Raw genomic sequence first — 57,447 nt, 5'->3', positions numbered from 1 at the left:
CGCCCGCCGGGGGCAGGACGAGGAAACCGACCAGGGTGCTGCCCCGGTCCGCTCGGGGTGGCGTGCGTACCGTTCGGGTCTGCTGCTCAACCTCGCCAACCCCAAGGCCGCGGTCTTCGCGATGTCCTTCCTCCCGCAGTTCGTGCCCGCGGGGGCGCCGCACCTGGCCACCATGATCGGGCTGGCGGCCATCTGGGCGGTCTTCGAGATCGGCTACTACGGGCTGTACGTGTGGTTCGTCGGCCGGCTGAAGGGGTTCATCTCGCGGGCCAAGGTGCGTGCGCGGCTGGAGCAGGTCTCCGGCGGCGTGCTGCTCGTGCTCGGCGTCCGGATGGCCGTGGAGGGCTGACGGTTCCCGGCCCACGGCACGGTCCGTGGCACCGCGAAGCAGCCACGCCGCGCGACCGGGCGCAGGAGCGCCGAGCACGAGGGCTGCGGCTACGGTGCACGCATCGGCGCGGTGATCCACCTCGGCGCCGGCGAACGAAAGGCACGGAGGAGAACGCATGCGGTCGGTCATTCCCGACTATCTGGCCGAGGCCCTCGGAAAGGTCGAGTCGGACACTTCTGGTCAGCTGGCGGACTACATCCCCGAGCTCGCGGCAGCGGACCCCGAGCGCCTCGGCGCGGTCTTCGCCACCGTGGACGGCGAGGTCTACGGTGCCGGTGACGTCGACACCGAGTTCACGATCCAGTCGATCTCCAAGCCGTTCGCGTACGCGCTGGCGCTGGCGGACCGCGGCTTCGACCCCGTGCTCGCCAAAGTCGGTGTCGAGCCGTCGGGAGAGGCGTTCAACCACATCTCCCTCGAAAGCGATACCGGCCGCCCCTTCAACCCCATGATCAACGCCGGCGCGATCACCACCCACTCGCTGGCCGGTGCGGAGGGCCTGACTCCGACGGAGCGCGTGGAGCGGGTGGTCCGCGGTCTTTCGGCGTTCGCCGGTCGCGAGCTGAGGCTCGACGAGGCGGTGTGCGTGTCGGAGATGGAGCACGCGAACCGCAACCTCGCCATCGCGTACATGCTCCGCGGCTACGGCATCCTCGCCGAGGACCCCAGGGCCGTCGTCGAGGGCTACACCCGCCAGTGCTCCGTGCTCGTCACCGCGCGGGATCTGGCCATGATGGCCGCGACGTTGGCCAACCGCGGCGTGAACCCCCTGTCGGGTGAACGAGTGGTGGGCGAACCGGTGGTGCGTCAGGTGCTGAGCGTCATGTCCACCTGCGGAATGTACGACGCGGCCGGTGACTGGGCGACCCAGGTCGGCATTCCGGCGAAGAGCGGGGTGGCCGGGGGCCTGATCGGTGCGCTCCCCGGCCAGATCGGCATCGCCACGTTCTCACCACGGCTGGACGCCCACGGGAACAGCGTGCGCGGCGTGTCGCTGTTCGAACGGTTCTCCTCCGACATGGGTCTGCACGTGATGGACGTTCCCCCCGCCGCGCGTGCCATCGTGCGGTCCAACCACGTCGTCGGCGACGGACCGAACGCGGTCCGGGTCTTCGAACTGCAAGGGGGGATCGGCTTCGCCGGGGCCGAGAGGGTCGTCCGGGAAACCGTGAACACCGCTCCCGAAGAAGTGCGGGTGGTCCTGGACCTCAGCAGGGTCTATGCGATCGATGACGTGGCGCGGCGCATGGTGCTGGAGGTCGTGCGCCGACTCACGCTGGACGGTCACGAGATGTACCTCGTCGACCCGGAGTCGATCCTGCCCGACCCCGATCCCGGCGACGGCGGCCGGGTCACCGTGGTCAGGGACGTGGAGCACGCCGTGATGGCGTAACGCATCGCCCACCGGCCCCCCGCGAACGCTGAAGAGCCCTTCGGCACAGGGCTGTCGGGCGGCAGTCGTGACGGGGACAATCGGCCGCATGACGAACCCCGCGAGCGCGCCGTCCCCGCACAGCAAGCCCGCCGGGCTCGCCTTCGGGTTCCTGACGGGCGGGGTGATCGGCGCGTCGCTGACCGCGTTCATCGGTGGCTGCGTGGTCGAACGGGCGCCGCTGGTCGTCACGGGGCTGGCCCTGCCCGCGGTCTACGGACTGGCCTTCTTCCTCGGCACCCTGCCGCGCCGCGCCCGGCGAGCGGCCGTCGTACCGCGCACGGCGCTCGCCAGGATCGAGGCCCGGGAGGCCACCAAGGCGGAGACCAGCGACGTGCCGGTGCGGTTCGAACTGTCCGTCGTCCCGGACGACGCACCCGCGTTCCGGGTGGAGATGTGGCAGGACGTCAACCAGGTCGAGCTGCCCGACTACCGGCCGCGCGGCGTCGTGGTGGTGGAGTACCCGCCGGACCGACCGTGGAAGACGCGGATCGTGGAACGGCCGACGCCGCAGTGGGAGGAGCGGGCGGCCGGGGCCGAGGTGGATGCGGTGCCCGGTCCGGTGGTGAAGGGCGAGACCCCGAGCGGCTGTGCCGGTGGTCTGCTCACGCTCCTCGGGCTGCTGCTCGGCGTGGCCGCCGTGCTGTTGCTGTTCCGGGCGGACCTGTTCGACTCCGACCGGGGCACGAACGACGGCCGCGCGCCGTCCGCCCCCGCGCCCGCCCCCTCCGTCTCCTCCTCGTGGTCCACGAGCACCGTGACCTCGGCGACGGGCACGGTCACCCTCGGTTCCGGGCAGTCGATGCTCAACGGGCACCAACTGCGCGAGGCCGTCGAGTCGTTGACGCGGGGCGCGGACCGGCGTAAGGCGCTCACCGTCGTCGTGCAGGAACGGATGCTGACGGTGGTCTTCTCCCCCACCGGTGTGCGGGCCGCCGGCTTCGACCCGAGGTCCCTGCCGTACGACCGGGTGCCCGACCTGGTCGAGGAGGCCGGGACCGCGCCGGGCGTGGGGACTGCGCGGAGTTGGCAGCTCATCGCCGACGGGGTCACCGGCTCGCTGAGGCTCAGGGTCGTGGTGACCGGCAGCGGGGGCAGCGGAACGCTGGAGGCGGACGGTCGGGGCACCGTGCTCCGGCGCAGCGGCGGCAGTTGAGCGGATCGTCGTAGGAGGAGGGGCCATGGGGTGGGACGCGATCGCGGTGCTGTGGTGCGCGGTGTGGGGCGGGGCGGCGCTCGTCGGGTTCGGCATGTCGTTGGCCGGAGTGACCCGGGAGCAGCGGACGGTCCGGCTCACGGGACGGATCGATCAGGTGCGGCAGCCCCGGCACGGCGGGCCCCGGCGGGGCGGGATCTGGGTGGTGGTCTCGTACCGTGATCCGGCTTCGGGTCGGGAGGTGGTCGTGACGAACGACGGCGAGCGGGGCGAGATGATCACCGCGGCCTGGGAGGGCCGGGAGGTCGGGGTGAGCCATCCTCGGGGCAGACCGCACGCGTACCGGTTCTCCGCCACCCCGCAGGAGTCCGGTCGTGGACTGTGCTGGCCGAGTTTCGCGCTGTTCCTGGTGTACGTGGGGCTGGTGGTGCTCGCCGCGGTCAGCTGGGGGTGGCCGTGGGCGTTGATCGGTGGCGGTGCGCCGTGGGCGGTCGCCGGTGCGGTGCAACTCCCCGGGGCGGTACGGGCCAAGAAGCGCCGCGGCGAGGGGCTGGCCGTGATGGAGAGCGTGCCGGGTCGGGTCGTCGCGGTGCTGAAGGACGTCACCGTCGACGACAGCAGTTGCACCATGACCACCCTCACCCCGGTCGTGTCGTTCACCACCCGGGCGGGCACCGCCGTCACGGCCCACTGCACGTCGCACCTCGCGGACCCGGCCCGTGCGTTCGGTCGCGAGGTCACGGTCCACTACCCGCCCGCCGACCCGGCCGGGTTCACGCTGGACCGCGCGGCCGAACAGCGCTCGGCGGGGTGGGACGTGAGGTGGCACGTCGCGGCGGTGGTCGTGCTCACGGCGACGGCCGCGGCGGGAGCGGTGCTGCTGCTCTGAGGACCGGTACGCGAACGGCGCGGCGGCGGACCGGAGTCCGTCACCGCGCCGTTCGCGTTCACGCGTTCATGGCGTTCGTGGGGGGGGTCACTCCCACTCGATGGTGCCCGGGGGCTTGCTGGTGACGTCGAGGACGACCCGGTTGACGTCCGCGACCTCGTTGGTGATGCGGGTGGAGATCCGGGCGAGCACCTCGTACGGCATCCGGGTCCAGTCCGCGGTCATCGCGTCCTCGGAGGAGACCGGGCGCAGCACGATCGGGTGACCGTAGGTGCGGCCGTCGCCCTGGACGCCGACGCTGCGGACGTCCGCGAGGAGGACCACCGGGCACTGCCAGATCTCGCGGTCGAGTCCGGCGGCCGTCAGTTCCTCACGGGCGATGGCATCGGCCTCGCGCAGCAGGTCCAGGCGGTCGCGAGTGACCTCGCCGACGATGCGGATGCCGAGGCCGGGCCCGGGGAAGGGCTGGCGCTGGACGATCTCGTCGGGCAGCCCCAGCTCGGCGCCGACCATCCGGACCTCGTCCTTGAACAGCTGGCGCAGCGGCTCGATCAGCTGGAATTCGAGGTCTTCGGGCAGTCCGCCGACGTTGTGGTGGGACTTGATGTTGGCGGTGCCGGTGCCGCCGCCGGACTCCACGACGTCCGGGTACAGGGTGCCCTGAACCAGGAACTCCACGGGCTGGTCGCCCGGTGCCTCGGCGACGATCTCCGCCTGGGCCTGCTCGAAGACCCGGATGAACTCCCGGCCGATGATCTTCCGCTTCTGCTCCGGGTCGGAGACGCCCTTGAGCGCGTCGAGGAAGCGGTCGGCCGCGTCCACGACCTTGAGCTGCACGCCGGTCGCGGCGACGAAGTCCTTCTCGACCTGCTCGGTCTCGTCCTTGCGCATCAGGCCGTGGTCGACGTACACGCAGGTCAGCTGGGAGCCGATGGCCTTCTGCACCAGGGCGGCGGCCACCGCGGAGTCGACCCCGCCGGACAGCCCGCAGATCGCGCGGCGGTCGCCGACCTGCTCGCGGATCGCGGCGACCTGCTCCTCGATGACGTTGCCCGTGGTCCAGTTGGGCTCGATGCCCGCGCCCCGGTACAGGAAGTGCTCCAGCACCTGCTGGCCGTGCGTGGAGTGCATGACCTCGGGGTGGTACTGGACCCCGTACAGCTTCTTCTCGTCGTTCTCGAAGGCGGCGACGGGGACCACGTCGGTGGACGCGGTGACCGTGAAGCCCTCGGGCGCGGCGGAGCAGGCGTCGCCGTGGGACATCCACACGGGCTGCTCGGCGGGGGTGCCCTCGAAGAGGGTGGAGCCGGTGCGGCTGACGTGCAGCGGGGTGCGGCCGTACTCGCGGGCGCCCGTGTTGTCCACGGTGCCGCCGAGGGTGGTCGCCATGAGCTGGAAGCCGTAGCACATGCCGAAGATCGGCACGCCGGCCTCGAACAGGGCGCGGTCGAGCCTGGGCGCGGCCTCGGCGTAGACCGAGGAGGGGCCGCCGGAGAGGATGATGGCCGCCGGGTTCTTGGCGAGCATCTCCGCGACCGGCATGGTGCTCGGCACGATCTCGCTGTAGACCCGCGCCTCGCGGACACGGCGGGCGATGAGCTGGGCGTACTGCGCACCGAAGTCGACGACCAGGACGGTGTCGGGGGCGGCGGCAGCGGGAGTCGCTGGGGGCACGGGGAGCCTTCCGGCTGTCTAGCGGGTCTACGGGCGCGGGGGCCGGCGCGGCCACCGGGGGCCCGGTCTGGCGGGGGCGGAGGGCGCGCCGGGCACCGGCGACACGACTCCTGCCTCCGATTCTAACGGGGCTCCCGCGAACCTCCCGCGTCTCACGATCCGGGCGGTCCGGGAACCGGATTGACCGACCCCGGCCGCGGCCGGGCATACTGGCCGGGTGACCACGCACATGACCTCCGTCTTTACCTATGGCATCCGGCCCGCCGGTTGCCACGGTCGTGCTGCTTGATCCTCTGACGAGCACTTCCACAGGCGCCCCGGGCCGACAAGGCCCGGGGCGCCTGTCGCTGTTCCGGACCGTGTCGGTCCCGGTGGCGCCGTCCCCGCCGAGACCGACACCCCAGGAGCCACCGATGCAGCACACCGTCACCACCACCGACCGCGTCCACGCGCCGGGCGTCACCGAGCGCACCGGCGCCCGCACCGAGGAGGCGGCCGGGACGATCGCCGACGCGCGGATGCGCATCGACGCGCTGGACGACCGGATCATCGGCCTGGTCCAGGAGCGCGTCGCGGTGTCCACCGTGATCCAGCAGACCCGGATCGCCTCCGGTGGCCGGCGGGTGAACCTGTCCCGCGAGATGGAGGTCCTGGAGCACTTCCGGGAGGCGCTCGGCAAGCCGGGCACCGCACTGGCGATGACCCTGCTGGAGCTGTGCCGGGGCCGCATCTGACGTACCCGTCCGAGGGCTCGCACCCGCGTTCGGGCGCTCTCACCCGTACGGAGCGTGACCGGCGCGCGACGGGGGTCGTTGTCCCGGTGTCCGTGTCAGCCAGGGGCGGGCGAGTACCACGCGTGGCTTGGCCTGAGCGATGAGACGTACGGATCGTGCCGTGCGTCGTGGGACCTCGCTCCGGTTTCCGTGACCGGTCGGCAGGGGACAGCAGCCCGGTCACCCCAGTGAACGGTCGGCTCCGGGGACGCCCGGAGCCGACCGTCTCCGGCCCCCTTGCCCCCGGTCCCTCGGGCCTCCCCGGCCCCCCGTTCCTCAGACGGCGCCGCCCTCCCCCCTGTGGCGCCGCTCCGAGCGGCGCTGACGCTGCCCTGACGTCGCTGCCGCCCGAAGGCCCCGCGGCCCCGCACCGCGGGGCCTTCGTCGTGCCCGGACGCAGCCGACTCCCCACCCGAGTGATCTACGCCACATAAGAATTTCGTGAGAGTCGGGACAACCATTGCCGGACACCACGGGTCACATCACCTGACACAAGGGCCACATCCGTGCGCACTGCGCACGGGCGGGCCCACCAGCTGTGCCGCGGTGCGGTACGACCAGATACCCGAGGTCTCCATGAAGCTTCGCCGTGCTGTGGCCGTCGCGGCGGTCACCGCCGTCATCGGCCCGGTCGCGCTGTTGTCCGCGCCGGCCGCCCTCGCCACGACGGAGCCCAGCAACGCGACGAGCGCCACCCCGACCGAGTCGGTGTCGCCCAGCGAGGTCCCCGGACAGTCCCCGAGCGAGACCCCGTCCGAGTCCGCCCCGCCCTCCTCGCCCTCCTCCACTTCCCCGTCCTCACCGAGCGCCACCGACTCGTCCACGCCGAGCACCACGCCCTCGGACGACGACTCCACCTCGCCCGCGCCGAGCGACTCGGTCAGTTCCTCGGCCAGCGGCTCGGCCGAGCCGGAGGAGCCCGCCTCGTCCTCCTCCGCCCCCGGCGAATCCGAGTCCCCCGCCCCGAGCGAGCACCCCGACGACCTCATGCCGTGCGACTACGTCGACGAGGAGTACGTGGCGGACACGCTGGAGTCGGAGATCTCCGGTCTGCCCGGTCGGATCGTCGCCGGCTCGGGCTGGCACGAGTTCTCGCTGACCACGACGAACACCTCCGACGTGACCCTCAACGGGGTCGCGATCTACGCCGAGGTCGAGAACTTCGAGATCGACGAGGACAAGGCGCTCTCGCCGTTCCTGTCGCTCCAGTACTTCAACGAGACGACCAAGCGTTGGGCCGAGATCCGGGACTCCTACGAGATCGACCCCGGCACCACGGTCGACTGGGCCGGCGGCTACTTCACCGGCGTCGAGACGATGAAGCCCGACGACTACGTCACCAACAAGCTGCGGCTCGCCATCAAGGAGGACGCCCCCGTCGGTGACGGGTACGCCTTCGGCTCCGGCGGCTACCTCGACACGGTGAACGGCGAGCGCTGCATCGCCGAGAACTACGGCACCGACGCCTACTTCTCCGTGCTGAAGCCCGGCAGCTCCAACGAGGACCCGGGCGAGGCGAAGCCCGGCACCGACCCCGGCACGGACAAGCCGAAGCCCGGCCCGGGCCCCGGTTCCGGCAACGGCGGCGGCACCACCCCCCAGGGCGGCGTGAGCCAGCAGCCGGTCACCGGCAACCTCGCCGAGACCGGTTCCTCCTCGGCCATGCCGGTGATCGGCCTGGTCGGCGGACTCGCGGTCCTGGCCGGCGCGGGCGCGGTCTTCTACGTCCGCAAGCGCAAGGCGTCCGACACCCCGGCGTAAGCAGCTCGCCCCCACACGTGGAGGACCCGCACTCGGAGGGGGGTGCGGGTCCTTCACCTTTTCGCTCACGGCCCCGTCGCACGAAGGTCAGCGCAGCCGCAGCGCCTTCATCACCCGCAGGCCACGGCTCATCAGCGTGGCGTACTGCGCATCGCTCATCCCGAACGAGGGCGCCATCGGCATGATCCGCTGCTCCGCGACGGTCTGCGCCTCGGTGTACTTGAGGATGCCCTCGGAGCCGTGCCGCCGGCCGAGCCCGGAGTCCTTCATGCCGCCCATCGGGGACTGCGCACTGCCGTACGCGGGCGCGTACCCCTCGTTGATGTTCACCGTGCCGGAACGCAGCCGGGCGGCGAGCGCGCGCCCCCGTCGGGCGTCCCGCGTCCAGACCGAGGAGTTGAGCCCGTAGGCCGTGGCGTTGGCGCGGGCCACGGCGTCCCGCTCGTCCGAGAACCGGTACACCGACACCACCGGGCCAAACGTTTCCTCCGCGCACACGGCCATCGTGGGCCCGACCCCGTCGAGGATGGTCGGCTCGTAGAAGTACGGGCCGATGTCGGGGCGCGCGACCCCGCCCGCCACCACCCGCGCCCCCCGGGCCACCGCCTCCTCCACGTGCCGGCTGACCGTGGCGAGCTGCCGCTCACCGGCCAGGGAACCCATGTCGGCCCCGTACGCGAGGCCCGTGCCGAGCCGCATCGCCCGGGTGCGGGTGGCGAACCGGTCGAGGAAGACGTCCGCGACGGACTCGTGAACGTACAGCCGCTCGACGGAGATGCACAGCTGTCCCGCGGACGAGAAGCAGGCGCGGACCGCCCCGGCCGCCGCCGCCTCCACGTCCGCGTCGGCCAGGACGAGCATCGCGTTCTTGCCGCCGAGTTCGAGGGACGCGCCGATCAGCCGGTCCGCGGCGCCCCGGGCGACCTCACGGCCGGTGCGGGTGGACCCGGTGAAGGAGACGTAGTCGGCGTGCCGGACGATCTCGGGGCCGATGACCGGGCCCTCGCCGATGACCACCTGGAAGACGTCGGCCGGTAGCCCCGCCTCGACCAGCAGGTCCCGGGCCCACAGTGCCGTCAACGCGGTCTCGGTGTCCGGCTTCATCACCACGGCGTTCCCGGCGACGAACGCGGGCAGGGCGTCGCCGACGGACAGTTCCAGCGGGTAGTTCCAGGGGGCGATCTGGCCGACGACCCCGCGCGGCTGCCGCAGTTCGGTGACCTTGGTGAGCACGGGGAGCGCCCCGGTGTGCCGGCGGGGCCGCAGGTACGCGGACGCCTTGTGGCCGTAGTGGCGGGCGGACACCGCCACCGCCTGGACCTCCTCGTGCGCGTGCAGTCGGGCCTTGCCGGTCTCCAACTGGATCAGGTCCAGCACCTCGGCCTGGCGGGCGATCAACAGGTCGTGGAAGCGCAGGACGGTCGCCGCGCGGTCCCGGAGCGGGGTGGCCGCCCAGACGGACCCGGCCGCGCGGGCCCGGGCGAAGGCGGTCTCGACGTCGTCGGGCGTGGACCCGGGCAGGTCAGCGAGCTTCTGCCCGGTGAACGGGGTGTGGTTCGCGGTGCGACCCGTGCCCACGATCCCCTTGGTGAGCTGGGCCACCAGCTCGGGCGTCACCACGTCCTGCGGCGTGCGGGAGCCGGGCGGCACGGGGGCGAGGGGGTTCGTGTACGTGCTCTGGTGAGGTGCGGTGGCCTGCGAGTCCGTCATGGACGTGAGCGTAGGCCCCCGCCCCGGAATTTGGGTACCCGACGGTAACCGGAGGGTCCGCCACGGCCCGACCGGCGCTCCCGTCCGGTCCGCGTCACCGGTCGGTCAGCGCTGGCTCACCGGTGGGTCAGGGTGTCCACGGCCGTCGCCAGGTGGGTCCTGGCCTGCCCCGACCAGCTGTCCGGGGCGGACACCCGGACGGTGGTGAGGCGGGTGGCGTCCTGCCAGGCGAAATCGGCGGTGAACCGGTCGCCGCCCTTCTTCGGCTTGGCCCGGGTGACCAGCTCCCAGCGCGCCGCGGGCTGGCCCCGGTGCACGGCGGCGGTCACCTCGGCCCTGCGCTCCTTGCCCCGGCCGTGGTCCTCGCCCAGCGCGGCGACCGGACCGCCCGGGTGGCGGTCCCCGATCCGCACCTGGATGCGGACCTCGCCGCCGGGCGAGGCGTAGTCGATCCACTCGCCCTGCCGTGACCGGGTGAACCCGTCGGGGACGACGACGGAGAACCCCGCCGGGTCGTCGACCAGTTGGTACCCCGCGGGCACCGGCGGGCGGGAGGTGCTCGCGGGGGCGACGGCCGCCGGGGCGCTGGCGGCGCCGGAGGCGGCACCGCTCGGTGCACCGGCCGCGCCGGGCCCGCGGGTGACCGTGGCGGTCGGGTCCGGGGACGGGTGGGCACCGGTCGGGGCGGCGCCCGTCCCGGCGGTCCCGGTGCCGCCGCGGGGCACGGGGTCCGCACGGGGCCGGTCCGCCCCGTCGGCGGGAACCCGTCCGGTCGAGGCGGCGGCCGTCTCGGTGACGGTCGGCCCGGCGATCACCGGGCTGTCGTCCCTGGGCCGCCCCAGGTCGAGCAGCATCACCGAGCCGGCCACGACGGCCCCGGCCACGGCGGCGACGAGCACCGCCACCAGGACCGTTCCGCGGGGCATCCGGGCCGGGGCGGAGGGCACCGTGGACGAGGCCGTGGACGAGGCGGCGGAGGCCGTCGGCAGCGGTTCGCCGTCGATCGGCGACGGTGCGGGCCGTGCACCGGAGGGGACACCGGTCCCGGGCCCGCCGGAGGGCACGGCGTGCGGAAGGCCCCGCGGCACGGGAACGGGAACGGGGTCGGAAAGGGATTCGGGTACGGGCACCGGGGCGTCCGGCGAGGGGAGGCCCGGTGCGGGGGCCGGGGGTGGCGGGGCGGACGGCCGTGAGCCGCCCGACGGCTGGGAGGGGACGACCGGGAGGCCGCGGGGCCCGGCCGTCGGGAGGGCGTGCCCGGCAGGGCCCGCGTCGACCAGCCCCGCCCGCAGCAGCCGCCCGGCCTCCCCCGCCCGGAGCCGGCGCGCGGGGTCCCGCTCCAACAAGCCGCGGACCGCGGGCAACAGGGGACCCGCCTGCGCGGGCGGCCGTATCTCCTCGGCCACCACCGCGTGCAGCGTGCCGCTGATCGAATCGCGTCGGAAGGGCGACCGCCCGGTCAGCACCGCGCACAGGAGCACCCCGAGGGACCACAGGTCGGCTTCCGGGCCGCTCGGTCCGCCGGACATCCGCTCGGGCGCGCTGTACTCGGGCGAGCCGACGAACATGCCCTCCTCGGTGAGGGTCCGGGAGCCGGGGACCCGCGCCACCCCGAAGTCGGTGAGGACCACCCGCCCGGAACCGGCCTCCACCAGGACGTTGTCGGGCTTGAGGTCCCGGTGCAGCACCCCCGTCGCATGGGCGGCGGACAGCGCGCCGAGCAGATCGATGCCGATCCGGGCGGCCTCCGCGACGGGTAACGGACCGTGCGCGGCGACCCGGTCGGCGAGGGAACCGCCGCTGACGAGTTCCATCACGATGTACGCGTCGTCCTCGTGTTCCACGACGTCGTGGACGACGACCACGTTCGGGTGCCGCAGGCCCGCCACCGCCCGCGCCTCCCGTAGGGTGCGGGCCCGCACCCTACGGGCCTCGGCGTCGGACAGGCTGGGATCGGAGTCGAGTTGTTTGACCGCCACCGGCCGCCCGAGCAGTTGGTCCTCGGCGCCCCACACGACTCCCATGCCGCCCCGGCCGAGCCGGGTCCGCACCAGGTAACGCCCGCCGATGAGACGGGACTTGGCACCCGTTCCGACCTCCGCACGGTCCCCCTTGGTCCCCATGTAGCCCATCATGCACCACAGTTCGGGGGATGCGGTCAGGTTCCGTCCGGGTTCTCCCGCCAGCTGCCCAGCACCGTCTCGAACTGTGCGCGCGTGGTCGCCCAATCCGCCTCGGGACCGGACATGTAGATCGCGTACTCGACGCCGTCACGACTGAAGTAGGCCTGTTCCACGGCCCGGCGCGGCCCGGGCGCGGTGTCCGATCCGCCGGAGACCCAGCTGAACTCCCAGCGGGCTCCCGGCCGGTCCCGGAAGGTCTGGGGGACCAACTGCTGCCGGCGGTAGTCGGTCAGCCGGGTGAGCTGCTTCTCCAGGTCGAGCAGATGGGCGTGGGGACTGTCGAAGTCGGGGCTCGGGTCGACGCCGATGCGCAGGAAGTGCTCCCCGCCGTCGGGCGTGTAGTCGATCTGCCCCCGCGTCGTCTTCCGCTGCCAGCCCTGCGGCAGGGCCAGACTGAACCCCGCGGGGTCGTTGACGCGCACCCAACCGGCGGGCACCCCTGCGGCGGGCGGGGCGCTCGTACCGGCGTCGGGCGTGCTGCCCGTGGGGCCGGTCGCGGGGGTTTCGGGGGCCTTGCTGAGGGTTCCGGCCGGGGCTCCGGAGGACGCGCCCGACGGGGACGCGCTGGCGCCGGGGGCCGTGGAGCCGGTGGCGGCCGGAGCCACGCTGCTGTCCGCCGCTGCGGGCCGCTCGTCCTGGCCGCCCCCGTCGACGTACCGCAGGACCACCGCACCGCCCACGCTGAGGACGACGACGGCCACCGCCCCGGCGAGGTACGCGTACCAGCGCGGCCGACCGTCCGGCGGGGCGGGCGCCACCGTCGTGGTCGGCAGCACGGTGGAGTGCGCCGGGGTGGACGGGAACGGGGCGGGCGGCGGCGGGCCCGGCGGGAGAGCGCCCGGCGGGAGGGGAGTGGACGGGGCGGGCGTGGACGTCGTCGGCGCGGCGGCCAGGGCGCCGGGCGCCGCCGGGTCGCCCGGCACCGGGGTCGACGTCGGCGGGGTGGGGGCCGGCGGTTCCCCGGGCGGCGGCGGGGCCGCGGCGAGCCCGGCGAGCACCTCCGGCGGGACCGGGCGGGTCGGGGTGTAGCCGGCGGCGGGCCCGGTCTCGACCGGCCAACGGCCCTCGGCGGCCTCCTCCAGCATCCGCTCGACCTCTTCGGCCGCGGGGCGGGCCTCGGGGTCCTTGCGCAGCAGGGCGGTGATCACGGGGGTGAGCGGTCCGGCGTGGGCGGGCGGCGCGGGTTCCTCGTCCACCACGGCCTGGAAGGTGCCGAGCGCCGAGGGGCGGCGGAACGGCGAGACGCCCTCGACGGCCGTGTACAGGGTGGCGCCGAGCGCCCACAGGTCGGAGGCGGGGCCCGGTTCGCCGCCGCGCACCCGCTCCGGGGCGAGGTAGTCGACGGAACCGACGATCTCGCCGGTCTTGGTCATCCCGCTGTCCCCGTCGACCTGCGCTATCCCGAAGTCGGTCAGCAGGACCCGCCCGTCGGAGGCGAGCAGGACGTTCGCCGGCTTGACGTCCCGGTGCACCACCCCGGCGTCGTGCGCGGCCCGCAGCGCGCGCACGACCCACAGTCCGGTGCGGGCCGCCTCCTCGGCGTCGATCCGGCCGCGGTCCTGCACGGCGTCGGCGAAGGAGCCGCCGTCGATCAGTTCCATGACGATCCACGGGCGTTCGTCGTGTTCCAGCACGTCGTGCACGGTGACCACGGCGGGGTGCGAGATCCGGGCCGCGGCCCGGGCCTCGGCCCGGGTGCGCTGGAGCAGGACGGGCCGGTCGCGTTCGGCCGCGTACAGGGCCGCGGTCAACTCCTTGACGGCCACGAACCGGTGGAGGACTTCGTCGCGCGCCCGCCACACCCGGCCCATGCCGCCGCGTCCTATGCACTCCTGAAGCCGGTAACGCCCGGCGAGCAGCACGCCGTTCATCTCGTTCACGTTCCCCCGTGGTGTGGTGTCAGGCACCAAGTTGACGTGCCCTCAAGTCTAGGGTCCAGGGCTTCCGGCCCGACCCGTACTCCCCTACGGCGCCCGCTTCCACGCGCCGCACGGCCACGGGCGGCCTCCGTGCGCCGTCCCCGCAGGGGTGCGTCGTCCCCCGGCTCGGGATCGAACCGGAGGAGCCCGCGACCCGCTGCGGACCGGCGGGGTCAGCCCTTGGCCCGGTACGTCGAGGCGGCCTGCTCGTACAGTTCCGTCACCCGGTCGCGTTCGGACTCCGGGCCGCGGAGTTGGACGATGTGGTAGCGGCCGTCGACGTTGATCGCCCGGTTGCGTACGAAGAGTTCGCCGCCGCCGGTGTCCGTCCAGGTGAACTGGCCCTCGCCGCTGATCTGTCCGCCGACCTCGATGGTCCGCATGCCGCTGGACGTGGACCAGGTGGAGTCCCGGAAGGGATCGAGTTCGCGCTGGGTCTCGCGCATGTAGACCAGCGGGTCGGAGCCGTGCGAGCTGACCGCGTCCCGGCCGGGCACCAGCAGCAGTTGGAACCGTCCGTCGGTGTAGACGATCTGACCGCTGGCGTTCTTCGGCTGGCGTTCCCAGCCGTTGGGCACGGCGACCTGGAAGCCCTCGGCGTCCTTGCGGACCGTGAAGCCGTCCGGCACGGCGGGGTCGGCGGCGCCGGTCCGCTCCCCCTCACCGCGCTTGCCCGGCGCACCGGGCTTGTCGGTCCCGGCCGGCTTCTCGGTCTTGGCGGGCGCCTTCGGCTCGTCGGTCTTCCCCGGCCGGGCGTCCGGTTCGGCGGAGCGGCCGGCGCCCCCGGACGAACCGTCCGGTGCGCCGCCCACGGAGCTGGCCCGCTGGCCCTCGCCGGCGTCGGTGCCGGACTTGGGCATGAAGAACATCGCGTAGGCCACCGCGCCGGAGAGTCCGAGGAGCACCAGCAGCAGCAGGGTGCGTCCCAGGCGGGCGGGGGTCGCGGGGCCGGCCTCCTTGCGGTGCCGGTGGGTGCCGTTCTGGGACCGGGACCGGGGCTTGCGGCGGCGCAGCAGCTCCCCGCGCCGGCGGATCACCGGGAGCCGGCGCGGATCGGGCGGCGGCGCGGCGATCACGAAGGTCCCGGCGTCCGGCTCGGGCGCCGAGCGGATCAGCGACCGCAGCCAGCCGCGCAGCTCTTCGAAGTCGGGCCGCTCGGTGGGGTCCTGACGCAACAGCGACTCGACGACCGGGCGCAGCGGACCGCACTCCTCGGCGAAGGCCGGCGGCTCCGCGCACACCAGCTGCACGAGTTCCGCGGTGCTGTCCTCGGGGTACGGGGCGTGCCCCTGGACCGCCCGGAAGAGCAGGGCGCCCAGCGCCCACAGGTCGGTGGACGGTCCGATCGGCGCGGCGAGCTGCCAGTTCTCGTGGACCGGACCGGCCTGTTCGGGCGCCCAGCGTTCGGTGGCGGGCCCGACGACGGCCATCCGGGCCTGGCGCGCGCGTTCGGCGGCGATCGCGGTGGCCGGCCCGCGGCGGGGTGCGCTGGGGGCGTTGCCCCAGCCCCCCTCGGAGGAGGCGGCCGGTGCGGGGGGCGCCGTCGGGGCCGGGGGCGCCGTCGGGGCCGGGGGCGCCGTCGGGGCCGGGGGCGCCGTCGGGACGGGCGAGTGCTGGGCGGGGACGCGGGACGGGTCCGGGGCGGGCGCGGCACCGGCCCGGGGCCGGGCGCCGTGCCAGCTGCCGGAGGGCGCCGGGGCTCCGGGGAGCGCGGGACGGTCGGGCGACGCGGACGGGCGGCGGACCCCGTACGGGTCGGTGATCCGACCGTGCGGGGTGTCGCGGCGGGGCGCCGCCGTCTCGTCGGGCGTGCCGGTGCCATCGGGGTGCGGGGCCGGGGTCCCGGCCGGGCCGAGCGCCTCGGGCAGGCCCGCGGCCCGCTGCTCCTCGCTGACCCGGGCGGCGGCCTTGGTGCCGGCCCGGTAGGCGGCTATCGCCCCGGCCCGGGCGGCCCGGGCGTCGGTTCCTTCGGCGGGCAGCCGGGGACCGCTCGCGGCGCTGCCCGGTGCACCGGGCAGCGCGGGGAGCCCCGGGGTTCCTGGAGTTCCCGGGGTTCCCGGAGTTCCTGGAGTGCCGGGCGCGGCGGGGTGTGCGGGCGCTGTCGTGGCCTCGGGCCGGGGGGTGTCGGGGTGCGACGCGGGGGGCCGGCCGGCGCCGGTCGCCTCGGCCCAGGTGCGGCCGGTGGTGGGACGACCGCCCGGGGACCGACCGTCGGAAGACCGACCGTCGGGGGAGCGCCCGTCGGAGGACCAGCCGTCCGGAGGGAGGAGGCCGTCCGGGGCGGGGGGAGCCTCCGGGGCGGGGGGAGCCTCCGGGGCGGCGGGAGCGTCCGGGGCCGCGCCGTTCCAGGGGCCGGCGACGGTGGCGCGCCCGCTGCCGGGGGAACTACCGAAGCCGCTGCCGTCGCCCACGTGCCCCCGGGGCGTGCCGGAGGGCGCTCCGGCGGCGGGGTCGGGGCGCGGGTCGTACCCGCACAGGGCCTCCTCGGCGGCCCCCGCGGCGAGCCCGGTCAGCATGACCCGGCCGTCGTCGAGGATCATCACCGTGCGGGCGGTGATGTTGCGGTGCACCCAGCCGTGGGCGTGCAGGGCGCGCAGCCCGGTCAGGACGTCCGCGGCGACCTCGGCCGCCCGGTAGGGCGACAGCAGTTCCTCGTCGAGGTACGCGGACAGCGGTCGAGCGGCGACGAGTTCACTGACGATCCACAGCGAGCCGCCGTCCGCGAAGACGTCGAAGACCTGGTCGAGGCGGGGGTGATCGGGTATTTGGGCGGCGGCCTGGGCGGCCTCGATGGCGCGGCGCACGGCGGGGTCGGTGGCGCGGGCTACGGCCGCCCGGCCCGACTCGTTGAGCGCGAAGCCCTCGGGCAACCCGTCCGCGTCGAGCACCTCGGCTTCGACGATCTCCGGCAACGGCACCTGTCGGACCAGGACTTCCTGTCCGCTGTAGGTGTCGAACGCCCGCAGGTACGCCGCGTCCTCGTCGGACGGCGCGAGGGGCAGGCGATAGCGGTCGGCGAGCACGCGCCCCGCGAAGTCGTCCACGGCGCTCCCCCTGTCCGGTGGTCCGGTACGGTCGGTCGGTTCCGTTGGTTGCGCGTCCGCGTCCCGCTGCACACGGTCCGCGACCCTTCACGATACGTGTCCTGGGCGGGGCGTCGAGCGCGGATGCCGGATCTCGTGGGACGTTCGGTTCCCGTGACCCGGCGGAGCGGTGGATTCCGGGGTACCCCCCGGTGGCGGGGCCGTGGTGCGAGGCACCCGGCTCCGGGCGGTGCGTCAGGACTTGGGCTGGAACGTCTCGGTGAAGGTCCGCCAGGTCTGCTTGCGGTCGGCGCCGCTCCAGTCGGCGGCCCGGGCGGTGTACATGAGGGCGTACCCCTGGCTGGAGTTGACCACGAACCCGCGGTTGGTCACCCGGTACCGGGTGCCGCCCTCGGCGTAGGTGAACTCCCAGTCCGCGGCCTCCCACCCCCGGTAGTCGACGCCCTTGATGTGTACGCGCTCGTACTGGGCGCGCCGCATGGACCGTTCCTGGTTCTTCCAGTCGGCGACCGCGTCGTCCTTGGGGGTGGTCGTCCAGCCGACGAGCAGGCGCTGACCGTTCGGTCCGGTGTAGCGGGCGCCGGCGAGGTCGGTGGAGCGGAGCTTCCAGCCCTTGGGCAGCCCGATGGAGAACCCCTGGTCGTGGCGGTGCGTGGAGGCGGCGGCGGTGCCGGACTCCTTGCCGGGTTCCTTGCCGGAGTCCGCATCGGAGTCGGGCTTCTCGTCCGCGGTGTCGTCCGGGGTGTCCTTCCCGCTGTCCCCGGCCTCCCCGGTGTTCCGGTCGGGGTCCGCGGCGTCGCCCCCGGCCTTCTTGTCGGCGGGGTCCTCGGCACCCGTACCGGTGTCCTCGCCGGTGTCCTTGGCGTCGCCCCCGGTGCCCTGACCGGTGGAGCCGTCACCACCGCTGGCGCCGCTGGAGGCGACCTTGTCGCTGCCCTTGCTCTCGTCGCCGGAGGTGTCGTCTTCGCGCATCGCGAGGGCCACGACGCCCGCGACCACGGCGAGGGCCACGACCACGGCGATCACCACCAGGGTGCGGCGGGGCATCACATCGGTCAGCGAGGCCCCGGGTCCGCGGGAACCGCCGCTGCGGGTCACGACCGGTGCGCCGCTCGCCGCACCGGGCGGGCCCGACTGCGGGGCGCCCGTCCGACCGTGGGCGGCACCGGTCGACGCCGGACGCCCGGCGCCCATCCCGGCCTTCGGCGCGGCGGCCGGGGAGACGGCGCCCGGCAGGGCGCCGGTGGCGGGCGGGGCGGTCCGCGCCCCGGGGCGACCCGGGTGACCGGGAGGAGGCAGCGGTGCGGGGGGTGCGACCGGCGGCGCACCGGCGGCCCGCGCGCTGCCCGCACCGGCCACCGCGGCGGACCCGGCCGCAGCAGCGCCCGCCTTGCGCGTGGACCACTTCTTGCGTTCGGCGCCCCGGCCCCGGGTGCGCTGGGCGCGCTGCTCCGCGAGGGCGGCCTCCGTCACCACGGGCATCGCGATGACGACCGTCGGATCGGCAGCCGCAGCCGCCGGTCCGTCAGGGGCGTTGAGCACGTCGGTCAGCAGGGCGCGGGCGCCCTCGTCGTCGAGCCGCTGCTCGGGGTCCTTCGCCAACAGCCCGTAGATGACCTCCTCCAGCGGGCCCGCGTTCTGCGGCGGGTCCAGGGGTTCGGTCATGACGGCGGTGAGGGTCGCGATCGCGGAGCCCTTGTCGTACGGCGGGATGCCCTCCACCGACGCGTACAGCAGCCCGCCGAGCGACCAGAGGTCGGCGGCCGGTCCGGGGCGGTGGCCCCGGGCGCGCTCGGGCGAGATGTACGAGGGGGCGCCGACGAGCATGCCGGTCGAGGTGATGGACGGGTCGCCCTCGACCTGGGCGATGCCGAAGTCGGTGAGCACCACCCGGCCGTCGTCGGCGATGAGCACGTTGGACGGCTTCACGTCCCGGTGCAGGATGCCCTCGCCGTGCGCGGCACGCAGCACGTTCAGCACCGCGAGGCCGACCTCGGCGGCGCGGCGGGGGGTGAGGAGGCCGTCCTCCTTGATCGCCTCGGCCAGGGACTTGCCCTCGACGAGTTCCATCACGATCCACGGGCGGTCGTCCTCGTCGACCACGTCGTAGACGGTCACCGCGCTGTTGTTGCGGATGCGGGCGATCGCCTTCGCCTCCCGCAGGGTGCGGGTGATCAGGCGGCGCTTCTCCTCCTCGTCGATGGTGTGGGGGAAGCGGAGTTCCTTGACGGCGACGGTCCGGCCGAGGGTTTCGTCCTTGGCCCGCCAGACCGTGCCCATGCCGCCCCGGCCGAGCACGTCACCGAGCCGATACCGGCCCGCGAGCAGGCGTTCGCCGGTCGTGGTCGGGGTGGTTCGGCCGCCGCGCGCCCTGCTGCCGGCGGAGCGGTCCGCGGTCGGCGCCGACCGGTCGGCGGGTGCCCGCTGCGGGGCGGCGGGCCCGGCGTCCGCGGCACCCCCCGGCTCCCGGGCGTCCTGCGGGGGGCTGGTCGCGCCGGCACGGGCCGCACCCCGTGCACCGGCCGAACCGCCCTGCTGCACACCGGACTTGTCGGGCTCCCCCGCATCGGGTTCCCGGCCCGGCAGGTCCGCCGCTCCGGCACCGGTTCCCGCACGGGACCCGGTGGCCCGGGACGTTCCCGACCGCGTGCCGGACTTCTCGTCGCTCCGCTCCCCGGTCAGGGCGGCCGTGACGTCGCGACGGGCCCCGCCCCTCTGTTCCGCGTCCGACATGCGTCCCCTCTGCAACCCGCCCTGACAGAGCCTTCATTGTCCCCCACCGGGGGATCGCCCGGTGCCCCGGGGCGTCCGTCACCCATGACGAACGCATCGGGGGTGGCCGTCACCTGGTCCGTGTCCCGCGCCGTGCCGGCACGGCGGGAGCCGCGCCGGCGGCTTCGGAGCAGGGCAGCACACGCCCCGGCTCCGGGGAAGGTCCCGGCCCTGTGCGACAGCCTCTCCCCGTTGTCCGGTAAGGGCAAGTCCCGTATCGGCGCGGCGCCCCCACGGTGACGCTCCAGCGACCTTCCGTGCACGGCGAGTTGCCGTATCCGGGGAGGAAACGCCCCGGGGCGGGCGAGGAGCCGGGAGCGTGGCGCCCGCCGGGAAGGGGGAGGCGGCACCGCGACCCGCCGCGCTCCCCTCACGGGGGGTCAGCCCCCGTGTCCCGCAGCGCCCTACGGGCCGGGCCGGTCAGCCGAGCGGCACGATGTCGGGGGCGCCGAGTCTCGCCGCGTCCGCCGTGAGGTCGTCCGGCTGGCGCTGGGACTCCCGCTCGGCCTCCACCCGCTTCTCGTAGTGCTGCACCTCGCGCTCGATCTGGCCCTCGTCCCAGCCGAGCACCGGGGCCATCAACTCCGCGGCCTCCCGGGCGCAGCGGGTGCCCCGGTCGAAGGTCTCGATGGAGATGCGGGTGCGTCGGGTGAGGACGTCGTCGAGGTGCCGGGCGCCCTCGTGCGAAGCGGCGTAGACGACTTCGGCGCGCAGGTAGTCGTCGGCCCCGGTGAGGGGGGCGCCGAGGCCGGGGTCGGCGGCGACGAGGTCGAGCAGTTCCTCGCTGAGCGAGCCGTACCGGTTGAGCAGGTGCTCGACCCGGACCACGTGCAGACCGGTGCGCGCGGCGGTGCGGGCGCGGGCGTTCCACAGCGCCCGGTACCCCTCGGCGCCGACGAGCGGGACGTCCTCCGTGACGCAGTCGGCGACCCGCTGGTCGAGGCCGTGCACCGCCTCGTCCACCGCGTCCTTGGCCATCACCCGGTAGGTCGTGTACTTGCCGCCCGCGACGACGACCAGACCGGGCACCGGGTGGGCGACCGTGTGTTCGCGGGACAGCTTGCTGGTGGCGTCCGACTCCCCGGCGAGCAGGGGGCGCAGCCCCGCGTAGACGCCCTGCACGTCGTCCCGGGTGAGGGGGACGGCGAGCACCGAGTTCACGTGCTCCAGCAGGTAGTCGATGTCGGCGCTGGAGGCGGCGGGGTGGGCCTTGTCGAGGTCCCAGTCGGTGTCGGTGGTGCCGACGATCCAGTGGCGGCCCCAGGGGATGACGAACAGGACGCTCTTCTCGGTGCGCAGGATGAGGCCGGTCGTCGCGTTGATGCGGTCCTTGGGGACGACGAGGTGGATGCCCTTGGAGGCGCGGACGTGGAACTGGCCGCGCTCCCCCACCAGTGCCTGGGTGTCGTCGGTCCACACGCCCGTGGCGTTGACGACCTGTTTGGCGCGCACCTCGTACTCGCCGCCGCCCTCGACGTCCTGGACCCGCGCCCCGACGACGCGTTCGCCCTCGCGCAGGAAGCCGATGACCCGGGCGCGGTTGGCGACCTTCGCCCCGTACGCGGCGGCCGTGCGGACCAGGGTGGCCACGTAACGGGCGTCGTCCATCTGGGCGTCGTAGTACTGGAGGGCGCCGGTGAGGGCGTCCTTCTTGAGACAGGGGGCCACTCGGAGGGCGTGACGTCGGCTCAGGTGGCGGTGCAGCGGCAGGCCCCGGCCGTGCCCCTTGGCCATCGACATCGCGTCGTACAGGGCGACGCCCGAGCCGGCGTAGAGGCGTTCCCAGCCCTTGTGCTGGAGGGGGTAGAGGAACGGCACCGGTTTCACCAGGTGCGGGGCGAGCCGCTCCAGCAGCAGGCCGCGTTCCTTCAGCGCCTCCCGCACCAGGGCGAAGTCCAGCATCTCCAGATAGCGCAGCCCGCCGTGGATCAGTTTGCTGGAGCGGCTGGAGGTGCCCGAGGCCCAGTCACGCGCCTCCACCAGGCCGGTGGACAGCCCTCTGGTCACCGCGTCCAGCGCGGTGCCCGCTCCGACCACCCCGGCGCCCACGACCAGGATGTCCAACTCGCGCTCGGCCATGCCCGCGAGCGACTCGGCGCGCTCCGCCGGGCCCAGTGTCGCTGTCCTCACCGCTGCCTCCCGTCACGTCCGGGGCCGGTCCCGCACTTCCGGCGGGTGCCCGTGCCCCCGTACCGCACACCTAACGCCTGCCCTCTGGTGCCATCGTCACCCCGTGCACCGATTCTCGCCGCGCGACCCCGCTTCCACCACCACCCACCGTCCACCTGTGGACAACACTCGGTGCGTCACGGCGCCCAATACCGCAAAACGGTCATATTTACTCCTAGTCTGACAGTGCGCTGGTCCACTTTGTCCACAGGGCTTGCGCGACCCTCCCGTTCCTTGCTATTGGGAAGGACGCCCCCGTCATGCCCGCAGACCTCGCCGTCATCGGCCTCGGCCCGCTCGGACTGCCCCTCGCCCAGGCCGCCGTGGCCGCCGGGATCCCCACCCTCGGCCATGACCTCCGTCCCGCCCCGGACGGCTGGGACGGGCCCGCCCCGCTGCTCGACGGCGGCGTCCTCAGCACGGCCGAACTGCGTCGGATGCTCGCGGGGGGATTCACCCCCACCACCGACTCCAAGGGCCTCGGCCGGGTCCGCACCGCCGTGATCTGCGTGCCCGCCCCGCGCGGCGCGGACGGATCGCCCGATCTCACCCCCCTGGGTGAGGCGGCGCGCGTCCTCGCCGGTCGGCTGCGCCCGCACACCACCGTCATCCTCGAATCGCCCGTCCCACCGGGCACCACCGAGGAGTACCTGCGCCCCCTGCTGGAGGAGGGCTCCGGACTGCGCGCCGGGCGCGACTTCCACCTCGCGTACTCCCCCAGCCGGGTGGACCCCGGCAACCGCACCCACCCCTGGACCGCGATCCCCAAGGTCATCGGCGGCCTCACCCCCGCCTGCACCGAGTCCGCCGCCGCGTTCTACGGGCGCCTCACCGACAAGGTGGTCCGCGCCCGCGGCACCCGGGAGGCCGAGACCGTCCAGCTGCTGGAGACCAACTTCCGGCACGTCAACATCGCCCTCGTCAACGAGATGGCCGTGCTCTGTCACGACCTCGGCGTCGACCTCTGGGACGTCGTGCGCTGCGCCGAGACCAAACCCTTCGGGTTCCAGGCGTTCCGCCCCGGACCCGGAGTGGGCGGCCACGGGGTGCCGCAGGACCTCTCCGGCCCCCCGTACGCGGTCCGCCCGCTGCGGATGGTCGAACTCGCCCAACAGGTGAACGGCCAGATGCCCCGGTACGTCATCCAGCGGGCCGCGACGCTCCTGAACGAACACGGGAAGTCGGCGCGGGGCGCCCGGGTGCTCCTGCTCGGGGTCACCTACAAGCCCGACGTGCCCGACCTCCAGGGCTCACCCGCCCGGGAGATCGCCGTCCGTCTGATGGAACTGGGCGCCTCGGTCAGCTACCACGACCCCCACGTCCCCGCGTGGAGCGTCCTGGACCGCCCGGTGCCGCGCGCGGACTCGCTCTACGAATCCGCCGCCGACGCCGATCTCACCCTGCTCCTCCAGCACCACCGCACCTACGACCTCCAGGGCCTCGCGGTCAAGGCCCAACTGCTCCTGGACACCACGGGCGCCACCCCCACCGGAACGGCCCACCGCCTCTGACGGAGGGCCACCAGCCCTCGGCCGGAGGAGCGCGGAGACCGTCGCGAGCGAACACAGCGCCTCCGCACGGACCCGCCTCCACCCGTCCCCGCCCACGAAAAAAAAGGGGGTGCTCCGGACCCCGTTCATCGGGCCGAAGCACCCCCGCGCCGCCCGGGGCGCACACGCTCCCGGGCGGCTACCTCATCGCTTATGCTGCGCGTCGGCCACCGTGACCTCGACCCGCTGGAACTCCTTGAGCTCGCTGTACCCGGTCGTGGCCATGGCCCGCCGCAGCGCACCGAAGAAGTTCATGGACCCGTCGGGGATGTGCGAGGGACCGGTGAGGATCTCCTCCGTGGTCCCGACCGCCCCGAGGTCCACCAGCTTTCCGCGGGGCACGTCCTCGTGCACCGCCTCCATGCCCCAGTGCAGCCCCTTGCCGGGCGCGTCGGTGGCACGGGCCAGCGGCGAGCCGACCATCACCGCGTCGGCGCCGCAGGCGATCGCCTTCGGCAGGTCACCGGACCAGCCCACCCCGCCGTCGGCGATGACGTGCACGTACCGGCCGCCGGACTCGTCCATGTAGTCGCGACGGGCCGCGGCCACGTCGGCGACGGCCGTCGCCATCGGGACCTGGATGCCCAGCACGTTGCGGGTGGTGTGCGCGGCCCCGCCGCCGAAGCCCACGAGCACGCCCGCCGCCCCGGTGCGCATCAGGTGCAGCGCCGCCGTGTACGTGGCGCAGCCGCCGACGATGACCGGCACGTCCAGCTCGTAGATGAACTGCTTGAGGTTCAGCGGCTCCGCGGCGCCCGAGACGTGTTCGGCAGAGACGGTGGTGCCCCGGATGACGAAGATGTCGACCCCGGCGTCCACGACGGCCTTGGAGAACTGCGCGGTGCGCTGCGGGGACAGCGCGGCGGCCGTCACCACGCCGGAGTCCCGCACCTCCTTGATGCGGAGCCCGATCAGCTCCTCCTTGATCGGCTCCGCGTAGATCTCCTGGAGCCGGCGGGTCGCGGTCACCGAGTCCAGCTCGGCGATCTCGTCCAGCAGCGGCTGCGGGTCCTCGTAGCGGGTCCACAGCCCTTCGAGGTTCAGTACGCCCAGGCCGCCCAGCTCACCGATGCGGATCGCGGTCTGCGGGGAGACCACCGAATCCATGGGGGCCGCCAGGAACGGCAGCTCGAAGCGGTAGGCGTCGATCTGCCAGGCGATCGAGACCTCCTTCGGGTCGCGCGTGCGACGGCTCGGCACGACGGCGATGTCGTCGAAGGCATACGCCCTGCGCCCGCGCTTGCCGCGCCCGATCTCGATCTCAGTCACGTGTGTGGCCTCTCCCTTTGCGTTCCAGCGCCTTCCAGTATCCCCGACACGCGCGACGAGGGCGGCTCCGGAGTCTCCCGGAGCCGCCCTCGTCGGGCCGCTGCCTGCGGTGGCGGGTTACTTGCGGCTGTAGTTCGGTGCCTCGACGGTCATCTGGATGTCGTGCGGGTGGCTCTCCTTGAGCCCGGCGGAGGTGATCCGCACGAACCGGCCCTTGTCCTGGAGGTCGGGAACGGTCTGGCCGCCGACGTAGAACATGGACTGGCGCAGCCCGCCGACGAGCTGGTGGACGACCGCGGAGAGCGGACCGCGGTAGGGCACCTGGCCCTCGATGCCCTCGGGCACCAGCTTCTCGTCGGAGGCGACGCCCTCCTGGAAGTAGCGGTCCTTGGAGAAGGACTGGCGGTCGCCGCGCGACTGCATCGCACCGAGCGAGCCCATGCCGCGGTACGACTTGAACTGCTTGCCGTTGATGAACAGCAGCTCGCCCGGGGACTCCTCGCACCCGGCGAGCAGCGAGCCCAGCATCACGGTGTCGGCGCCGGCGACCAGCGCCTTGGCGATGTCACCGGAGTACTGGAGGCCGCCGTCCCCGATGACCGGGACCCCGGCCGCCTTGGCCGCGAGCGACGCCTCGTAGATGGCGGTGACCTGCGGAACGCCGATGCCGGCGACCACTCGGGTCGTACAGATGGAGCCGGGGCCGACGCCGACCTTGACCGCGTCCGCGCCGGCGTCGATCAGGGCCTGCGCACCGTCGCGGGTGGCGATGTTGCCGCCGATGACGTCCACGCCGGACGAGTTCGACTTGATCTTGGCGATCATGTCGCCGACCAGTCGGGAGTGCCCGTGCGCGGTGTCCACCACGATGAAGTCGACGCCGGCCTCGATCAGGGCCTGGGCGCGCTCGAAGGCGTCCCCGGCGACGCCCACGGCGGCACCGACGATGAGCCGGCCCTCGGCGTCCTTGGCGGCGTTCGGGTACTTCTCGGCCTTGACGAAGTCCTTGACGGTGATGAGGCCCTTGAGCACGCCGCCGTCGTCCACCAGCGGCAGCTTCTCGATCTTGTGGCGGCGCAGCAGCTCCATCGCGTCGCCGCCGGAGATGCCGACCTTGCCGGTGACCAGCGGCATCGGGGTCATGACCTCGCGGACCTGGCGCGAGCGGTCCGTCTCGAAGGCCATGTCACGGTTGGTGACGATGCCGAGCAGCTTGCCGTTGCCGTCGGTGACGGGGACGCCGCTGATCCGGAACTTGGCACAGATCGCGTCGGCCTCGCCGAGGGTGGCGTCCGGGTGCACGGTGATCGGGTCGGTGACCATGCCCGACTCGGAGCGCTTGACGAGGTCCACCTGGTTCGCCTGGTCGGCGATCGACAGGTTGCGGTGCAGGACGCCGACGCCGCCCTGGCGGGCCATGGCGATGGCCATGCGCGACTCGGTGACCTTGTCCATCGCCGCGGAGAGCAGCGGGATGTTCACGCGGACGTTGCGGGAGATCAGCGAGGAGGTGTCGATCTGGTCCGGCGCCATGTCCGAGGCGCCCGGCAAGAGCAGCACATCGTCGTAGGTCAGCCCGAGTGTCGCGAATTTCCCGGGTACTCCGTCGACGTTGGCAGTCATGACACCTTCCAGATGGCCTTGTCCGTGCGGGATGTCCATGCTAACGGGAAGCGGACGGCTCCCATTCCCCGTTCGTGGGCGCTCGACGGAGGGTGACCGGACGTGCGCCCGAGCCGCTGGACGCCCCCGGACCGCCCGACGAACGTCCGCCGGGCGGTCCGGGGGCGTCCGGGACCGTCCGGCGGGAGGGGGTGCTACTGCTCGGCGAGGGCGCGGAGGCGACTGAGGGCGCGGTGCTGGGCGACCCGGACCGCGCCGGGCGACATCCCGAGCATCTGCCCGGTCTCCTCGGCCGTGAGCCCGACCGCGATCCGCAGCAGCAACAGCTCCCGCTGGTTCTCGGGGAGGTTGGCCAGCAGCTTCTTCGCCCAGGCCGCGTCGCTGTTCAACAGCGCGCGCTCCTCGGGCCCGAGCGAGTCGTCGGGCCGCTCGGGCATCTCGTCGGAGGGGACCGCCGTCGAACCGGGGTGCCGCATCGCGGCCCGCTGGAGGTCGGCGACCTTGTGCGCGGCGATCGCGAAGACGAACGCCTCGAAGGGCCGCCCGGTGTCCTTGTACCGCGGCAGCGCGAGCAGCACCGCCACGCAGACCTCTTGGGCGAGGTCCTCCACGAAGTGCCGTGCGTCACCGGGCAACCGGGACAACCGGGTGCGGCAGTAGCGCAGCGCCAGCGGATGCACGCGGGCGAGCAGGTCGTGCGTGGCCTGCGCGTCACCGTCGACGGCACGGTGGACGAGCGCACCGATCACCGTGGGCTCGTCTTCGCGCATCGGTCCATGGTGCCCTGCCGCTCCGCCGTCCGTGGCACCGCGTCCGTTGTTGTGCACCGAAGCGTTATGAGTAGGTGCGCCGGTGCTCATATCCCGGTCCCTCCCCTTCCGCTCGGCCGACCCGTCCCCGAGGAACTCCACACCTCAAGGATGCGGCATCGGCCGCGAAACGGGGGACGCCCGTCGTGCACACCGCGCGAACGGGCCCGTCCACCCCACCATATGCACCGGTTCCGACGGGCCCCGGAGGGGGCCCGCCGATGACCTTCGCCGTGGTCAGGAGGGGTCGGCGCGCCGCGGCGCGCCCCGCCCCGCCCGCCGTGGGCGGGCGGGGATCGCCGTACCCGTGGGGCGGCACCGATCCTCCTAGCGGACCAGGCCCCACCGGAATCCGAGCGCCACGGCGTGCGCGCGGTCCGAGGCGCCGAGCTTCTTGAACAGCCGCCGGGCGTGGGTCTTCACCGTGTCCTCGGAGAGGAACAGCTCGCGACCGATCTCCGCGTTGGAGCGGCCGTGGCTCATGCCTTCGAGCACCTGGATCTCCCGGGCGGTGAGGGTGGGCGCGGCGCCCATCTCGGCCGACCTGAGGCGCCGGGGGGCCAGCCGCCAGGTGGGGTCGGCCAGCGCCTGGGTGACCGTGGCGCGCAGTTCGGCGCGCGAGGCGTCCTTGTGCAGGTAGCCGCGGGCGCCGGCGGCCACCGCGAGGGCGACCCCGTCGAGGTCCTCGGCGACCGTGAGCATGATGATCCGGGCGCCCGGGTCGGCGGAGAGCAGCCGCCGCACCGTTTCCACACCGCCCAGTCCGGGCATGCGCACGTCCATCAGAATCAGATCCGAGCGGTCGGCACCCCAGCGGCGGAGGACTTCCTCGCCGTTGGCCGCCGTCGTGACCCGCTCGACGCCGGGCACGGTCGCCACCGCACGGCGGAGTGCCTCCCGGGCGAGCGGGGAGTCGTCGCAGACGAGGACGGAAGTCATGACCGCCCTCCGCAGCTGATGCGCGTCACCTTGAGCCTCCAGGCTGGTACGAATCGTCACCTGTGCGGTTGACGCTCCCGGACGTGTGCCCGAGCGCTTGTTTGCTCAACCGCCTCCGGACCTCTCAACGATGGTCACCCGAAAGAGTTACGGGTCACTCAGCCACCTTCGGCACTCTACGTGAGGGGTCCGACACTCCCTCGGCACGGCGCGTGATGAGAAAGCTTTCGTCAAGACCGATGCCCCATTTAGCGGCTTTTCTTCACTTTCACCGGTGTCTGAGGCTAGATTCGCAAAGAGTCATATTTTCATCTTCTTCGACAGTAGTTGTAGCGTCGTGGGCGCTGTCCGCGTCGGCACGGCCACCAGCTGTACGCACGCTGAAGGGGACACGCAATGGCAGATTTCTCCCGCCTTCCCGGACCGAACGCCGATCTGTGGGACTGGCAGCTCCTCGCGGCCTGCCGCGGGGTGGACAGTTCGCTCTTCTTCCACCCGGAGGGCGAGCGCGGTGCGGCACGCAGTGCGCGCGAGAACTCGGCCAAGGAGGTCTGCATGCGCTGCCCGGTGCGGGCCGAGTGCGCCGCGCACGCGCTCCAGGTGCGCGAGCCCTACGGGGTCTGGGGCGGACTCACCGAGGACGAACGCGAGGAACTGATGGGACGGGCCCGCAACCGGCTGGTCCCGGCGACCTCGGCGCACAGCGCGCCCCGCCCCCACTGAGGGAAACGTTTCCTCTCGCCCCGGACGGGCGAGCCGGCCACCCGCACCGGGCCTCGTGCGCGCGGGCGGCCCGCCCCCGTACGCCGTCAGTGCCGGGCGACCCGTGCGAGGTGGTCGAGGGTGGCTGCGACCGCCGGGACCTGCGCCAGGTCCGGCAGGGTGAGCGCCACGATCTGCCGCCGTACGGCGGGCTCCACCGTCACGGTGCGCACCCCCTTGGGCCGGACCGACTCCAGGGCCAGTTCCGGGAGCACCGCCACGCCGAGCCCCGCGCCGACCAGTCCCGTCACCGCCGGGTAGTCGTCGGTGGCGAAGTCGATCCGGGGCGTGAACCCGGCGTTCTCGCACACGTCCACGAGTTGGCGGCGACAGCGCGGGCACCCCGCGATCCAGGGGTCGTCGGCGAACTCCTCGATCCGGACCGTCCCCGCGTCGGCGAGCGGGTGCCCTTCCGGGACCAGACCGACCAGCCGGTCCGCGAAGAGCGGCCGTACCGTCAGGTCGGTCCACTCCTCCGGCAACCGCCCGCCGGCCCCCTCGACCGTACCCTCCGCGCTCTCCGTCCCGGCCGGGTCCGCGTAGTGGAAGGCGAGCGCCACGTCGCAGTCGCCCTCGCGCAGCATCTCCACCGAGCGCGGCGGCTCCGCCTCCACCAGGGAGACCCGGGTGCCGGGGTGGGCGGCGCGCAGGGCGGCGAGGGCCGCCGGGACCAGGGTCGAGCTACCGCTGGGGAAGGACACCAGCCGGACCCGGCCCGCCCGCAGCCCGGCGATCGCGGCGACCTCCTCCTCGGCGGCGGTCAGCCCCGCGAGGATGCCGGCGGCGTGCCGCACCAGGGCCTCGCCGGCCTGGGTCAGCCGCATCTCACGGCCGGCGCGGACGATCAGCGGGGTGCCGGAGGACGCCTCCAGGGCCTTCATCTGCTGGCTCACGGCGGGCTGGGTACAGCCCAGTTCACGGGCCGCCGCGGAGAAGGAACCGGTGGCGGCGACCGCACGCAGGACACGGAGATGACGGGCCTCGATCACCCCGCCATGGTACGCGAGCATAAGCACCCCTTGGATGTCCACCGGAATAATGCTTCGACACTTTCAGCTCGGGGTGCATAACGTGCGAAGCATGAAGCTTCTGTCACTGAATGCCAGCAGGCCGAAGGCCGTCCCCTACACCAAGCAGCTGGACGGGGTGACCGGCATCGACAAACGCCCGGTGACCGGTCCGCTGCGGGTGGCCGCACCGGGGCCCAAGGGCATCGGCGGCAGCGGGCTCGCGGGGGACGCGGTGTGCGACCTCCGCCACCACGGGGGCAACGACCAGGCCGTGTACGCCTTCGCCCGCGAGGACCTCGACGACTGGGAACCCGACCTGGGCCGCGCGCTGCCCGCCGGCTGCTTCGGCGAGAACTTCACGACCGAGGGCGTCGACATCACGCACGCGCTGATCGGCGAGCGCTGGCGGGTCGGCGGGGAACTGGTGCTGGAGGTGTCCTCGGCCCGCATACCGTGCCGGACGTTCGCGGGGTTCCTGGGGGAACGCGGCTGGGTCCGCAGGTTCACCGAGAAGGGCGCCCCGGGCGCGTACCTGCGGGTGATCACCCCCGGTGAGGTCCGCGCGGGCGATCCGGTGGAGGTCGTGCACCGGCCCGACCACGACATCACCGTGCTGACGGAGTTCCGTGCCCTGACCACCCGGCGCGAACTGCTGCCCCGGGTGCTCGTCGCCGGGGACGCGCTGCACCCGGAGACCCGTGAACTGGCGCTGGCGTACCGGGAGAAGTACGCGCAGTGAAGCGGGTGGGCCACCGGGCCGGGCCGGGCGATCACTAACCTTGCCCCATGACTACGGCTCTGATCACGGGTTCGACCGCCGGTATCGGCGCGGCGTTCGCCCGCCGCCTCGCCGCGGACGGCCACGACCTGGTACTCGTGGCGCGCGACGTCGAGCGGCTGCGCGCGCAGGCCACCGAACTGCACGACCGGCACGGGGTGGAGGCCGAGGTGCTCCGTGCCGACCTCGCCACGGACGAGGGGATCGAAGCGGTGGCCGCCCGCTCGTCCGAACCGCGGCGGCCGGTGGACCTGTTGGTGAACAACGCCGGCTTCGGGAACAAGGGTCGTTTCCTGGACGTGCCGGTCGCCGACGAGTTGACGATGCTCAAGGTGCACTGCGAGGCGGTGCTGCGGATCACGGCCGCGGCGACGGGGGCGATGCGGGAGCGGGGGCGCGGGGCGGTCGTGAACGTGGCCTCCGTCGCGGCGTTCCTGCCGCGCGGCACGTACGGGGCGTCCAAGGCGTGGGTCGTGCAGTTCACCCAGGGCGCGGCGAAGGACCTCGACGGTTCGGGGGTGCGGCTGATGGCGCTGTGCCCCGGGTTCGTCCGTACGGAGTTCCACGAGCGGGCCGGGATGGGTACGGAGAACATCCCCGGGTGGATGTGGTTGGACGCGGACAAGGTGGTCGGTGCGGCGTTGGGCGACCTCTCCCGGGGCAAGGTCGTTTCCGTTCCCGATCCCCGGTACAAGGCGCTGATGGGGCTCGCGAAGTTGGCGCCGCGGCCCCTGCTTGGTGGGGTCACCGCTTCGACCGGGCGCAAGTACGGGCCTCGCTGACGCGTTGTCCTGTGCAGGTGCGTCCGCGTGGGGGTGCGCTGCCCTGCGGGGTGCGCTGCCGTTCCGCGCAGTTCCCCGCGCCCCCTATCGGGTGCGTCCACCTGCCGGTGCGGGGTCCTGCGCGGGTGCGCTGCTGTTTTGCGCAGTTCCCCGCGCCCCTGTCGGGGGCGTTCTGGCCCGGGTGCGCGGTTCTGTGCGGGTGCGCTGTGGTTGCTCGCGCAGTTCCCCGCGCCCCTGTCGGGGGCGTTCACCTGGCGGTGCGCTGTTCTGTGCGGGTGCGTGGTGGGATTCGCGCAGTTCCCCGCGCCCCTTAATCGGGGTCCGGGTTTGTCAGGTGACGACGGCGAGGAGCGCCCGAGATCCAGGGGCGCGGGGAACAGCGAACCCCCACCGGGACGCACCGAGATTAAGGGGCGCGGGGAACTGCGCGAAACAGCAGCGCACCCCGCAGGACAGCGCACCGCCAGATGAACGCACCCCGCAGGGAACCGCGCACCGCCAGGTGGACGCAGGCGGGCCCCGGGCCGGCACCCCTGGGGAGGGGGCCGGGCCGGGGCCCGTCACCGTTCAAGCGTCAGACTCAGTGCGAGTGGCCGTGACCGCCGTGACCGGCGTCACCCTCGTCCTCCGCCGGCTTCTCGACGACCAGCGTCTCGGTCGTGAGCAGCAGCGAAGCGATGGACGCGGCGTTCTCCAGCGCGGAGCGGGTCACCTTGACCGGGTCGATGACGCCGGCCTTGACCAGGTCGACGTACTCCTCGGTGGCCGCGTTGTAGCCGTGTCCGGCCTCCAGCTCGGCGACCTTGGAGACGATGACGTAGCCCTCCTTGCCGGCGTTCTCCGCGATCCAGCGCAGCGGCTCGACGGCGGCGCGACGGACGACGGCGACACCGGTGGCCTCGTCGCCCTCCTTGCCGAGGTTGCCCTCCAGCACCTTGGAGGCGTGGACGAGCGCGGAGCCACCACCGGAGACGATGCCCTCCTCGACCGCGGCGCGGGTCGCGGAGATGGCGTCCTCCAGACGGTGCTTCTTCTCCTTGAGCTCGACCTCGGTCGCGGCACCGACCTTGATCACGCAGACGCCGCCGGCGAGCTTGGCGAGGCGCTCCTGGAGCTTCTCGCGGTCCCAGTCGGAGTCGGTGTTCTCGATCTCGGCCTTGATCTGCGCGACGCGACCGGCGACGTCCTCGGAGTTGCCGCCACCGTCGACGATGGTGGTGTCGTCCTTGCTGACCGTCACGCGGCGGGCGGTGCCCAGCACGTCCAGGCCGACCTGGTCGAGCTTGAGGCCGACCTCTTCGGCGATGACCTGGGCACCGGTGAGGGTGGCGAGGTCGCCGAGCATCGCCTTGCGGCGGTCACCGAAGCCGGGGGCCTTCACGGCGACGGCGTTGAACGTGCCGCGGATCTTGTTGACCACCAGGGTCGACAGGGCTTCGCCCTCGACGTCCTCGGCGATGATCAGCAGCGGCTTGGAGCCACCCGCCTGGATGACCTTCTCCAGCAGCGGCAGCAGGTCCTGGATGGAGGAGACCTTGCCCTGGTTGATGAGGATGTACGGGTCTTCCAGGACGGCTTCCATGCGCTCCTGGTCCGTCACGAAGTACGGCGACAGGTAGCCCTTGTCGAAGGCCATGCCCTCGGTGAAGTCCAGTTCGAGGCCGAACGCGTTGGACTCCTCGACGGTGATGACACCGTCCTTGCCGACCTTGTCCATGGCCTCGGCGATCAGCTCGCCGACCTGCGGGTCCTGGGCGGAGAGCCCGGCGACGGCCGCGATGTCGGACTTCTCGTCGATCGGACGCGCGGTGGCGAGCAGCTCGTCGGAGACGGCCTTGACCGCGGCGTCGATGCCCTTCTTCAGGGAGGCCGGGGAGGCGCCGGCGGCAACGTTGCGCAGGCCCTCCTTGACCAGGGCCTGGGCCAGCACGGTGGCGGTGGTGGTGCCGTCACCCGCGATGTCGTTGGTCTTGGTCGCCACCTCCTTCACCAGCTGCGCGCCGAGGTTCTCGTAGGGGTCCTCGATCTCCACCTCACGGGCGATGGTGACGCCGTCGTTGGTGATGGTCGGGGCGCCGAACTTCTTGTCGATGACGACGTTGCGGCCACGGGGGCCGATCGTCACCTTCACGGTGTCGGCAAGCTTGTTGACGCCGCGCTCAAGGGCGCGACGGGCGTCCTCGTCGAACTTCAGGATCTTCGCCATGGGAGCGGTTCAGCCCTCTCAGAAACTGCAGGAAAAGCGGTGAACGGACCGCGCCCCCGGCACCCGGCTCAGCTTCGCGGGGGGCCAGGGGCGCAGCACACAACAAGATTCGTTGCGCTCGGTGAACTACTTCTCGATGATCGCGAGCACGTCGCGGGCCGAGAGGACGAGGTACTCCTCGCCGTTGTACTTCACCTCGGTGCCGCCGTACTTGCTGTAGAGAACGACGTCGCCGACGGCTACGTCGAGCTCGACGCGCTTGCCGTCCTCGACACGGCCCGGGCCCACGGCCAGGACGACGCCCTCCTGGGGCTTCTCCTTGGCGGTGTCCGGAATGACCAGGCCCGAAGCCGTGGTCTGCTCGGCGTCGAGCGGCTGGACCACAATGCGGTCCTCGAGCGGCTTGATGGCAACCTTGGAGCTGGTGGTCGTCACGATCCGACCTCCCCCTTCGGAGATCTCACGGGGTTAACTGTCTGAGGTGGCGACCAGGTGGATCCGTCGTCGCGGGTGCCGGACCTGCCTGTCGCTGCTGGCACTCACCAGTGGAGAGTGCCAGGGCCGAGACTATGACCGCGATTAGCACTCGGTCAAGCGGAGTGCCAACGCGCCCTCCGTCCGAGCGTCCGGAACGCCCCCCTCAACGGCCCCCGGAAGGCAGTCGTCGGGCCGGGTCCGCGGGGGTCGGACGGGGTCAGACGTAGTCGGTGAGCCGGGCGACGGCGAGGCCCCGGGCCTGGGCGCGGCGCAGCAGCCGGAGGGTCGCGGTGGTGGCGGAGGTGCCCGCCGGGGGGTCGGCGACGAGCACGTCCCCGGGGTTCAGCGGGGCGTCCGGGGCGGGGACGGGTCGACCGGTGACCACGGCGGCCATGCCGCAGTCGGCGGCGGCCCGTAGCGTCGCGCGGTCATGGGCCCCGTGCGGCGGGCGCAGCAGGTCCGGCCGGATGCCGAAGCGGCCGTGCAGCTTGTCGCGTTGGCCGCAGATCTCGGCGCGCTGCCCGACGTAGGGCAGGCCCGGCAGGTAGGGGTGGTCGAGGGTGTGGTTCTGCACGTCCACGCCGAAGGGCCGCAGCCGCGCCAGTTCGGCGTGGCCGGGACCCGGGGCCCGGTCGGTGAGGAAGACGGTGACCGGGAGGCGCAGGTCACGGACGAGTTCGCCGAACCGGGGGTCCTGGCCCACGCCGTCGCCGTAGATCAGGAAGACGACCGGGTCCCGGGTGGGGACGCGGTCGATCACCGGCGCGAGGTCGGCGACCGGGGGTGCGCCGGGGGCGCTCGCCCCGCCCGGGCGCGCGGGCCTCGGGGCGGGGGTGAGCGGTGCGGTCAGCCCCCAGCGGCGGTGCGCGTCCGGCGCCGGGCCGGGTGCCGGGTCGCCCCCGCGCGGGGCGGTCCGGTGCACCCCGTCGGCCCGGTCGGCGGGGTGCGTGCAGCCGGTGAGGGCCGGGGCGAGGGCCGCGGCGACCAGCAGGGCGGCCAGCCGGCGCGGGGGAACGCGTCGTCCGGACCGCCCGCGGGCACTCACAGATAGTCCTCCAACTTCGCCACGGCGTAGCCCTGGTCGGTGATGAGCGTCAGGAACCGGCGGATGGTGTCGGGCATGGTGCCGTCCCAGTCCTTGCGGCCGCGGAAGTGGGTGAGGACGATGTCGCCGGGCCGCAGGCTCTTGTCGTACTCGCGGTACTCCCAGCGGTCGACGAAGACCTCTTCGTTCCACAGCGGCACCTGGGTGATGCCGCACGCCTTCGCGGCGCGCAGGGTGTCCTCGTTGTAGTTGCCGTAGGGCGGCCGGAAGACGGTGGGGCGGGTCCCGTACTGCTTCTGGAGGACGTCCTGCATCCCGCAGATCTGGTGCTTCTGCTGCGCGTAGGACAGGCCCGGCAGGTACGGGTGGGTCAGCGTGTGGTTGTTGAGGGTGACCCCGGCGTCGCGCATCTTGCGGAAGTAGCCGTAGTCCTCCTTGACCAGGTAGTCGCTGAGGAACGCGGTGTACGGGACGTCGAGTTCCTCCAGCATCTTGATCAGCGCCGGGTCCTTGTCGGCGCCGTCGTCGATGGTGAGGAAGACGACCTTGTCCTTGGTCGGGATCGTGGTGAAGACCGGTGGCAGGTCCTCGTGGCCCTCGACCTCGAAGCCGGCCCTGGTGGTGGTCTTCGGCTTGACGGCGGGCGGGGGCGGCGCGGTCAGCGGGGCCTTCGCGAGTCCCCAGCGCTTGGCGGTGGCGAGTCGGGCGGCGGCGATCGTCCGCTTCCGGGCGGCGGCGGCCTCCGCGGCTTCCTTCGCCTCCTTGGCCCCCTTGGCCCCCTTGGCCTGTTTGGCCTGTTTTCCCTGCTCGGCACGTTCGCCCGGGGCGCCGCCCGCCCGACCGGAGGCGGCGGGCTTGGCGGGCTCGGTCTCCGTGCCGCAGCCCGCGAGGGCGGTCGTGGCGACGGTGAGGGCGAGGGCGGTGACGAGGGACCGGGTGAGGACCCCGGGGCGTGCGGACCCGCGCCCCGCGCGACCGACTCGCCCGTCCCGCTCGCCACCCCGGAGAGGACCCTTTTCCGTATTTTGTTCGTTTTGTCGTACTAGTCGCATGGGGCCGCATCCTGTCAGCGCCCCCGGCGCACCCCGGGGCGACACCGCCCACCGGCACCGGACCGTCCACCGACTGGCCCACAATGGCCCGGTGAGCACCACCGATCCGCACCCCGCGCCCGAGGCGCAGTTCGCCGCGCTCCTCACCGACGAGGGCCGCGCCCTCCTGGAGGAGGTCCGCGACACCGAACCCGCCCGGGAACTCGCCGTCGCCACCCGGCTGCGCCGCGAGCACCCCGCCGCACTGGTGAACGCCGCACTCGGGCAGGCCCGGTTGCGGCAACGGGCGGTGGCGAAGTTCGGGGCGGTCGACGCGGCGCGGATGCTCTTCACCCCGGACGGGGTCGAACAGGCCACCCGCACCAGCGTGGCCACCTACCGGGCGCGCCGGATGCGGGAGTCGGGGGTGACCTCGGTCGCCGACCTGTGCTGCGGCATCGGCGGGGACGCGATCGCCCTGGCCCGGGCGGGCATCCGGGTGCTGGCCGTCGACCGCTCCCCGCTGACCTGCGCGGTGGCCCGCGCCAACGCCCGGGCCCTGGGGCTCACGGAGCTGATCGAGGTCCGCGAGGCGGACGTGACCGAGGTGGCCACCGACGGGTACGACGCGGTGTTCGTGGACCCGGCGCGCCGGGGCGGACGGGGCCGGATCTTCGACCCCGAGGCGTACTCACCCCCGCTGAGCTGGGCGGTCGACGCGGTACGGACGGCCGGCCGCGGGGCGCTGAAGATCGCACCGGGCATCCCCCACGAGGCCGTGCCGGACGGCGTGGAGACCGAGTGGATCTCCGACCGGGGCGACCTCAAGGAGGCGGTGCTGTGGTTCGGGACGGGCGCGCCCGACTCCCGCCGCTCCACCCTGCTGCCCGGCGGCGACTCCCTCACCGCCCCGCTGGCCGCGATGCCCCCGGACCCGGCGGTGCGGGAGGTCGGACGGTACCTGTACGAGCCCGACCCCGCGGTGATCCGGGCCCGGCTCGTCGCCTCGGTGGCCACGGAGGTGTCCGGCGGGCTGCTGGACGAGACCATCGCGTACGTCACCTCCGACGTGCTGCGCCCCACGCCGTTCGCCACCGCGTACGAGGTGACCGACCACCTCCCGTTCCACGTCAAGCGGTTGAAGGCGCTGCTGCGGGAACGGGGGGTGGGCGTCCTCACCGTCAAGAAGCGCGGGTCCGCCGTCGAACCCGAGGAACTGCGGCGCAAGGTGCGGCCCCAGGGCCCGCATGCGGCCACGGTGTTCCTGACCCGGGTGGCCGGCGCCCCGACGATGCTGATCGGCCACCCGGTGCCGAACGGGACGTAGACCCCCGGCGCGCCCCTACGCCGGGCGGTCGGCGGGGGCGGGGGCGGGCGTAGGCGCGGACGACGGGCCCGGGGCGGCGGGCTCCGGGGCGCGGTAGACCAGGGCGGCCAACAGGGTTCCCCCCGCGAGCATCGCCGCGGCCACGAGGAACGCCGCCGAGTAACCGTCCGTCAGCGCACCGCGCGGGTCGCCGTCCGACGCGGCGCCCGCCCGGGCGGCCACCGCGACGAGCACCGCGAGCCCCACCGAACCGCCGATCTGCCGGGAGGTGGTGAGCAGCCCGGACGCCATGCCTGCCTCGTGCGCCGACACCCCGCTCGTGGCGGCGGTGCCCAACGGGACGAAGCACAGGCCGATGCCGATGCTGGAGACCAGCGAGGGCACGAACATCACGGACCAGAAACCGCTGTCGGGCGTGATCGCCAGGGCCCAGTAGAGGAGCCCGACGGCCCCGAGCAGCCCTCCGGTGAGCATCAGCGGACGCACGCCGAACCGTGCCATGGTCTTCGCGGCGATCACCGAACCCACGATCAGGCCCAGGCAGAACGGCAGGAACGCCAGCCCGGTCGTGGTCGGCCCGTACCCCAACACCTGCTGGAGGTAGAGCGAGACGAAGTAGAAGGCGCCGAACTGAGCGGCCGACAGGAGCAGCGAGAACACGTTCGCGGACAGCACCGGCCGCAGCCGCAACAGCCCGAGCCGCAGCAGCGGTCGACGGTGCCGGGCCTCGACCGCCGCGAAGACCAGCAGCAGCGCGAGGGCGGTGCCGAGCGTGGCCAGGGTGGCGCCCGCGCCCCAGCCGATCTCCTCGGCCCGGACCAGGCCGAGCACCAGGACGGTCGTCCCGGCGGTGACCAGGACCGCGCCACCGGCGTCCAGGACGGGGCGGTCGCCCGTGCGCCGGTCGACGGGCACGGCGATCCGGGCGGCGAGCCCGGCCAGCAGCACCACGGGCACGTTGACCAGCATGGTGGCCCGCCATCCGGTCCAGTCGGTGAGCAGCCCGCCGGCGAGCACCCCGACCGCCCCGCCCAGCGCACCCGCCGCGCCCCACAGGGCGAGCGCCCGTGAGCGCTCCGGGCCCGCCGGGTACCCGACGGTGATCAGGGCGAGCGCCACGGGGGCCAGTGCGGCGGCGCCCGCGCCCTGGACCGCGCGGGCGGCGATCAGCCAGCCGGGCCCGGAGGCGAGGCCGGCGGCGAGGCTCGCGAGGCCGAAGAGCGCGAAGCCGGCGATCAGCACCCGCCGCCGCCCGACCAGGTCGGCGAGCCGTCCGCCGAGCATCAGCAGCCCGCCGAAGGTGAGGGCGTACGCATTGACCACCCAGGTCAGGTCCTCGGGCGCGAAGCCGAGGTCGGCGCGGACGTCCGGCAGGGCGACGTTCACCACCGACATGTCGAGCGCGACGAGGAACTGGACGGTCAGCACCACCGGCAGGAAGAGGGCGTGCCGAGGGGAATGGTTCACCATGGCCCGGACTTTACTTTACACGTATAGAAATAGGGAGAGGGGGAGAATGTGACGGTGGCGACGAACGACAGCACCGACAGCACCGACGCGGGTGGGACGGGCGGGACGAACGGCGGCCCCGGCGGCGACGCGGCCGCGGCTCCGCGGAAGGCCGGGCGGAAGGCGGGCCGGCCCCGCCGGATCGACCCCGAGCGGATCGTCGCGGTCGCCCGCCGCATCCTCCAGGAGGAAGGCGTCGACGCGCTGTCGATGCGCAGGGTCGCCAAGGAGGTCGGGACGACGCCGATGGCGCTCTACCACCACGTCCGGGACAAGGACGAGCTGCTGATGCTGACCCTGTCGGGCATGGCGCGGACGGTGCCCCGGCCCGAACTGCCCGAGGACCCGCGCGAGCGGCTGATCGCGATGTCCCTGCACATGTACCGGACGCTGCGTCGGATGCCCTGGGTGGTGGACGTGTTGAGCCTCGGCGACCTCACCGACAAGGGGGCGCTGTGGATCATGGAGGAGTTCATCGGAGCGGCGATGGCCTGCGGGCTGAGCGCGGACGACGCGGTGCGCGCGTACCGGACCGTGTGGCACTGCGTCTACGGCGAGTTGGTGTTCCGGGCCGCGATGGAACGGCGGGCCGCGGAGCCCGGCCGGGTCCGGAACTTCCCCGACGGGCTGCTCACCGAACAGGACGCGGCCGAACTCCCGTTGCTGACCTCGTTGGCCGACCGCTGGATCCAACTGGCCCAGTCGTACGACCTGGAGCGCCAGCTCCGGCTGGTGCTCGACGGGCTGCTCGGGCCCCGGACCGACGGCGGGGCCTGAGCCGGGCGGTCGCTACTCGACGCCCACCGAGGTGAACCGCCAACGGTGGACGGCCCGTCGGACCAGCTCGGCCGGCGGGTCGGGCAGCTCCTCCGGAGCGTCGACGTCGGCCGGCCACCAGGTGATGACGAGGACCCGGTCGCCGGGTGCGGTGAACGTCTCGCGCCGCAGCGCCCGCCCGGCCGGGCGGGCGTCCCGGGCCCAGGCCAGGAGTTCGGCGCCGCGCCCGGTGACCGCCGCCGCCTCCCACATCAACGCGAGGGTCATGAGTACAGGTTGTCCTTCGCCAGCTCGTGCACGTGGTCGTGGTCATGGGCGTGGCCGTGCCCGTGGGCGTGGGCGTGACCGCCGCCGTGTCCGTGGGCGGCCGGCGGCTCCTCGTCCGCGGTCCGGCCCGGCACGTGCGGATCGGTGACCGGCAGCGAGGAGTCGGCGGACAGCTCCCAATCGGAGGCGGCCCGGTTCCGGGAGACCATCTCCGCGCCGAGCGCGGCGACCATCGCCCCGTTGTCGGTGCACAGCTTCGGCCGGGGCACCCGCAGCCGGATGCCCGCGGCCTCGCAGCGCTCGGCGGCCAGCGCCCGCAGCCGGGTGTTGGCGGCGACCCCGCCGCCGATCATCAGATGGTCCACGCCCTCGTCCTTGCAGGCCCGCACGGCCTTGCGGGTCAGCACGTCGACCACGGCCTCCTGGAACGAGGCGGCCACGTCGCGCACCGGCACGTCCTCGCCCGCGGCGCGCTTGGCCTCGATCCAGCGGGCCACCGCGGTCTTCAGCCCGGAGAACGAGAAGTCGTACGGGGCGTCCCGCGGTCCGGTCAGTCCGCGGGGGAAGGCGATGGCCTTCGGGTCGCCCTCGCGCGCGTAGCGGTCGATGACGGGGCCGCCGGGGAAACCGAGGTTCAGCACCCGGGCGATCTTGTCGAACGCCTCCCCCGCCGCGTCGTCGATGGTGGCGCCCATCGGCCGGACGTCGGAGGTGATGTCCGAGGACAGCAGCAGCGAGGAGTGGCCGCCGCTGACCAGCAGGGCCATCGTCGGCTCCGGCAGCGGACCGTGTTCGAGCTGGTCGACGCAGATGTGGGAGGCCAGGTGGTTCACCCCGTACAGCGGCTTGCCGAGGGCGTAGGCGTACGCCTTGGCCGCGGACACGCCGACGAGCAGGGCGCCGGCCAGGCCGGGGCCCGCGGTGACCGCGATGCCGTCGAGGTCGCGGGCGGCGACCCCGGCCTCCTTGAGCGCGCGTTCGATGGTGGGCACCATCGCCTCCAGGTGCGCCCGGGAGGCGACCTCCGGGACGACCCCGCCGAAGCGGGCGTGCTCGTCGACGCTGGAGGCGATGGCGTCCGCGAGGAGGGTGGTGCCCCGGACGACGCCGACGCCCGTCTCGTCGCAGGAGGTCTCGATGCCGAGGACGAGGGGTTCGTCAGCCATGGGTGGTCCCGGTTCCTTCTGTTCCGTGCTCTGTTGCCGGTGGGGCGGGGGCGGGGGCGCCCCGGCCGGCGGGCCCCTGCATCTCCAGGCGCATCACCAGGGCGTCGACGTTGCCCGGTTGGTAGTAGCCGCGCCGCACGCCGATGGGGGCGAAGCCGAAGCGCTCGTACAGCTTCTGGGCCCGTACGTTGTCGACCCGCACCTCCAGCATCACCTCCCGGCACTCGAACGCCGTGGCGTGCTTGAGGAGGTCCGTGAGCAGCCGGGCGCCGAGCCCGGTGCCCCACTGGTCCCGGGCGACGGCGATGGTCTGTACGTCGCCCACCGCTCCGTCGACGGCGGGGCCGGCGGGGTCGGCGGCTTCGGTGCCCGGCTCGGCGGACCCGCCGCCGGCCGCGGCCAGTCCCGCGTACCCGACGAGCCGTCCGGAGTCGTCCTCGGCCACCACGTAGTGGCGGGTCGCCCCGGGGCCCCGGGCGTGGGCCAGCTCGGACCAGAACATGCCCCGGGACCAGGCGTCCTCGGGGAACAGCTCGCGTTCGAGGGCGAGCACGGGGTCGATGTCCCACCAGCGCATCTCGCGCAGTGCGGCGGTCACTGGGGGGTGACCACCTTGTAGTTCTTGGGGACCTGCGCATCGGGTCGGCGCAGGTAGAGGGGGCGGGGCGGATCGAGGGCCACGCCCGCCCGCAGCCGTTCGGCGGCCACCGAGGCGAGGGCCGCGGCGCTGACGTGCTCGGGGTCGCGCCCGTCGGGGAAGGCGTCCGGGTACAGCCGGGCACCGGCGCCGACCACGGGCAGCCCGGCCAACTCGTCCGCGATGTCGGCGGGCCGGTCGACGGCGGGACCGGACACCCGGGTGCGGGGGTCCGCGTACCGGGCCCAGTAGACCTCCTTGCGGCGGGCGTCGGTCGCCACGGCGAACGGGCCGTCCAGCCCCGCCGCGTGGGCCAGCCCGTCGAGCGTGCACACTCCGTGCACGGGCACCCCGAGGGCCAGGCCCAGGGTGTCGGCGGTCATCAGCCCGACCCGCAGTCCGGTGTACGGGCCGGGGCCCGTGCCGACGACGAGCGCGGTGACCGACGGGAGCTCCACCCCGGCCTCGGCGAGCACCCGGTCGACCGCGGGGAGCAGCAGTTCCCCGTGGCGTCGGGCGTCCACCTGCGAGGACGCGGCGACCACGGCGGAGCCGTCGTGGAGCGCGACGGTGACGGCGGGGGTGGCGGTATCGAGAGCGAGCAGCAGCACACAAACAGCGTACGGCTCCGGCGGCCGGGGCACGGCCGTCCCGGTCAGCTCCGCAGTTGCTGCTACGGTCGCCGTACGACCCCTCACGGACGGTGACCGTCCCGTACGGGGCGGTGGTCCGGCCCGGCGGTGGACGAGAGGTGACGTGGTGGCAGGGAGCAGCGCGGGAATCGTGGCCGGGCTCACCGGGGTGGCGCTCACCGCGGTCGGCTTCCTCGCCTACCAGGCGTCGGCGACCGTGCCCGAGGGGCTCGCCGGGACCTCCTCCGGCGCCTCGACCGCCGCGACCGCGCCCGCCGTGGAGCGCGACCGCAACCATCCGACCGCGCTGCCCTCCGGGGCGGGCACCGGGCCGCGGGTCGTCTACGCGCTGTCGGACGACCGGGTGTGGTTGGTCGGCGAGCGCGAGAAGGTGCGGCGCACGTACCGGGTGACGCCCAGCACGGTCGATCCGGAGCCCGGTTCGTACTTCGTCACGTCCCGTACCGGGAACACCGCCGGATCGGACGGGGTCGGCATCGAGCACGTGGTGCGGTTCACCTCGCAGGACGGGGTGAGCATCGGGTTCAGCGCGGCCGTGAACGGTTCCGTGCGGCCGCCCGACCGCACCCGCCGCACCGGGGGCATCCGTTCCACGCGCCCGGACGGCGATGCGATGTGGCAGTTCGCGGTGATCAACACGCCGGTCGTGGTCATCCCCTGAGTGCGCGTACGCACGCTGCGGCGTGCACCGGGGGCGCGGGGCCGTGTCCGTGCAACCACCGCACACCCGCGGGCGAACGCCCGACGGCCGCTCCGACGGGCTCGGCTAGGCGGCCCGGGGGCCTTCGTGACGCTCGTGCACCGGGCCCGGCCGGGAGACGATCCCCGTGGCCGTGTCCGTGTCCACAGCGGATGGCGGGATGACGGGCGGGGTGGAGACCGCACGCGCCGCGGCACAGGCGGCGAGCAGCACGTCCATCGGCACCGCCGCGCTCGGCGGCTCGACCCGCTCGGTCGCCGACATGGGCGCCTCCTGGTGCTCCGGGGGCAAAATGGTTAGGCAGACCTAACCTCTCCGCTCCATGTGACCACGGACGGGCACCCCCGCGCAACATCTTCCCGACAGCTTGTCGGAACGTGTCAGGAACCGTCACCCGGGGGTGCGACGAGCCCCGCGAACCCCGCCGCCGCCCACCGCTCCCCGTAGCCGCGCAGGGTCACCGTCCGGACCTCGTCCGTGGTGTCCCCCACCGCCCGGTCGATGAGCACGTGCAACCGCGCCTCGGACAGTTCCTCGACCTTGCCGTCGCCCCACTCCACGACGATCACCGACTCGGGCAGCGACACGTCGAGGTCCAGGTCCTCCATCTCGTCGAGCCCGCCGCCCAGCCGGTAGGCGTCCACGTGCACCAGCGCGGGGCCACCGACCAGGCTCGGGTGCACCCGGGCGATCACGAAGGTCGGCGAGGTGACGGCGCCCCGCACGCCGAGCCCTTCGCCGATGCCGCGGGTCAGGGTGGTCTTGCCCGCGCCCAGTTCCCCGGTGAGCATCACCAGGTCGCCGGGGAGCAGCCGCGCGGCGAGCCGCAGGCCCAGCTCCCGCATGCGCTCCGGGGACGTGACGGTGATCGACGCGGTGACGGGCTCAGCCGTCGTCGCCCGCGGTCCTGCTCGGTGCGCGCTCGGTTCCATAACCGTTCACGGTAGTGCCTGCCGGCAGGGCTCCCGCCCGGACCAACAGCGCGGCGATCCGGTCCGTGACCGTGCCGGGGTGCTCCAGCATCACCAGGTGGCCGGCGTCGGGCACCAGGACGAGTTCCGCGCCGTCGAGCCGTTCGGCGACGGCCTCGCTGTGTGCGGCGGGGGTGATGAGGTCCTGCTCGCCGGCGAGCACCAGCACCGGCAGCCCGTCCAGACCGGCGAGCGCCTCGCTCTTGTCGTGCTCCGCGAACGCCGGGTAGAAGTCCGCCACCACCTCGAAGGGCGTGGCCTCGATCATCCGCTCGGCGAACCGGGCGACGGCCGGGTCCACGTCACGGCTCGCGAAGGAGTACCGCTTGACGACCCCCGCGAAGAGGTCCGCCGTGGCGCGCCGGCCGCGTTCCACCAGTTCGGCGCGCGGCCCCAGCACCCGCAGCACCCCGGGCAGCACCCGCCGCACCGCGTTGACCCCGACCGCGGGCAGCCCGAAGCTGACCTCGGCGAGCCGTCCGGCGGACGTGCCCACAAAGGCGATCCCGGTGACCCGCTCCCGGACCAGCTCGGGGAACTCGGCGGCGAAGGCCATCACCGTCATGCCGCCCATCGAGTGGCCGACCAGGACGAGCGGGCCCTCGGGGGCGGCGGCCTCGATGACCGCCAACAGATCGCGGCCGAGCCGGTCGATGCTGACGGGTTCGCCGGCCGCCGAGGCCACCGGGCCGCGGGCGGAACGGCCGTGCCCGCGCTGGTCCCAGTAGACGGTGCGCACCAGGCCGCGCAGGGCGGCCCGCTGGAAGTGCCAGGCGTCCTGGTTGAGGCAGTAGCCGTGGCTGAACACGACCGTGGTGGGCGCGGTGGCGCGGCGCCGGAAGGGTCCGCGCCGGCCCGCCCCCGGGCCCTGGCCCGGTCCGCCGGTGCCGCCGAAGTCGCCCGGCTCCTCCACCTCGTAGGACAGCGCGGTGCCGTCGTCGGCGACCGCGGTCCCGGAGGTGCCCCGCAGCTCGCCGTACGGGCCGGCCGCGTCGAGGGCGGTCCTGGCCTTGCGGCGCACGCTGCGGCTCACGGTCAGCCGCTCCACGGCGACCCCGGTCGCGGCGGCCGCGGCGACCACGCCGATGGCGATGCCCGCGATGCCCGCGCCCCGGCGCCAGTTCCCGGCCGACACGGCGCCCGTCACGGCCCCTGCCACGACGTCCGTCACGGCCTCCGTCACGCCGGGCGCCGGGTCGCCGCTCACGCGTCGCCCCCGGGGTCCGTCCCCGCGCCCCCGGGGGCGTGCACGCCCCGGTAGACCCGGGGCACCCGGGCGCCGATCCGGGTGACGATCTCGTACGCGATGGTGTCGGCGGCCTCGGCCCAGTCCTCGGCGGTGGGCTCGCCCCGGTCACCCGGACCGAACAGCACGGCCTCGGCGCCCTCCTGGAGCTTCTCGCCACCGAGGTCCACCACGAACTGGTCCATCGCGATCCGCCCCGCGGCCCGCCGCCACGCACCGCCGACCAGGACCGGGCCCCGGCCCGAGGCGTGCCGGGGGACGCCGTCGCCGTAGCCGACGGGGACCAGCCCGAGGGTGGTCTCCCGGTCGGTGACGAAACGGTGCCCGTAGCTGACGCCGTGCCCGGCCGGTACGTGCTTGACCAGGGCGACCGAGGCGCTGAACGTCATCACCGGTCGCAGTCCGAGCGCCGCGGACGTCCCCACCTCGGGCGCGGGTGACACCCCGTACATCGCGATGCCCGTGCGGACCAGGTCGAAGTGGGCTTCCGGCAGGGTCAGCGTGGCGGGGGAGTTGGCGAGGTGCCGCACCTCGGGGCGCACCCCCTCGCCCTCCGCGTACCCGACCATCCGCCGGAACGTTTCGAGCTGTGCGGTGACCGAGGGGTGCCCCGGCTCGTCGGCACAGGCGAGGTGCGACCACAGGCCGACGGTGCGGACGGTGCCGGCGGCCTCGGCGGCGAGCGAGGCGGCGACCAGTTCCGGCCAGTCGGCCGGCTGACAGCCGTTGCGGCCGAGGCCCGTGTCGGCCTTCAGGTGGATGCGGGCGGGGCGGCCCGCCTCCCGGGCGGCGGCGGTGACCTCCGCGAGCGCCCACATCCCGCTCACCGACACGTCGAGGTCCGCTTCGATGGCCTCCCGCCAGGGGTCGCCTGGGGTCCACAGCCAGCACATGATGCGGCCGCCGATGCCCGCGGAGCGCAGGGCGAGCGCTTCCTGCGGGGTGGCCGTGCCGACCCAGGTCGCGCCCGCTTCGATCGCCGCGCGGGCGCAGGGGAGCGCGCCGTGACCGTAGCCGTCGGACTTCACGACGGCCATCAGGGCGGACCGGGGTGCGCGGGCGCGCAGGGCGCGGACGTTGGCGCGCAGGGCGTTCAGGTCGATCTCTGCGCGGGCTCGGCCGGGCTGCGGTGGTGTCTGAGTCATCGCGCCGATTGTCGCACTTGGTGGTGTGCGGTTCCCTGCGCGGTTCCCTGCGGGGTGCGTTCCGGTTCCGCGCAGTTCCCCGCGCCCCTGATCGGGTACGTCCACCTGGGGGTGCGCTGTCCCGTGCGGGTGCGCTGTGGTTTTGCGCAGTTCCCCGCGCCCCTGGATCTCGGGAGCTCCTCGCCGTCGTCGTCCGTCCCAGCCGCGGACCCCGGCAGGAGGGGCGAGGGAAACCGCGCACGTCCACCGGCACGCACCGGATCAGGGGCGCGGGGAACTGCGCAAAACCCACCGCGCACCCGCACAGGACACCGCACCCCCAGCGGGACGCACCGATCAAGGGGCGCGGGGAACTGCGCAAAACGCCAGCGCACCCCCGCGGGACACCGCACCACCAGGTGGACGCACCTGGATCAGGGGCGCGGGGAACTGCGCGAATCCCACCACGCACCCGCACAGGACACCGCACCGCCAGGTGGACGCACCGATCAAGGGGCGCGGGGAACTGCGCGAAGCACCAGCGCACCCGCACGGGACAGCGCGCGAACCCCACCCAGTCAGGCGGAAGCCGCAACCACGTGGGACCAGGCGACGGGCAACGCCTCCGCGACCTCGAACGCGGTGAGCGGAACCCCCCGCACCGCCAAGCCCCGCGCAGCCAACCCGTGCAGATACGCCGCAACGGCCCCCGCGTCCAACGGCCCCAACCCCGCAGCCAGCAACGACCCGGCGAGCCCGGACAGCACGTCCCCGCTGCCCGCCGTGGCGAGCCAGGGCGTCCCCATCGGATTCACCCGCACCGGCCGCCCGGGATCGGGATCCGCGACCAACGTCGTGGACCCCTTGAGCAGCACCGTCGCACCGAACCGGGCAGCCAGCTCCCGCACGGAGGCCAGCCGGGCCGCCTCCACCCGCCCCCGGGGCACCCCGAGCATCGCCGCGGCCTCCCCGGCATGCGGAGTGAGCAACGTCGGCGCCCCCCGGTCCCGCACCACGGCCGGGTCCAGCGCCCGCAGCCCGTCCGCGTCCACCAGCACCGGCACGTCCGCGTCCAGCACCTCGTGCACCACGTCGGTGCTGCCCGTACCGCCCGTGCGGTCGGAGTCGTCGCCGATCCCCGGCCCGACCACCCACGCCTGCACCCGCCCCGCCCGGGTCGGCGGCCCCTCGTGGACCAGCGCCTCGGGGAACCGGGCGATCACCGCATCGGTCCCCCGCCCCACGTACCGCACCGCGCCCGCCCCGCCCCGCAGCGCCCCGGCCACCGCGAGGACCGCCGCCCCCGGGTAGCGGGCCGACCCGGCGACCACCCCGACGACCCCGCGCCGGTACTTGTCGCTCTCCCCGACGGGCACCGGCAGCAGTCGTGCCACGTCCGGGTGTTGGAGCGCCTCCAGCGGGGGCACGGAGGGCAGGTGCGGGCCCAGCCCGATGTCCACCAGCCGTACGGTGCCGGCCTGCTCGTGCGCGGGGTCGATCAACAGCGCCGGCTTGTACGTCCCGAAGGTGACCGTCGCATCGGCGCGCAGCACCTCGCCGCGCACCTCGCCGCTGTCGGACTCGACGCCGCTCGGCAGGTCGACGGCGACGACCACCGCGTTCGAACCGCGCGCCGCCCGCGCCAGCGGGACCGCGTCGGCCCGCAGCCCGCCCCGGCCGCCGATGCCGGTGATCCCGTCCAGGACGAGGTCGGCCGCGGCGAGCACCTCGAACGGGTCCTCGGCGATCCGGCCGCCCGCCCCGGTGAACGCGCGGAGCCCGCCCGGATGGGTGCGGTCGGGGGCGAGGAGCACGGCGCTGACGCCCGCGCCCCGGCGGGCCAACCTGGCCCCCGCGTACAGGGCGTCCCCGCCGTTGTCACCGCTGCCGACGAGCAGCACGACCCGGGCCCCGTAGACCCGGCCGAGCAGATCGGCGCAGGCGGCGGCGAGCCCGGTGGCGGCCCGCCTCATCAGTTCCCCGGCCGGGAGCCGTGCCATCAGCGCGGCCTCGGCGTTCCTGACGGTCTCCACGTGGTGAGCGGTGCGCATGCGGTCGAGTCTGCCGCAGTGGACGGCGGCGGGACGGGGGAACTGCGCCGCATGGCCGCGTGGAGGAAAGCGCCCGTCACCTCGTGCTGCCCTGCGCTCCCCGCGGTCCGCCCTGGCGATCCTGCTGGTCACTGCCCTGTTCCTGCGGGCGGGGCCACCCGGCGGGGACCGTGCCCGGGCGGCCTCTCCGGACGGTGCCACCGGGCCCACCGGCAGCGGTTACGACCCCGCCCGGGGCGTGTACCTCGGCGGGATCGACATGTCGGGGGGCTCCGGTTCGCAGTACTGGATCTCCAACAACCCGCCCCCGTACGCCCAGGACATCGTGAAGCCGTTCACCGTGACGGACCGCAAGGGCGGTTTCCCCCTCGAACTCACCGTCAGGGCGAAGGACTCGGGCGCCGACTGCTCGCCGAAGGCGGGTGCCGTCGTCACCCGGGCCGACCACACCCACGGGGGCGACCGCGAGCAGGACGTCATCGCGCCCGTCGGCGGCGCCTCGGCCCGACCACCGGCTCGCCGGGTACGACCCGGACGGCGGGCAGCCGGTGGGCGAGGCCGTGGCCGGACGGCTCACCGACCACCGCACGCCGCAGCTCCCGGCCGGCAGCGGCCGACCGCCTCTACGTCACCTCGCAGAACCGGACGGTCCGGGTCTTCGACACCACCGACCGGCAGCAGGTCGGGAACGTGCTCGCCACGGTCGACGGGGCCACCGGCGCCCACCAGCGGCAGGTCTCCCCCACGGTGAGCGCCGACCCCGGGTCAATCACCGTACGGGCCGGGGAGCGGGCCGAGTTCACCGCGGCGGCCGGGGCGACGCCCACGCCCACCCCCACCTCCGAGCCGGCGCCCCGGCCGAGCAAGTCCACCGGCACCGGTACGCCGGGCGGCGAGGGCACGGTCGCCGTCCTCGCCGCACCGCGCCGCAGGCCCAGGAACACGTAGCCGGACGGTCCGGACGGGGTCAGCCCTCCGCGACGACCACCGCGGAGGCCACGCCCGCGTCATGGCTCAGGGAGACGTGCCACGCACGGACCCCGAGGGCCTCGGCGCGGGCGGCGACCGTACCGGACACCCGTAGCCGGGGCCGACCGCTGTCCTCCACCCACACCTCGGCGTCCGTCCAGTTCAGCCCCGGCGGCGCGCCCAACGCCTTCGCCAGGGCCTCCTTCGCCGCGAACCGGGCCGCCAGCGAAGCGACCCCGCGGCGGTCCCCACTGGGCAGCAACAGTTCCCCGGGCACGAACAGGCGCTGCGCGAGCCCCGGCGTCCGCTCCAACGACGCGGCGAACCGGTCGATCTCCGCCACGTCGATCCCCACCCCGATGATCACCCGGTCACCGTACCCGGCCGGCACGGCCCCGACGGGCCCGCGCACCCCACGCTCACGTCCATGCGGCGCAGCCTACGCGCGGGTTCGAGCTGGACGAATGCGACCATGCGGCCATTCGGGCCGGCCCGGGGTGACGCACCCCACCCTCCACACCGGCCACACAGCCGCAACAATTGCAGGGTGATCTCTCCGGTCTCCTCGCCGCCGCACAGCACCCCCCGGTCCCGACCGGAGGCCAGCCCGTACCTCGACCTCACCCGGGCCGAGTGGAGCGCGCTGCGCGACAAGACCCCGCTGCCGCTGAGCGCGGCGGAGGTGGAGGGGCTGCGCGGCCTCGGTGACGTCATCGACCTGGACGAGGTGCGGGACGTCTACCTGCCGCTGTCCCGGCTGCTGAACCTGTACGTGGGCGCCACCGACGGGCTGCGGGGCGCGCTGAACACCTTCCTCGGGGAGCAGGGCTCGCAGTCCGGCACGCCCTTCGTCATAGGGGTCGCCGGTTCGGTCGCCGTCGGCAAGTCGACCGTCGCCCGACTGTTGCAGGCGCTGCTGGCCCGCTGGCCGGAACACCCGCGCGTCGAGCTGGTCACCACCGACGGGTTCCTGTTGCCGATGCGCGAGCTGCGGGCCCGCGGGCTGACCTCCCGCAAGGGGTTCCCCGAGTCGTACGACCGCCGGGCGCTCACCCGGTTCGTCGCCGACGTCAAGGCGGGCAAGGCCGAGGTCACCGCACCGGTGTACTCCCACCTCATCTACGACATCGTGCCCGGGGAACGACTCGTCGTGCGCCGCCCGGACGTGCTGATCGTGGAGGGCCTGAACGTGCTCCAGCCCGCGCTGCCCGGTCGGGACGGGCGGACCAGGGTCGGCCTCGCCGACTACTTCGACTTCAGCGTGTACGTCGACGCCCGGGTGGAGGACATCGAGCGCTGGTACCTCGACCGGTTCCGCACCCTGCGGGCGACCGCGTTCCAGGACCCGTCCTCGTACTTCCGCAAGTACACCCAGGTGTCCGAGACGGAGGCCCTCCAGTACGCGGCCACCACCTGGCGGACCATCAACAAGCCCAACCTGGTGGAGAACGTGGCGCCCACCCGGGGCCGGGCGACCCTGATCCTGCGCAAGGGCCCCGACCACAAGGTGCAGCGGCTCAGCCTGCGGAAACTGTGACCCGAGCACGCTGAAGGTGCGCCTGGTTAGGGTGGGGCATGCTCCATCTGCGACTGATCACCCCGGCTGACCGCACCGACGAGGTGGTCAAGCTGATCGAGGGCACCGTCGGCACCGCCCACCTGGCCGTGGTCCAGGGCGCCGCCCGCGACCCCGAGGGCGACGTGGTGATGTGCGACGTCGCCCGGGAGGCCGGCGACGAACTGATCGGTGCGCTGCGCGCGGCCGGCATCGACGACTGCGGTTCGATCGCCGTGGAGACGATCGACCTGTCGCTGTCCAAGCGGGCCGACCGCGCGGAGGACGACGCACCCGGTGAGGGCGCCGACGCGGTGCTCTGGGAACAGCTGACCGACCTGACCCACGAGGAGTCGACGCTCACCGTCACCTATGTGGCGTTCCTGTCCGTGGCGACGATGATCGCGGCCTGCGGGGTGATGCTGGACAACGCCATCCTCATCGTGGGCGCGATGGCCGTGGGCCCCGAGTTCGGGCCGCTCGCCGGGGTGTCCACGGCGCTGGTGCAGCGCGCTCCCCGGCTGGTGGCGCGCTCCCTGTGGGCGCTGCTCGCGGGTTTCGCCCTCGCGATGATCGCCACCGCCGGGTTCGCCTGGCTGATGGACGCCTTCGGGCTCTTCACCGAGGACATGGTCGAAGCGCCCCGGCCCAACACCGCGTTCATCTGGCAGCCCGACTGGATGTCCTTCGTGGTCGCCTTCCTCGCCGGGATCGCCGGCACCCTCTCGCTGACCTCGGCGAAGTCGGGTGCGCTGATCGGGGTCGCGATCTCCGTCACCACGGTCCCCGCGGCGGCGAACGCGGCGGTGGCGCTCAGCTACCGGGACTTCGGCCAGACGAGCGGCTCGGCGCTGCAACTGCTCGCCAACCTCGGCGGGATCGTCCTCGCCGGCAGCCTCACCCTGATCGCGCAGAAGTCCTTCCTGGCCTGGCAGCGCCACCGCGCGCTCGGCCCGCGCTGACCCGCCCCCGCCCCGGACGACGAAGGGCGCGGGAGCCGCACGGCCCCCGCGCCCACTAGTTCACCGGCTCACCGGCGACTACCGCCACCAGGCCCGGGAGACGTCCCGCAGCACGTTCGTGCCGCAGTGCACCTCCCCGCCCCACAGGTGGTACGAGTAGTAGTCGTCGATGTAGGCGGTGGTGAAGCCGGCGCCGGCGTAGGCCCGCCGCACCGCCTCGCCGAACAGGTCCTTGCCACCGATCACGGGCCCCCACTGACGGGGCGCCAGGTAGCGGTCGTTGCTGAGGACGACCCCGTTCACGGCCCCGGGCAGATAGGCGATGGTGCGCGGCGGCGCCCCGGGCGCGAACGCGCCGGGCCCCTCGTTCGTGCCGAGTCCGGGCCGCACCAGCGGCGAATCGCCCTGGCCGAGCCGGCTCAGTCCCGCCCGCGCACCGATGCCGTCGGGCATCTCGTACTGTGCGAACAGGGCCGGCACCCGGACGATCTCCGCGTCGGTGATGCCCGTCTCGCGCTTGAGCAGCCGGAGGTTCTCGTCGATCTTCGCGGCGGCCCGCTCGTTGCCGGCGAGGAACTTCGGGTCGCCGAGCACCTTGTTGATGGTGGCCCGGGACACCTTGATGCCCAGCCGGTCGGGCGCCGAGAACAGTCGCTTGCCGCCGTTGCCCGCGGCCTTGGCGTCCTTCAGCAACTGCACGCCGGCCGTGGGGTCGGCGAGCCCGAGGCGCCAGCCGCGCGGAGTGTCCGCGGGCAGGAACTGGACGAACTCGTCGACGTGGCCGACTTCGAGCCACGAGGTGTCCAGCATGAGGGGCGACTGCTGGCCCTGCGACTTCAGGAACGTGGTCATCGACTTCGCCGGGCGCGAGTTCACATCGGGCCGGTGCCCCATGATGATCCGCCCCGCCGGGTACGAAGCGCCGCCGTGGGCGTACGGCGGGATGGTCTCCAGGTTGCCCATGGAGTTCAGGGTCCACTCGTCATTGGCGGCGGGCCGCGCCACCTCGACGACCCCGATGCCCGGGCCGCGCAGCTTCGCGTACAGCTGTCGTCCCGAGTCGCGGTCCGGCTGCGCCGAGCGGATCATCACCCGCAGGGCGTGGGCGCGGCCGTTCACCCCGGTCATGCTGACGTACCCGGGCTCCACGAAGTCCTGCGCCCACACGTCGTCGGTGTCGAACGTGCGCACCGGCTTGGTGATCCCGGCCGCCTTGGCCTCGCGTTCGAGCTGCGCGACGAACTTGTGCTGCTCCGCCACCATGCCGGGCAGGAAGGCTTCCCGCGTCTTGGAGACCAACAGCTCCTTGGCCTTCTGGAGGTGGTGGTGGGTCAGCACGGGCGCGGTGCGCAGCGTGACGTCGTCGCTGTCGCCGGCGCCGCCCCCGCTGAGGGCGAACCGCACCCGGACGGTGCCGTCCCAGCGGGCCGCGTCGCGCACCACGTCGGTGGCCTCGACGCCGAGTTCGACGCCGCGGCGCAGTTCCGCGGCGGTGAGCTTGGTGGTGGGCTTGAGGTGCTTCCAACCGTTCGACCGCTTGACGAACAGCCGGGCGCGGGAGGCGTCGCCCCGTACGGTGACCGTGCCGGTGGTGGCGTTGGCCACCCCGGGCTGGGGCACGGTCCGCAGCCGGGCGAGGTCGTCGGCGTCGCGGGCGCCGTTCAGCACGGTGTCCGCGGCGTCGTGACAGGCCGCCAGCTTGGCGTCCGGCAGGGGGCGGCCCTGACCATCGCGCAGCTTGCAGCGACGGTCGTCGTCATCGACGTTCGGCAGGACGACCGCACCGCGGGCCCGGGTCCAGGTGTTCTCGCCCGGGACGTCCGAGTCGCCGCCGACGTCCACCTTGCCGTCCCGGTTGACGTCCGCCCGCAGGTCGGCGCGCGGTGCCGGCTCCGCGGGCGCCGCGACCGCCTGGGTGTTCATGGTTCCCATCAGCGCCCCGGCAACTCCGGTGGCCACGGCCGTGGTTCTCCAGCGTCGAGTACCCAAGAGGGCCCCTCCTTGTTCGCGTTCTTTCCCTGGCCTTCAGGGGGAAAGAGCGCGGGGAGGGGCCCTGGGGTTGAGAGCGGCGACGGAGTGGTTCCGGATCGAAACCGACGGAGGGACCCCCACCGCGACGAGGGGCGCCGGAAGTCGTACCTTCCGGCGGCGGGGTTCAGCCCAAGGAGGACTTGACGACGTCCGCGAGTCGGCCCCCGACCGAACGCGCCTGGTCGATGTCGGCGGCCTCGACCATCACCCGCACCAGCGGCTCGGTGCCCGAGGGGCGCAGCAACACCCGTCCGGTGCTGCCCAGTTCGCGTTCCGCCTCGGCGACCGCGGAGGCCAGTTCGGCGGAGGTGCCGACCCGGGACTTGTCCACGTCCGGCACGTTGATGAGGACCTGCGGCAGGCGCTCCATGACGGCGGCGAGGTCCGCGAGGGTGCGCCCGGTGCTGGCGATCCGCGCGGCGAGCATCAGACCGGTCAGGGTGCCGTCCCCGGTGGTCGCGTGGTCGAGGATGATGACGTGCCCGGACTGCTCGCCGCCGAGGGCGTAGCCGTGTTCCTTCATGGCTTCCAGGACGTAGCGGTCGCCGACCGCCGTCTGGACGAACTCCAGCCCTTCGCGTTCCATGGCGAGCTTGAAGCCGAGGTTCGACATGACGGTGGCCACCACCGTGTCGGAGCGCAGCGCGCCCCGCTCCCGCATCGCCAGCGCGAGCACGGCGAGGATCTGGTCCCCGTCCACCTCGGCGCCCGTGTGGTCGACGGCCAGGCAGCGGTCGGCGTCCCCGTCGTGGGCGATGCCCAGGTCGGCGCCGTGCTGGACGACGGCGGCCCGCAGCAGCCCGAGGTGGGTGGAGCCGCAGCCGTCGTTGATGTTGAGCCCGTCGGGTTCGGCGCCGATGGTGACGACCTCGGCACCGGCCCGGGCGAACGCCTCCGGGGAGACCCGGGCGGCGGCGCCGTGCGCCTCGTCCAGGACGACCTTCAGCCCGTCCAGCCGGTTGGGCAGCACCCCGATCAGATGGGCGACGTACTGGTCGAAGCCCTCGTCGTAGCTGCGGACCCGGCCGACTCCGGCCCCGGTCGGCCGCTCCCAGCCGGCGCCCTCCCCGCGCTCCCCGGCACAGGCCGCGTACTCGCGGTAACGGGCCTCGATGGCGTTCTCCAGCTCGTCGGCGAGCTTGTGCCCGCCGCGGGCGAAGAACTTGATGCCGTTGTCGGGCATGGCGTTGTGGCTGGCGGAGAGCATCACCCCGAGGTCGGCGCCGAGCACCCCCGTGAGATAGGCGACGGCGGGCGTGGGCAGCACCCCGACCCGCAGCACGTCGACTCCCGCACTGGCGAGACCGGCGACGACGGCGGCTTCCAGGAACTCCCCGGACGCCCGCGGGTCCCTACCGACCACCGCGACCGGGCGATGGCCCTCGAACCCGCCCGCTTCACCGAGCACGTGCGCCGCGGCGACGGAGAGTCCGAGCGCGAGCTCGGCCGTCAGATCCGCGTTGGCGACGCCGCGCACGCCGTCCGTGCCGAAGAGTCGTCCCACTGGTGTCCTCCGAACATTCGCGCCCCTCACCCAAGAGGCACCGGAAATCATCCGAACATACAAACCCTGGGCGCAGCGGACGTCCGCCCCGCACCCCACACCGCACGCACCACCCGGACCGCCGGGACGGACCGGAGAAAGCGTGTGCACACATCCGAACACACGGAACCGCCGGTACGTTTATCGGCCCGGAGTTCCCGACACCTGTATACGCCCGAAACGGCCGTAAAACGAACGCCCCGGCTGCACAGAGGCGTGCCGCCGGGGCGAACGGGTGGTGCGAGCGGATGGCTCCGCCGGGGTCTAGCGCTTGCTGTACTGCGGAGCCTTGCGGGCCTTCTTCAGACCGGCCTTCTTCCGCTCGACCGCGCGGTCGTCGCGGCGCAGGAAGCCGGCCTTCTTGAGGGCGCCGCGGTTGTTGTCCACGTCGGCCTCGTTCAGCGCACGGGCCACGCCGAGGCGCAGGGCACCGGCCTGACCGGAGACACCGCCGCCGGAGATGCGGGCGACGACGTCGTAGCGGTCGTCCAGCTCCAGAACCTTGAACGGCTCGTTGACTTCCTGCTGGTGCACCTTGTTGGGGAAGTAGTCCTCAAGGGTGCGACCGTTGATCTTCCACTTGCCGGTGCCCGGAACGATCCGGACGCGGGCGATGGCGTTCTTGCGACGACCCAGGCCCGCAGCCGGCTGCGGGTCGCCGAAGCGGCCCGCCAGGCTCTCGGACGTGTACTCGCCCTCGACGGGGATCTCCGTCTCGGTGGTGTACTGCTCTACGTCAACAACCTCGGTCTCGTCGAGAGGCTGCTCAACGGTGGTCTCGGCCACGATTCTCCTCAGATTCTGTTCAGTCTTAGGGGTGGCCGGAACTACTGCGCGACCTGGGTGATCTCGAACGGCACCGGCTGCTGGGCAGCGTGCGGGTGCTGGTCGCCCGAGTAGACCTTCAGCTTCGAGAGCATCTGACGGCCGAGGGTGTTCTTCGGCAGCATGCCCTTGACGGCCTTCTCGACGGCCTTCTCGGGGTTCTTGGCGAGCAGCTCGTCGTAGCGGACGGAGCGCAGACCACCCGGGTAGCCAGAGTGGCGGTACGCCATCTTCTGGGTCTTCTTGTTGCCGGACAGGTGCACCTTGTCCGCATTGATGATGACGACGAAGTCACCGGTGTCGACGTGGGGCGCGTAAATCGGCTTGTGCTTGCCCCGGAGAAGGGACGCGGCGGTCGACGCCAGACGGCCCAGGACGATGTCCTGGGCATCGATGACGTGCCACTGGCGGGTCACATCGCCGGGCTTGGGGCTGTACGTACGCACGGTTCGTAGCCTTCGCTTCTTCAGTGAGTGGGTCCTGACAAGGCCACCGAAGACGATCACGACAGCCATGGCCGCACATCGGTGACGCAACCGAGTGCTTGCCGCTGGTCATCAGCCCGGTGGACCGGTGTAAGGGCCCCTCACGTGAGAATGAGCAAGCCAATACACATAACGAAGCAGAAGAATACCCACCCCCACCCGGACGGGTCAAAACGATCGTGGTCGGCGACCGTCCCGGACAGCCCCGACAGCCCCCGAATCCCGCCAGTACACTGCGGCCCATGAGTTTTGGGCAGGGCCAGGGGGGACCCTCGTGGGACTCCGGTAACCCGAACACACCACAGCAACCGGACACCCCGGACTGGGCGGCCCTCGCGGACGCCTCCGCCAGCCGCAACCGCCGCAAGCGCCTGCTCCTGGTCGGCGGCGCGGTCCTCGCCACCCTGGCGGTCGGCGCGGCCGTCGCGGCGGCGGTCGTGACCGCGGACGGGGCCGACACGGACGACGCGCGGCCCGGCTCCCTGCCGCCCTCCG

General features: G+C 73.5%; 50 protein-coding genes (2 of these 50 cut by a window edge). 17 read left to right on the top strand and 33 right to left on the bottom strand.

Annotated features, from left to right (window positions below; genetic code table 11):
* From ACFYOU_RS19855 to ACFYOU_RS19840, 4 genes are all read left to right on the top strand, one after another.
* On the top strand, positions 1–349 hold the 3' portion of the coding sequence (locus ACFYOU_RS19855; protein ID WP_391307136.1) for a LysE family transporter. 272 nt of this gene lie to the left of the window's left edge; the window shows 349 of its 621 coding nt (coding positions 273–621); the start codon falls outside the window, past its left edge; it ends in the stop codon at positions 347–349.
* Positions 350–506: 157 nt separating this feature from the next.
* Positions 507–1,784 (top strand): glutaminase, encoded by a 1,278-nt coding sequence (locus ACFYOU_RS19850; RefSeq protein ID WP_391307134.1) that lies wholly within the window; start codon positions 507–509, stop codon positions 1,782–1,784.
* An 88-nt stretch (positions 1,785–1,872) separates the two neighbouring features.
* Positions 1,873–2,979 (top strand): hypothetical protein, encoded by a 1,107-nt coding sequence (locus ACFYOU_RS19845; protein WP_391307133.1) that lies wholly within the window; start codon positions 1,873–1,875, stop codon positions 2,977–2,979.
* A gap of 25 nt (positions 2,980–3,004) precedes the next feature.
* Positions 3,005–3,868, top strand: coding sequence for a DUF3592 domain-containing protein (locus ACFYOU_RS19840; RefSeq protein ID WP_391307131.1), 864 nt, complete (start codon positions 3,005–3,007; stop codon positions 3,866–3,868).
* A gap of 87 nt (positions 3,869–3,955) precedes the next feature.
* Here the strand turns inward: ACFYOU_RS19840 and guaA are convergent, their stop codons facing one another.
* On the bottom strand, positions 3,956–5,542 hold the full coding sequence (guaA, locus tag ACFYOU_RS19835) for a glutamine-hydrolyzing GMP synthase (RefSeq protein WP_391307129.1): 1,587 nt from the start codon (positions 5,540–5,542) through the stop codon (positions 3,956–3,958).
* Between the two features lie 413 nt (positions 5,543–5,955).
* On the opposite strand from guaA, the gene ACFYOU_RS19830 reads away from it, so the two are divergent.
* Entirely contained in the window at positions 5,956–6,276 is a 321-nt protein-coding gene (locus tag ACFYOU_RS19830) for a chorismate mutase (protein ID WP_391307127.1), read from the top strand.
* Between the two features lie 521 nt (positions 6,277–6,797).
* Here ACFYOU_RS19830 and ACFYOU_RS19825 read toward each other — a convergent pair.
* Positions 6,798–7,304, bottom strand: coding sequence for a hypothetical protein (locus ACFYOU_RS19825; protein ID WP_391307125.1), 507 nt, complete (start codon positions 7,302–7,304; stop codon positions 6,798–6,800).
* On the opposite strand from ACFYOU_RS19825, the gene ACFYOU_RS19820 reads away from it, so the two are divergent.
* On the top strand, positions 7,303–8,076 hold the full coding sequence (locus ACFYOU_RS19820) for an LAETG motif-containing sortase-dependent surface protein (RefSeq protein WP_391307123.1): 774 nt from the start codon (positions 7,303–7,305) through the stop codon (positions 8,074–8,076). The two genes, ACFYOU_RS19825 and ACFYOU_RS19820, sit on opposite strands and share 2 nt — an antisense overlap.
* Before the next feature lie 87 nt (positions 8,077–8,163).
* On the opposite strand, the gene ACFYOU_RS19815 is transcribed toward ACFYOU_RS19820, so the two are convergent.
* The 6 genes from ACFYOU_RS19815 to ACFYOU_RS19790 form a co-directional block, all read right to left on the bottom strand.
* Positions 8,164–9,786 carry a succinic semialdehyde dehydrogenase gene (locus tag ACFYOU_RS19815; protein WP_391307122.1) on the bottom strand — a complete coding sequence of 541 codons (1,623 nt, stop codon included), beginning with the start codon at positions 9,784–9,786 and terminating at the stop codon, positions 8,164–8,166.
* A gap of 116 nt (positions 9,787–9,902) precedes the next feature.
* On the bottom strand, positions 9,903–11,909 hold the full coding sequence (locus ACFYOU_RS19810) for a protein kinase (protein ID WP_391307120.1): 2,007 nt from the start codon (positions 11,907–11,909) through the stop codon (positions 9,903–9,905).
* Positions 11,910–11,944: 35 nt separating this feature from the next.
* Positions 11,945–13,840, bottom strand: a complete 1,896-nt coding sequence (locus tag ACFYOU_RS19805; RefSeq protein WP_391307254.1) for a protein kinase — start codon at positions 13,838–13,840, stop codon at positions 11,945–11,947.
* 221 nt (positions 13,841–14,061) lie between these two features.
* Complete coding sequence (locus ACFYOU_RS19800; RefSeq protein ID WP_391307119.1) at positions 14,062–16,932, bottom strand: protein kinase; 2,871 nt, start codon at positions 16,930–16,932, stop codon at positions 14,062–14,064.
* A 234-nt stretch (positions 16,933–17,166) separates the two neighbouring features.
* Positions 17,167–19,665, bottom strand: coding sequence for a protein kinase (locus tag ACFYOU_RS19795; protein ID WP_391307117.1), 2,499 nt, complete (start codon positions 19,663–19,665; stop codon positions 17,167–17,169).
* A gap of 459 nt (positions 19,666–20,124) precedes the next feature.
* Positions 20,125–21,834: an FAD-dependent oxidoreductase gene (locus ACFYOU_RS19790; RefSeq protein ID WP_391307115.1), complete on the bottom strand. Its 1,710-nt coding sequence runs from the start codon at positions 21,832–21,834 to the stop codon at positions 20,125–20,127.
* A 299-nt stretch (positions 21,835–22,133) separates the two neighbouring features.
* On the opposite strand from ACFYOU_RS19790, the gene ACFYOU_RS19785 reads away from it, so the two are divergent.
* Positions 22,134–23,384: a nucleotide sugar dehydrogenase gene (locus ACFYOU_RS19785; protein ID WP_391307113.1), complete on the top strand. Its 1,251-nt coding sequence runs from the start codon at positions 22,134–22,136 to the stop codon at positions 23,382–23,384.
* A 183-nt stretch (positions 23,385–23,567) separates the two neighbouring features.
* Here the strand turns inward: ACFYOU_RS19785 and ACFYOU_RS19780 are convergent, their stop codons facing one another.
* From ACFYOU_RS19780 to ACFYOU_RS19765, 4 genes are all read right to left on the bottom strand, one after another.
* Entirely contained in the window at positions 23,568–24,692 is a 1,125-nt protein-coding gene (locus ACFYOU_RS19780; protein ID WP_385493561.1) for a GuaB3 family IMP dehydrogenase-related protein, read from the bottom strand.
* 117 nt (positions 24,693–24,809) lie between these two features.
* A complete protein-coding gene (gene guaB, locus ACFYOU_RS19775) occupies positions 24,810–26,315 on the bottom strand; it encodes an IMP dehydrogenase (RefSeq protein WP_385493562.1) in 1,506 nt (501 codons plus the stop codon).
* 194 nt (positions 26,316–26,509) lie between these two features.
* Positions 26,510–27,085, bottom strand: a complete 576-nt coding sequence (locus ACFYOU_RS19770) for a sigma-70 family RNA polymerase sigma factor (RefSeq protein WP_385493564.1) — start codon at positions 27,083–27,085, stop codon at positions 26,510–26,512.
* Between the two features lie 366 nt (positions 27,086–27,451).
* Positions 27,452–28,063: a response regulator transcription factor gene (locus ACFYOU_RS19765; protein WP_003948568.1), complete on the bottom strand. Its 612-nt coding sequence runs from the start codon at positions 28,061–28,063 to the stop codon at positions 27,452–27,454.
* 396 nt (positions 28,064–28,459) lie between these two features.
* On the opposite strand from ACFYOU_RS19765, the gene ACFYOU_RS19760 reads away from it, so the two are divergent.
* Positions 28,460–28,786, top strand: a complete 327-nt coding sequence (locus ACFYOU_RS19760) for a WhiB family transcriptional regulator (RefSeq protein ID WP_389767213.1) — start codon at positions 28,460–28,462, stop codon at positions 28,784–28,786.
* Between the two features lie 86 nt (positions 28,787–28,872).
* Here ACFYOU_RS19760 and ACFYOU_RS19755 read toward each other — a convergent pair whose 3' ends face one another.
* On the bottom strand, positions 28,873–29,814 hold the full coding sequence (locus ACFYOU_RS19755; protein WP_391307252.1) for a LysR substrate-binding domain-containing protein: 942 nt from the start codon (positions 29,812–29,814) through the stop codon (positions 28,873–28,875).
* A 91-nt stretch (positions 29,815–29,905) separates the two neighbouring features.
* Here ACFYOU_RS19755 and ACFYOU_RS19750 point away from each other — a divergent pair, with 91 nt between their 5' ends.
* Together ACFYOU_RS19750 and ACFYOU_RS19745 are read left to right on the top strand one after the other, a co-directional pair.
* A complete protein-coding gene (locus tag ACFYOU_RS19750; RefSeq protein WP_389767211.1) occupies positions 29,906–30,574 on the top strand; it encodes an MOSC domain-containing protein in 669 nt (222 codons plus the stop codon).
* Between the two features lie 47 nt (positions 30,575–30,621).
* The gene (locus tag ACFYOU_RS19745) at positions 30,622–31,395 is read left to right on the top strand and encodes an SDR family NAD(P)-dependent oxidoreductase (protein ID WP_389767209.1); all 774 of its coding nucleotides are present in this window, start codon (positions 30,622–30,624) and stop codon (positions 31,393–31,395) included.
* 580 nt (positions 31,396–31,975) lie between these two features.
* Here ACFYOU_RS19745 and groL read toward each other — a convergent pair.
* The 4 genes from groL to ACFYOU_RS19725 form a co-directional block, all read right to left on the bottom strand.
* On the bottom strand, positions 31,976–33,601 hold the full coding sequence (gene groL, locus ACFYOU_RS19740; RefSeq protein ID WP_389767207.1) for a chaperonin GroEL: 1,626 nt from the start codon (positions 33,599–33,601) through the stop codon (positions 31,976–31,978).
* 126 nt (positions 33,602–33,727) lie between these two features.
* Positions 33,728–34,036 (bottom strand): co-chaperone GroES, encoded by a 309-nt coding sequence (gene groES, locus ACFYOU_RS19735; RefSeq protein WP_073792836.1) that lies wholly within the window; start codon positions 34,034–34,036, stop codon positions 33,728–33,730.
* 259 nt (positions 34,037–34,295) lie between these two features.
* Positions 34,296–35,123 carry a polysaccharide deacetylase family protein gene (locus ACFYOU_RS19730; protein ID WP_391307109.1) on the bottom strand — a complete coding sequence of 276 codons (828 nt, stop codon included), beginning with the start codon at positions 35,121–35,123 and terminating at the stop codon, positions 34,296–34,298.
* On the bottom strand, positions 35,120–36,175 hold the full coding sequence (locus ACFYOU_RS19725) for a polysaccharide deacetylase family protein (RefSeq protein ID WP_391307107.1): 1,056 nt from the start codon (positions 36,173–36,175) through the stop codon (positions 35,120–35,122). Before ACFYOU_RS19725 ends, ACFYOU_RS19730 begins: the two co-directional genes overlap by 4 nt.
* Between ACFYOU_RS19725 and ACFYOU_RS19720 the strand changes: the two genes are divergently transcribed.
* A complete protein-coding gene (locus tag ACFYOU_RS19720) occupies positions 36,174–37,481 on the top strand; it encodes a methyltransferase domain-containing protein (protein ID WP_391307106.1) in 1,308 nt (435 codons plus the stop codon). The two genes, ACFYOU_RS19725 and ACFYOU_RS19720, sit on opposite strands and share 2 nt — an antisense overlap.
* 15 nt (positions 37,482–37,496) lie before the next feature.
* Here the strand turns inward: ACFYOU_RS19720 and ACFYOU_RS19715 are convergent, their stop codons facing one another.
* Positions 37,497–38,951: an MFS transporter gene (locus ACFYOU_RS19715; protein WP_391307104.1), complete on the bottom strand. Its 1,455-nt coding sequence runs from the start codon at positions 38,949–38,951 to the stop codon at positions 37,497–37,499.
* Between the two features lie 54 nt (positions 38,952–39,005).
* Between ACFYOU_RS19715 and ACFYOU_RS19710 the strand changes: the two genes are divergently transcribed.
* Positions 39,006–39,767: a TetR family transcriptional regulator gene (locus tag ACFYOU_RS19710; RefSeq protein WP_391307102.1), complete on the top strand. Its 762-nt coding sequence runs from the start codon at positions 39,006–39,008 to the stop codon at positions 39,765–39,767.
* Between the two features lie 12 nt (positions 39,768–39,779).
* Here ACFYOU_RS19710 and ACFYOU_RS19705 read toward each other — a convergent pair whose 3' ends face one another.
* Genes ACFYOU_RS19705 through tsaB form a run of 4 tightly spaced genes read right to left on the bottom strand, consistent with a single transcriptional unit; the run spans position 39,780 to position 42,448 of the window.
* Positions 39,780–40,034 (bottom strand): hypothetical protein, encoded by a 255-nt coding sequence (locus ACFYOU_RS19705; protein ID WP_389767198.1) that lies wholly within the window; start codon positions 40,032–40,034, stop codon positions 39,780–39,782.
* Entirely contained in the window at positions 40,031–41,200 is a 1,170-nt protein-coding gene (tsaD, locus tag ACFYOU_RS19700) for a tRNA (adenosine(37)-N6)-threonylcarbamoyltransferase complex transferase subunit TsaD (protein ID WP_391307100.1), read from the bottom strand. Before tsaD ends, ACFYOU_RS19705 begins: the two co-directional genes overlap by 4 nt.
* The gene (locus ACFYOU_RS19695; RefSeq protein WP_391307250.1) at positions 41,193–41,777 is read right to left on the bottom strand and encodes a GNAT family N-acetyltransferase; all 585 of its coding nucleotides are present in this window, start codon (positions 41,775–41,777) and stop codon (positions 41,193–41,195) included. Before ACFYOU_RS19695 ends, tsaD begins: the two co-directional genes overlap by 8 nt.
* Before the next feature lie 17 nt (positions 41,778–41,794).
* Positions 41,795–42,448 carry a tRNA (adenosine(37)-N6)-threonylcarbamoyltransferase complex dimerization subunit type 1 TsaB gene (tsaB, locus tag ACFYOU_RS19690; RefSeq protein WP_389767194.1) on the bottom strand — a complete coding sequence of 218 codons (654 nt, stop codon included), beginning with the start codon at positions 42,446–42,448 and terminating at the stop codon, positions 41,795–41,797.
* 148 nt (positions 42,449–42,596) lie between these two features.
* Here tsaB and ACFYOU_RS19685 point away from each other — a divergent pair, with 148 nt between their 5' ends.
* A complete protein-coding gene (locus ACFYOU_RS19685; RefSeq protein WP_389767192.1) occupies positions 42,597–43,151 on the top strand; it encodes a hypothetical protein in 555 nt (184 codons plus the stop codon).
* 105 nt (positions 43,152–43,256) lie between these two features.
* Here the strand turns inward: ACFYOU_RS19685 and ACFYOU_RS19680 are convergent, their stop codons facing one another.
* From ACFYOU_RS19680 to ACFYOU_RS19655, 6 genes are all read right to left on the bottom strand, one after another.
* A complete protein-coding gene (locus ACFYOU_RS19680) occupies positions 43,257–43,454 on the bottom strand; it encodes a hypothetical protein (RefSeq protein ID WP_391307098.1) in 198 nt (65 codons plus the stop codon).
* 116 nt (positions 43,455–43,570) lie between these two features.
* On the bottom strand, positions 43,571–44,122 hold the full coding sequence (gene tsaE, locus ACFYOU_RS19675; protein ID WP_391307096.1) for a tRNA (adenosine(37)-N6)-threonylcarbamoyltransferase complex ATPase subunit type 1 TsaE: 552 nt from the start codon (positions 44,120–44,122) through the stop codon (positions 43,571–43,573).
* Complete coding sequence (locus ACFYOU_RS19670) at positions 44,076–45,368, bottom strand: alpha/beta fold hydrolase (protein ID WP_391307094.1); 1,293 nt, start codon at positions 45,366–45,368, stop codon at positions 44,076–44,078. Before ACFYOU_RS19670 ends, tsaE begins: the two co-directional genes overlap by 47 nt.
* Positions 45,365–46,552 carry an alanine racemase gene (alr, locus tag ACFYOU_RS19665; RefSeq protein ID WP_391307093.1) on the bottom strand — a complete coding sequence of 396 codons (1,188 nt, stop codon included), beginning with the start codon at positions 46,550–46,552 and terminating at the stop codon, positions 45,365–45,367. The genes ACFYOU_RS19670 and alr overlap by 4 nt, the downstream gene beginning before the upstream one ends.
* A 557-nt stretch (positions 46,553–47,109) precedes the next feature.
* Positions 47,110–48,582, bottom strand: coding sequence for an NAD(P)H-hydrate dehydratase (locus ACFYOU_RS19660; RefSeq protein WP_391307091.1), 1,473 nt, complete (start codon positions 48,580–48,582; stop codon positions 47,110–47,112).
* 219 nt (positions 48,583–48,801) lie between these two features.
* Entirely contained in the window at positions 48,802–49,017 is a 216-nt protein-coding gene (locus ACFYOU_RS19655) for a hypothetical protein (protein WP_391307089.1), read from the bottom strand.
* A gap of 255 nt (positions 49,018–49,272) precedes the next feature.
* Here ACFYOU_RS19655 and ACFYOU_RS19650 point away from each other — a divergent pair, with 255 nt between their 5' ends.
* On the top strand, positions 49,273–49,530 hold the full coding sequence (locus tag ACFYOU_RS19650) for a hypothetical protein (protein ID WP_391307088.1): 258 nt from the start codon (positions 49,273–49,275) through the stop codon (positions 49,528–49,530).
* A gap of 19 nt (positions 49,531–49,549) precedes the next feature.
* Here the strand turns inward: ACFYOU_RS19650 and ACFYOU_RS19645 are convergent, their stop codons facing one another.
* The gene (locus ACFYOU_RS19645; RefSeq protein ID WP_385493587.1) at positions 49,550–49,918 is read right to left on the bottom strand and encodes a holo-ACP synthase; all 369 of its coding nucleotides are present in this window, start codon (positions 49,916–49,918) and stop codon (positions 49,550–49,552) included.
* Between the two features lie 180 nt (positions 49,919–50,098).
* Here ACFYOU_RS19645 and coaA point away from each other — a divergent pair, with 180 nt between their 5' ends.
* Complete coding sequence (gene coaA / locus ACFYOU_RS19640; RefSeq protein ID WP_391307085.1) at positions 50,099–51,088, top strand: type I pantothenate kinase; 990 nt, start codon at positions 50,099–50,101, stop codon at positions 51,086–51,088.
* Positions 51,089–51,126: 38 nt separating this feature from the next.
* Complete coding sequence (locus ACFYOU_RS19635) at positions 51,127–52,068, top strand: DUF389 domain-containing protein (protein ID WP_391307083.1); 942 nt, start codon at positions 51,127–51,129, stop codon at positions 52,066–52,068.
* A 78-nt stretch (positions 52,069–52,146) separates the two neighbouring features.
* Here ACFYOU_RS19635 and ACFYOU_RS19630 read toward each other — a convergent pair whose 3' ends face one another.
* From ACFYOU_RS19630 to rplM, 4 genes are all read right to left on the bottom strand, one after another.
* Positions 52,147–54,000, bottom strand: a complete 1,854-nt coding sequence (locus tag ACFYOU_RS19630) for a protein-arginine deiminase family protein (protein ID WP_391307248.1) — start codon at positions 53,998–54,000, stop codon at positions 52,147–52,149.
* A gap of 223 nt (positions 54,001–54,223) precedes the next feature.
* Entirely contained in the window at positions 54,224–55,603 is a 1,380-nt protein-coding gene (glmM, locus tag ACFYOU_RS19625) for a phosphoglucosamine mutase (protein ID WP_389767174.1), read from the bottom strand.
* A 303-nt stretch (positions 55,604–55,906) separates the two neighbouring features.
* A complete protein-coding gene (rpsI, locus tag ACFYOU_RS19620; RefSeq protein WP_389767172.1) occupies positions 55,907–56,428 on the bottom strand; it encodes a 30S ribosomal protein S9 in 522 nt (173 codons plus the stop codon).
* Positions 56,429–56,469: 41 nt separating this feature from the next.
* Entirely contained in the window at positions 56,470–56,913 is a 444-nt protein-coding gene (gene rplM / locus ACFYOU_RS19615; RefSeq protein WP_386999967.1) for a 50S ribosomal protein L13, read from the bottom strand.
* A 281-nt stretch (positions 56,914–57,194) separates the two neighbouring features.
* On the opposite strand from rplM, the gene ACFYOU_RS19610 reads away from it, so the two are divergent.
* On the top strand, positions 57,195–57,447 hold the start of the coding sequence (locus tag ACFYOU_RS19610; protein WP_391307080.1) for a hypothetical protein. Its footprint extends 617 nt past the window's final position; the window shows 253 of its 870 coding nt (coding positions 1–253); its start codon is at positions 57,195–57,197; the stop codon falls past the right edge of the window.

This window comes from Streptomyces sp. NPDC005955 (genome assembly GCF_042871255.1).
Classification (GTDB): Bacteria; Actinomycetota; Actinomycetes; order Streptomycetales; family Streptomycetaceae; genus Streptomyces.
This window is presented reverse-complemented; position numbering and strand designations above follow the sequence as displayed.

Coding starts and splice junctions, on each gene's coding strand:
- ACFYOU_RS19830 (WP_391307127.1), top strand. CDS start 5,956: ATGCAGCACACCGTCACCACCACCGACCGCGTCCACGCGCCGGGCGTC.
- ACFYOU_RS19850 (WP_391307134.1), top strand. CDS start 507: ATGCGGTCGGTCATTCCCGACTATCTGGCCGAGGCCCTCGGAAAGGTC.
- ACFYOU_RS19680 (WP_391307098.1), bottom strand. CDS start 43,454: ATGTCGGCGACCGAGCGGGTCGAGCCGCCGAGCGCGGCGGTGCCGATG.
- ACFYOU_RS19725 (WP_391307107.1), bottom strand. CDS start 36,175: ATGCGACTAGTACGACAAAACGAACAAAATACGGAAAAGGGTCCTCTC.
- ACFYOU_RS19750 (WP_389767211.1), top strand. CDS start 29,906: ATGAAGCTTCTGTCACTGAATGCCAGCAGGCCGAAGGCCGTCCCCTAC.
- ACFYOU_RS19760 (WP_389767213.1), top strand. CDS start 28,460: ATGGCAGATTTCTCCCGCCTTCCCGGACCGAACGCCGATCTGTGGGAC.
- ACFYOU_RS19825 (WP_391307125.1), bottom strand. CDS start 7,304: ATGAGGTCGTCGGGGTGCTCGCTCGGGGCGGGGGACTCGGATTCGCCG.
- ACFYOU_RS19810 (WP_391307120.1), bottom strand. CDS start 11,909: ATGGGGACCAAGGGGGACCGTGCGGAGGTCGGAACGGGTGCCAAGTCC.
- ACFYOU_RS19815 (WP_391307122.1), bottom strand. CDS start 9,786: ATGACGGACTCGCAGGCCACCGCACCTCACCAGAGCACGTACACGAAC.
- ACFYOU_RS19805 (WP_391307254.1), bottom strand. CDS start 13,840: ATGAACGGCGTGCTGCTCGCCGGGCGTTACCGGCTTCAGGAGTGCATA.
- ACFYOU_RS19630 (WP_391307248.1), bottom strand. CDS start 54,000: ATGGGAACCATGAACACCCAGGCGGTCGCGGCGCCCGCGGAGCCGGCA.
- groL (WP_389767207.1), bottom strand. CDS start 33,601: ATGGCGAAGATCCTGAAGTTCGACGAGGACGCCCGTCGCGCCCTTGAG.
- alr (WP_391307093.1), bottom strand. CDS start 46,552: ATGACTCAGACACCACCGCAGCCCGGCCGAGCCCGCGCAGAGATCGAC.
- ACFYOU_RS19720 (WP_391307106.1), top strand. CDS start 36,174: ATGGGGCCGCATCCTGTCAGCGCCCCCGGCGCACCCCGGGGCGACACC.
- ACFYOU_RS19705 (WP_389767198.1), bottom strand. CDS start 40,034: ATGACCCTCGCGTTGATGTGGGAGGCGGCGGCGGTCACCGGGCGCGGC.
- tsaE (WP_391307096.1), bottom strand. CDS start 44,122: ATGGAACCGAGCGCGCACCGAGCAGGACCGCGGGCGACGACGGCTGAG.
- ACFYOU_RS19845 (WP_391307133.1), top strand. CDS start 1,873: ATGACGAACCCCGCGAGCGCGCCGTCCCCGCACAGCAAGCCCGCCGGG.
- ACFYOU_RS19745 (WP_389767209.1), top strand. CDS start 30,622: ATGACTACGGCTCTGATCACGGGTTCGACCGCCGGTATCGGCGCGGCG.
- ACFYOU_RS19795 (WP_391307117.1), bottom strand. CDS start 19,665: ATGTCGGACGCGGAACAGAGGGGCGGGGCCCGTCGCGACGTCACGGCC.
- ACFYOU_RS19715 (WP_391307104.1), bottom strand. CDS start 38,951: ATGGTGAACCATTCCCCTCGGCACGCCCTCTTCCTGCCGGTGGTGCTG.
- ACFYOU_RS19635 (WP_391307083.1), top strand. CDS start 51,127: ATGCTCCATCTGCGACTGATCACCCCGGCTGACCGCACCGACGAGGTG.
- ACFYOU_RS19695 (WP_391307250.1), bottom strand. CDS start 41,777: ATGCGCTGGTGGGACATCGACCCCGTGCTCGCCCTCGAACGCGAGCTG.
- tsaD (WP_391307100.1), bottom strand. CDS start 41,200: ATGGCTGACGAACCCCTCGTCCTCGGCATCGAGACCTCCTGCGACGAG.
- ACFYOU_RS19765 (WP_003948568.1), bottom strand. CDS start 28,063: ATGACTTCCGTCCTCGTCTGCGACGACTCCCCGCTCGCCCGGGAGGCA.
- ACFYOU_RS19770 (WP_385493564.1), bottom strand. CDS start 27,085: ATGCGCGAAGACGAGCCCACGGTGATCGGTGCGCTCGTCCACCGTGCC.
- ACFYOU_RS19820 (WP_391307123.1), top strand. CDS start 7,303: ATGCCGTGCGACTACGTCGACGAGGAGTACGTGGCGGACACGCTGGAG.
- ACFYOU_RS19785 (WP_391307113.1), top strand. CDS start 22,134: ATGCCCGCAGACCTCGCCGTCATCGGCCTCGGCCCGCTCGGACTGCCC.
- ACFYOU_RS19840 (WP_391307131.1), top strand. CDS start 3,005: ATGGGGTGGGACGCGATCGCGGTGCTGTGGTGCGCGGTGTGGGGCGGG.
- ACFYOU_RS19660 (WP_391307091.1), bottom strand. CDS start 48,582: ATGCGCACCGCTCACCACGTGGAGACCGTCAGGAACGCCGAGGCCGCG.
- guaB (WP_385493562.1), bottom strand. CDS start 26,315: ATGACTGCCAACGTCGACGGAGTACCCGGGAAATTCGCGACACTCGGG.